This is a genomic window from Adhaeribacter rhizoryzae (assembly GCF_008629685.1).
Taxonomy (GTDB): domain Bacteria; phylum Bacteroidota; class Bacteroidia; order Cytophagales; family Hymenobacteraceae; genus Adhaeribacter; species Adhaeribacter rhizoryzae.
Genome location: NZ_VWSF01000028.1, coordinates 1 through 57,671 on the forward strand (window position 1 = coordinate 1; position 57,671 = coordinate 57,671).

The 57,671-nt window shown below is 42.5% G+C and carries 54 protein-coding genes and 1 pseudogene (1 of these 55 running past the window's edge); 30 read left to right on the top strand and 25 right to left on the bottom strand.

What is annotated here, in order from left to right; all coding sequences use genetic code 11:
- The 3 genes and pseudogenes from F0145_RS23070 to F0145_RS23080 form a co-directional block, all read right to left on the bottom strand.
- Positions 1–426: pseudogene (locus F0145_RS23070) on the bottom strand (hypothetical protein); the annotation flags it as partial.
- 482 nt (positions 427–908) lie between these two features.
- Entirely contained in the window at positions 909–3,536 is a 2,628-nt protein-coding gene (locus tag F0145_RS23075) for a valine--tRNA ligase (protein ID WP_150092467.1), read from the bottom strand.
- 156 nt (positions 3,537–3,692) lie between these two features.
- Complete coding sequence (locus tag F0145_RS23080; RefSeq protein ID WP_150092469.1) at positions 3,693–4,043, bottom strand: 4Fe-4S dicluster domain-containing protein; 351 nt, start codon at positions 4,041–4,043, stop codon at positions 3,693–3,695.
- A gap of 110 nt (positions 4,044–4,153) precedes the next feature.
- Here F0145_RS23080 and F0145_RS23085 point away from each other — a divergent pair, with 110 nt between their 5' ends.
- Both F0145_RS23085 and F0145_RS23090 read left to right on the top strand, forming a co-directional pair.
- On the top strand, positions 4,154–5,164 hold the full coding sequence (locus tag F0145_RS23085; protein WP_150092471.1) for an acyl-CoA reductase: 1,011 nt from the start codon (positions 4,154–4,156) through the stop codon (positions 5,162–5,164).
- A gap of 261 nt (positions 5,165–5,425) precedes the next feature.
- A complete protein-coding gene (locus F0145_RS23090; protein ID WP_150092473.1) occupies positions 5,426–5,710 on the top strand; it encodes a hypothetical protein in 285 nt (94 codons plus the stop codon).
- Between the two features lie 24 nt (positions 5,711–5,734).
- On the opposite strand, the gene F0145_RS23095 is transcribed toward F0145_RS23090, so the two are convergent.
- The 9 genes from F0145_RS23095 to F0145_RS23135 form a co-directional block, all read right to left on the bottom strand.
- Entirely contained in the window at positions 5,735–6,616 is an 882-nt protein-coding gene (locus F0145_RS23095) for a nucleoside phosphorylase (protein ID WP_150092475.1), read from the bottom strand.
- A gap of 88 nt (positions 6,617–6,704) precedes the next feature.
- A complete protein-coding gene (gene trhO / locus F0145_RS23100; RefSeq protein ID WP_150092477.1) occupies positions 6,705–7,655 on the bottom strand; it encodes an oxygen-dependent tRNA uridine(34) hydroxylase TrhO in 951 nt (316 codons plus the stop codon).
- Positions 7,656–7,838: 183 nt separating this feature from the next.
- Positions 7,839–8,471 carry a NeuD/PglB/VioB family sugar acetyltransferase gene (locus F0145_RS23105; RefSeq protein WP_150092479.1) on the bottom strand — a complete coding sequence of 211 codons (633 nt, stop codon included), beginning with the start codon at positions 8,469–8,471 and terminating at the stop codon, positions 7,839–7,841.
- A gap of 49 nt (positions 8,472–8,520) precedes the next feature.
- A complete protein-coding gene (locus tag F0145_RS23110; protein WP_150092481.1) occupies positions 8,521–9,801 on the bottom strand; it encodes a hypothetical protein in 1,281 nt (426 codons plus the stop codon).
- A complete protein-coding gene (locus F0145_RS23115; protein ID WP_150092483.1) occupies positions 9,798–11,090 on the bottom strand; it encodes a DUF2851 family protein in 1,293 nt (430 codons plus the stop codon). Before F0145_RS23115 ends, F0145_RS23110 begins: the two co-directional genes overlap by 4 nt.
- 42 nt (positions 11,091–11,132) lie before the next feature.
- Positions 11,133–11,954 carry an orotidine-5'-phosphate decarboxylase gene (pyrF, locus tag F0145_RS23120; protein WP_150092485.1) on the bottom strand — a complete coding sequence of 274 codons (822 nt, stop codon included), beginning with the start codon at positions 11,952–11,954 and terminating at the stop codon, positions 11,133–11,135.
- A gap of 190 nt (positions 11,955–12,144) precedes the next feature.
- Positions 12,145–12,687, bottom strand: coding sequence for a DUF1573 domain-containing protein (locus F0145_RS23125; protein WP_150092487.1), 543 nt, complete (start codon positions 12,685–12,687; stop codon positions 12,145–12,147).
- Positions 12,688–12,761: 74 nt separating this feature from the next.
- Positions 12,762–14,168, bottom strand: coding sequence for an ATP-dependent DNA helicase (locus F0145_RS23130; protein WP_150092489.1), 1,407 nt, complete (start codon positions 14,166–14,168; stop codon positions 12,762–12,764).
- A 103-nt stretch (positions 14,169–14,271) separates the two neighbouring features.
- Positions 14,272–14,622 carry a PaaI family thioesterase gene (locus tag F0145_RS23135; RefSeq protein WP_317133203.1) on the bottom strand — a complete coding sequence of 117 codons (351 nt, stop codon included), beginning with the start codon at positions 14,620–14,622 and terminating at the stop codon, positions 14,272–14,274.
- Positions 14,623–14,660: 38 nt separating this feature from the next.
- On the opposite strand from F0145_RS23135, the gene F0145_RS23140 reads away from it, so the two are divergent.
- The 3 genes from F0145_RS23140 (at position 14,661) to coaD (ending at position 16,791) form a co-directional block, all read left to right on the top strand.
- Positions 14,661–15,149 carry an NUDIX domain-containing protein gene (locus F0145_RS23140; protein WP_223816213.1) on the top strand — a complete coding sequence of 163 codons (489 nt, stop codon included), beginning with the start codon at positions 14,661–14,663 and terminating at the stop codon, positions 15,147–15,149.
- 101 nt (positions 15,150–15,250) lie between these two features.
- Complete coding sequence (locus F0145_RS23145; RefSeq protein ID WP_150092491.1) at positions 15,251–16,138, top strand: DUF3822 family protein; 888 nt, start codon at positions 15,251–15,253, stop codon at positions 16,136–16,138.
- Positions 16,139–16,302: 164 nt separating this feature from the next.
- Positions 16,303–16,791 carry a pantetheine-phosphate adenylyltransferase gene (coaD, locus tag F0145_RS23150; RefSeq protein WP_150092493.1) on the top strand — a complete coding sequence of 163 codons (489 nt, stop codon included), beginning with the start codon at positions 16,303–16,305 and terminating at the stop codon, positions 16,789–16,791.
- Here the strand turns inward: coaD and F0145_RS23155 are convergent.
- Positions 16,736–17,416, bottom strand: coding sequence for an NUDIX hydrolase (locus F0145_RS23155; protein ID WP_150092495.1), 681 nt, complete (start codon positions 17,414–17,416; stop codon positions 16,736–16,738). The two genes, coaD and F0145_RS23155, sit on opposite strands and share 56 nt — an antisense overlap.
- A 102-nt stretch (positions 17,417–17,518) precedes the next feature.
- Between F0145_RS23155 and pyrE the strand changes: the two genes are divergently transcribed.
- Together pyrE and F0145_RS23165 are read left to right on the top strand one after the other, a co-directional pair.
- Entirely contained in the window at positions 17,519–18,157 is a 639-nt protein-coding gene (gene pyrE, locus F0145_RS23160; protein ID WP_150092497.1) for an orotate phosphoribosyltransferase, read from the top strand.
- 209 nt (positions 18,158–18,366) lie between these two features.
- Positions 18,367–18,867, top strand: coding sequence for a metallophosphoesterase family protein (locus tag F0145_RS23165; protein ID WP_150092499.1), 501 nt, complete (start codon positions 18,367–18,369; stop codon positions 18,865–18,867).
- A 122-nt stretch (positions 18,868–18,989) separates the two neighbouring features.
- On the opposite strand, the gene F0145_RS23170 is transcribed toward F0145_RS23165, so the two are convergent.
- Positions 18,990–19,319 carry a hypothetical protein gene (locus F0145_RS23170; RefSeq protein WP_150092501.1) on the bottom strand — a complete coding sequence of 110 codons (330 nt, stop codon included), beginning with the start codon at positions 19,317–19,319 and terminating at the stop codon, positions 18,990–18,992.
- Positions 19,320–19,553: 234 nt separating this feature from the next.
- Between F0145_RS23170 and F0145_RS23175 the strand changes: the two genes are divergently transcribed.
- Positions 19,554–20,579 carry a threonine aldolase family protein gene (locus F0145_RS23175; protein WP_150092503.1) on the top strand — a complete coding sequence of 342 codons (1,026 nt, stop codon included), beginning with the start codon at positions 19,554–19,556 and terminating at the stop codon, positions 20,577–20,579.
- 68 nt (positions 20,580–20,647) lie between these two features.
- Entirely contained in the window at positions 20,648–21,262 is a 615-nt protein-coding gene (locus F0145_RS23180) for a DNA-3-methyladenine glycosylase family protein (RefSeq protein ID WP_150092505.1), read from the top strand.
- 72 nt (positions 21,263–21,334) lie between these two features.
- Here the strand turns inward: F0145_RS23180 and F0145_RS23185 are convergent, their stop codons facing one another.
- Positions 21,335–22,522, bottom strand: coding sequence for an MFS transporter (locus F0145_RS23185; RefSeq protein ID WP_150092507.1), 1,188 nt, complete (start codon positions 22,520–22,522; stop codon positions 21,335–21,337).
- A gap of 394 nt (positions 22,523–22,916) precedes the next feature.
- Positions 22,917–23,831: a DUF58 domain-containing protein gene (locus tag F0145_RS23190; protein WP_150092509.1), complete on the bottom strand. Its 915-nt coding sequence runs from the start codon at positions 23,829–23,831 to the stop codon at positions 22,917–22,919.
- A gap of 283 nt (positions 23,832–24,114) precedes the next feature.
- Between F0145_RS23190 and F0145_RS23195 the strand changes: the two genes are divergently transcribed.
- Together F0145_RS23195 and ychF are read left to right on the top strand one after the other, a co-directional pair.
- Entirely contained in the window at positions 24,115–24,441 is a 327-nt protein-coding gene (locus tag F0145_RS23195) for a DUF3276 family protein (protein WP_146897852.1), read from the top strand.
- A gap of 277 nt (positions 24,442–24,718) precedes the next feature.
- Positions 24,719–25,816 (top strand): redox-regulated ATPase YchF, encoded by a 1,098-nt coding sequence (gene ychF / locus F0145_RS23200; RefSeq protein ID WP_150092511.1) that lies wholly within the window; start codon positions 24,719–24,721, stop codon positions 25,814–25,816.
- Positions 25,817–25,884: 68 nt separating this feature from the next.
- Here the strand turns inward: ychF and F0145_RS23205 are convergent, their stop codons facing one another.
- The gene (locus tag F0145_RS23205; protein ID WP_150092514.1) at positions 25,885–27,231 is read right to left on the bottom strand and encodes a type IX secretion system plug protein; all 1,347 of its coding nucleotides are present in this window, start codon (positions 27,229–27,231) and stop codon (positions 25,885–25,887) included.
- Positions 27,232–27,243: 12 nt separating this feature from the next.
- Positions 27,244–29,187 (bottom strand): ribosomal protection-like ABC-F family protein, encoded by a 1,944-nt coding sequence (gene abc-f, locus F0145_RS23210; RefSeq protein ID WP_150092516.1) that lies wholly within the window; start codon positions 29,185–29,187, stop codon positions 27,244–27,246.
- A 375-nt stretch (positions 29,188–29,562) separates the two neighbouring features.
- Between abc-f and F0145_RS23215 the strand changes: the two genes are divergently transcribed.
- Positions 29,563–30,138: a 2'-5' RNA ligase family protein gene (locus F0145_RS23215; protein ID WP_150092518.1), complete on the top strand. Its 576-nt coding sequence runs from the start codon at positions 29,563–29,565 to the stop codon at positions 30,136–30,138.
- Positions 30,135–31,136 carry an alpha/beta hydrolase gene (locus tag F0145_RS23220; RefSeq protein WP_150092520.1) on the top strand — a complete coding sequence of 334 codons (1,002 nt, stop codon included), beginning with the start codon at positions 30,135–30,137 and terminating at the stop codon, positions 31,134–31,136. The genes F0145_RS23215 and F0145_RS23220 overlap by 4 nt, the downstream gene beginning before the upstream one ends.
- Before the next feature lie 163 nt (positions 31,137–31,299).
- Here the strand turns inward: F0145_RS23220 and F0145_RS23225 are convergent, their stop codons facing one another.
- Together F0145_RS23225 and hslV are read right to left on the bottom strand one after the other, a co-directional pair.
- Positions 31,300–32,271, bottom strand: coding sequence for a deoxyhypusine synthase family protein (locus tag F0145_RS23225; protein ID WP_150092522.1), 972 nt, complete (start codon positions 32,269–32,271; stop codon positions 31,300–31,302).
- Between the two features lie 187 nt (positions 32,272–32,458).
- Entirely contained in the window at positions 32,459–33,004 is a 546-nt protein-coding gene (gene hslV, locus F0145_RS23230) for an ATP-dependent protease subunit HslV (RefSeq protein WP_150092524.1), read from the bottom strand.
- A gap of 157 nt (positions 33,005–33,161) precedes the next feature.
- On the opposite strand from hslV, the gene F0145_RS23235 reads away from it, so the two are divergent.
- Complete coding sequence (locus F0145_RS23235) at positions 33,162–33,743, top strand: hypothetical protein (protein ID WP_150092526.1); 582 nt, start codon at positions 33,162–33,164, stop codon at positions 33,741–33,743.
- A 224-nt stretch (positions 33,744–33,967) separates the two neighbouring features.
- Here F0145_RS23235 and F0145_RS23240 read toward each other — a convergent pair whose 3' ends face one another.
- The 4 genes from F0145_RS23240 to F0145_RS23255 all read right to left on the bottom strand — a co-directional run bounded on the left by F0145_RS23240 (position 33,968) and on the right by F0145_RS23255 (position 38,643).
- Positions 33,968–34,465, bottom strand: a complete 498-nt coding sequence (locus F0145_RS23240; protein WP_150092528.1) for a hypothetical protein — start codon at positions 34,463–34,465, stop codon at positions 33,968–33,970.
- 450 nt (positions 34,466–34,915) lie between these two features.
- Positions 34,916–35,530, bottom strand: a complete 615-nt coding sequence (locus F0145_RS23245) for a hypothetical protein (protein WP_150092530.1) — start codon at positions 35,528–35,530, stop codon at positions 34,916–34,918.
- 336 nt (positions 35,531–35,866) lie between these two features.
- Positions 35,867–37,594: a pyruvate dehydrogenase complex dihydrolipoamide acetyltransferase gene (locus F0145_RS23250; protein ID WP_150092532.1), complete on the bottom strand. Its 1,728-nt coding sequence runs from the start codon at positions 37,592–37,594 to the stop codon at positions 35,867–35,869.
- Between the two features lie 431 nt (positions 37,595–38,025).
- Positions 38,026–38,643 (bottom strand): histidine phosphatase family protein, encoded by a 618-nt coding sequence (locus F0145_RS23255; RefSeq protein WP_150092534.1) that lies wholly within the window; start codon positions 38,641–38,643, stop codon positions 38,026–38,028.
- 127 nt (positions 38,644–38,770) lie between these two features.
- On the opposite strand from F0145_RS23255, the gene F0145_RS23260 reads away from it, so the two are divergent.
- The 14 genes from F0145_RS23260 (at position 38,771) to F0145_RS23325 (ending at position 55,186) form a co-directional block, all read left to right on the top strand.
- Positions 38,771–39,196: a hotdog fold thioesterase gene (locus F0145_RS23260; RefSeq protein ID WP_223816214.1), complete on the top strand. Its 426-nt coding sequence runs from the start codon at positions 38,771–38,773 to the stop codon at positions 39,194–39,196.
- 65 nt (positions 39,197–39,261) lie between these two features.
- On the top strand, positions 39,262–40,476 hold the full coding sequence (locus tag F0145_RS23265; RefSeq protein ID WP_150092538.1) for a chorismate-binding protein: 1,215 nt from the start codon (positions 39,262–39,264) through the stop codon (positions 40,474–40,476).
- On the top strand, positions 40,473–42,170 hold the full coding sequence (menD, locus tag F0145_RS23270; protein ID WP_150092540.1) for a 2-succinyl-5-enolpyruvyl-6-hydroxy-3-cyclohexene-1-carboxylic-acid synthase: 1,698 nt from the start codon (positions 40,473–40,475) through the stop codon (positions 42,168–42,170). Before F0145_RS23265 ends, menD begins: the two co-directional genes overlap by 4 nt.
- Positions 42,171–42,253: 83 nt before the next feature.
- Positions 42,254–42,691, top strand: a complete 438-nt coding sequence (locus tag F0145_RS23275; protein WP_150092542.1) for a DoxX family protein — start codon at positions 42,254–42,256, stop codon at positions 42,689–42,691.
- Between the two features lie 69 nt (positions 42,692–42,760).
- Entirely contained in the window at positions 42,761–43,255 is a 495-nt protein-coding gene (locus tag F0145_RS23280; RefSeq protein WP_150092544.1) for a DoxX family protein, read from the top strand.
- Positions 43,256–43,447: 192 nt separating this feature from the next.
- Positions 43,448–44,272 (top strand): 1,4-dihydroxy-2-naphthoyl-CoA synthase, encoded by an 825-nt coding sequence (gene menB, locus F0145_RS23285; RefSeq protein WP_150092546.1) that lies wholly within the window; start codon positions 43,448–43,450, stop codon positions 44,270–44,272.
- A gap of 179 nt (positions 44,273–44,451) precedes the next feature.
- Complete coding sequence (locus F0145_RS23290; protein ID WP_150092548.1) at positions 44,452–45,555, top strand: AMP-binding protein; 1,104 nt, start codon at positions 44,452–44,454, stop codon at positions 45,553–45,555.
- Positions 45,556–45,584: 29 nt separating this feature from the next.
- Positions 45,585–47,711, top strand: a complete 2,127-nt coding sequence (locus F0145_RS23295) for a dipeptidyl-peptidase 3 family protein (protein ID WP_150092550.1) — start codon at positions 45,585–45,587, stop codon at positions 47,709–47,711.
- Positions 47,712–48,244: 533 nt separating this feature from the next.
- Positions 48,245–48,712: a hypothetical protein gene (locus tag F0145_RS23300; protein WP_150092552.1), complete on the top strand. Its 468-nt coding sequence runs from the start codon at positions 48,245–48,247 to the stop codon at positions 48,710–48,712.
- Positions 48,713–48,992: 280 nt separating this feature from the next.
- Positions 48,993–49,775, top strand: a complete 783-nt coding sequence (locus tag F0145_RS23305) for an SDR family oxidoreductase (protein ID WP_317133204.1) — start codon at positions 48,993–48,995, stop codon at positions 49,773–49,775.
- Between the two features lie 100 nt (positions 49,776–49,875).
- A complete protein-coding gene (locus tag F0145_RS23310) occupies positions 49,876–50,745 on the top strand; it encodes an ATP-grasp domain-containing protein (protein ID WP_150092554.1) in 870 nt (289 codons plus the stop codon).
- A gap of 225 nt (positions 50,746–50,970) precedes the next feature.
- Positions 50,971–52,599: a CTP synthase gene (locus tag F0145_RS23315; protein WP_150092556.1), complete on the top strand. Its 1,629-nt coding sequence runs from the start codon at positions 50,971–50,973 to the stop codon at positions 52,597–52,599.
- Between the two features lie 18 nt (positions 52,600–52,617).
- Complete coding sequence (gene yidC, locus F0145_RS23320) at positions 52,618–54,462, top strand: membrane protein insertase YidC (RefSeq protein WP_150092558.1); 1,845 nt, start codon at positions 52,618–52,620, stop codon at positions 54,460–54,462.
- A gap of 76 nt (positions 54,463–54,538) precedes the next feature.
- Positions 54,539–55,186 (top strand): hypothetical protein, encoded by a 648-nt coding sequence (locus F0145_RS23325; RefSeq protein WP_150092560.1) that lies wholly within the window; start codon positions 54,539–54,541, stop codon positions 55,184–55,186.
- A gap of 32 nt (positions 55,187–55,218) precedes the next feature.
- Here F0145_RS23325 and F0145_RS23330 read toward each other — a convergent pair whose 3' ends face one another.
- Complete coding sequence (locus tag F0145_RS23330; protein WP_150092562.1) at positions 55,219–56,871, bottom strand: ABC transporter substrate-binding protein; 1,653 nt, start codon at positions 56,869–56,871, stop codon at positions 55,219–55,221.
- Between the two features lie 92 nt (positions 56,872–56,963).
- Between F0145_RS23330 and F0145_RS23335 the strand changes: the two genes are divergently transcribed.
- Both F0145_RS23335 and F0145_RS23340 read left to right on the top strand, forming a co-directional pair.
- Positions 56,964–57,647, top strand: a complete 684-nt coding sequence (locus F0145_RS23335; RefSeq protein WP_150092564.1) for a metal-dependent hydrolase — start codon at positions 56,964–56,966, stop codon at positions 57,645–57,647.
- Positions 57,648–57,669: 22 nt separating this feature from the next.
- Positions 57,670–57,671: a 2-nt sliver of a ParA family protein gene (locus F0145_RS23340; protein ID WP_150092566.1), read on the top strand. It continues 778 nt past the right edge of the window; only 2 of the gene's 780 nt are visible here; its start codon straddles the right edge of the window (only 2 of its three bases are visible, at positions 57,670–57,671); its stop codon lies off the right edge, out of view.

Consider the following 57,671-nt stretch of genomic DNA (forward strand, 5'->3'; position numbering starts at 1 on the left):
ATCTGGCGCCATTGCTTCTCTACTCCAGACCTGCACATGGCTGTAGCCCAGGCAGCGGCCAGTATCCGCTTGCACCACCAGCGAAGGATGCAGGAAAAAGCCTAAGGACTGCTTATCTCCAATCACCCCGAGCTGCTGCTGGTCGGAAATGTTGTGCCGGTTGCGTTCAAAGTTAGGCTGCGTCGTATCCTGAAATACTAAATAATGCGCCCCCACCTCCACTTGCCGCCCACAGTCCGCTTGCAAGTACGAAATGATTTGACTGGTCTGCAAACGGGGGTTATGCAGCAGACGGTAGTAACTCCGCTGCTCGGCTTCGCTCGCACTTAGCTGATGTATCACCACACTTTGCTTTTCTATTATCTTTTCTACTACTTGCTTGACCCGTCGCTCTATCCGAATATTGCTAAATATTGCATCTGCCATTTACCCCCAACAGCTCCCCGCTCCATTTTGTGTCCTAATCGTAGCCCTAAATTAGGGAAGGAGTTCGGCCGAACCGTATTGTTGCGGATTTGCTTTGTTGGGGAGGCTTAATGTTTAAATCTAATAATTAAAGGCTTAGAAAGGCAGTAGCTACTGGCATCTGACATCAGTTTGGGCGATGAGGGCCTTCTAAGGTTGTGGTGCGTAGCATTCCGACGATAGGAGGAAAACAAGCTTAGACAGCCCGAGTGACCAAACGGGGCCCTACGGCCTTGAGCAAACTTAAACAGCAACTAACAGTTAGCACTTAAACATTGAAAGATGAAATCTTTCAAAAGAGAAACAAAAAATTAGACTAGCTATGAAATACCCGTAAGGAGCATTGGCATAATTATCCTAACGGTTTAGTAGCAAATGAAAAGCCTGAATAAAAAAATTTAACTTCTCTATTCAGGCTATATTTATTCAAATAAATGCAGTATTTAGCTAATAGCCGTTAAGCTTTGCTCCAAAGCTTTTATTTTAGCTTCAGCATCTGCTTTCTTCTGCCATTCTTTTTCCAGAACCACCGGTGGAGCGCCGTTTACAAAACGCTCGTTGCTTAACTTTTTATCTACCGCAGCCAGGAAACCTTTGGTATATTCCAGTTCTTTTTGCAGCCGTTCCCGCTCCACGGCCGGGTCAACAGCACCTTCCATCGGTATAAAGAATTCATTGCCGCCAATTACAAAGTTTAAGCTTCCTTCCGGGCCTTCGTTTACATAACTAATATCCGGGAGGTTAGCCAATTTTTGAATTAAAGGCTCGAATGGCGTCAGAATATATTGCTCCTGAGTTTTAATGGCCAGATTTAAAGCTTTGGTCTGCGGAATATTCTTGGAGTTCCGGACGTTGCGAATACCCGCAATAATATCTTGGGCCTTGTCCATCCGCTCCAGCAAAATAGAATCGGCAACCCCAGCTTTTGGCCAAGCGGCTACAATTAAATAATCTTTATCGCTGCGTTCTTTAATATCCTGCCAGATTTCTTCGGTAATAAAAGGCATAAACGGATGCATCAGCTTCAGCAGATCTTCCAAGAAATTAATGGTCGCATCCAGCGTTGCGGCATCAACCGGGTTCTGGTAAGCCGGTTTAATCATTTCGAGGTACGACGAACAGAAATCATCCCAAACCAGTTTGTAAACAGCCATGAGCGCATCCGAAATCCGGAACTTGGTAAAATGATCTTCTATTTGTTCGAAAGCCACGTTAAACTTAGCCCTAAACCAATTTATAGCTAATTCATTCGGGTTTGTAATATTTTCATCTACCTGCCAGCCTTTAATTAAGCGGTAAGCATTCCAGATTTTATTACTGAAATTACGACCTTGTTCGCACAGCTTTTCGTCGAAGAGCAAATCGTTGCCAGCCGGCGAGCTGAACAGCATCCCGGTTCTAACGCCATCGGCACCGTACTGGTCAATCAGGCCTAAAGCATCCGGCGAATTGCCCAGCGATTTAGACATTTTCCGGCCTAATTTATCGCGTACAATACCTGTTAAGTAAACATTCCGGAAAGGAACTTCTTTGCGGTATTCCAGGCCGGCCATAATCATGCGGGCTACCCAGAAAAATAATATTTCGGGGGCCGTAACTAAATCATTAGTCGGGTAATAATATTGAATATCCGGGTTATCAGGGTCTTTAAAGCCATCGAAAACCGAAATGGGCCACAACCACGACGAGAACCAGGTATCCAGTACATCTTCGTCCTGACGCAAATCCGCAATCGTTAAATTTGGATTACCCGTTTTATATTTGGCTTGCGCTAAAGCATCTTCGGGGTTCAGGGCTACTACATAAGAACCATCGGGTAAATAATAAGCCGGTATGCGCTGCCCCCACCATAACTGCCGCGATATACACCAATCCCGAATATTTTCCATCCAGGAGCGGTACATATTTTTAAACTTAGGCGGGTGCAACCGGATGGTATCATCGTTTACCACGCGCAAAGCAGGATCGCGCAACTCTTCCATGCGTAAAAACCACTGCATCGAAAGTTTTGGCTCAATAACCGCATCGGTACGCTCCGAGTAGCCTACATTGTTAGAAATATCTTCTGTTTTGGCAAGTTGCCCATTGGCCTCCAGTTCTTTGGCAATTTTCTTTCTTACTACAAACCTGTCTTCGCCAACGTACAGTTGGGCTTTGCTATTCAGCGTCCCATCGTCGTTCAGAATATCCAGTACGGGCAAATTATGCTTAATACCAAGTTCGTAGTCGTTCAGGTCGTGGGCCGGTGTAACCTTTAAGCAGCCGGTACCAAATTCCATATCAACGTACTCATCAAAAATAATGGGTATGGCCCTGTTTATTAAAGGCACCAGAGCCTCTTTCCCTTGCAGGTGCTGGTAGCGGGTATCGTTGGGGTTAATACAAATGGCCGTATCGCCCAAAATAGTTTCGGGACGAGTGGTAGCAATGGTTAAATAATTATCGGCCTCGCCGGCAATCTGGTAATTAATGTAATAAAGCTTGGAGTTTACCTGCTTGTGAATTACTTCTTCGTCAGAGAGCGCAGTTTTTCCCTGCGGGTCCCAGTTTACCATGCGCACCCCCCGGTAAATTAATCCTTTCCGGAATAAATCTACAAACACCTGAATTACCGCGTCGCTCATGTCGGGCTCCATGGTAAAACGAGTACGTTCCCAATCGCAGGAAGCGCCTAATTTTTTAAGCTGCTCCAGAATTATGCCGCCGTATTTTTCTTTCCAATCCCAGGCATGTTTCAAAAATTCTTCCCGACCAATATCTTCCTTAGAAATGCCTTTTTCTTTCAGCATGGCCACTACGCGGGCTTCGGTAGCAATAGAAGCGTGGTCGGTACCGGGTACCCAGCAAGCTTCTTTGCCCTGCATGCGGGCGCGGCGCACCAATATATCCTGAATGGTATTATTAAGCATGTGGCCCATGTGCAAAACGCCGGTTACATTGGGCGGCGGAATGACCACGGTATAGGGATCTTTTCTGGGGTTAGGTTTAGAGCGGAAAAAGCCCTTCTGCTGCCAGTTTGTGTACCACTTCTCTTCTACTTCTTTCGGATTATAGGTTTTAGAAATTGCCATTGGGATAATTTTGTAAGCGTGCGCAAAAATAGTTAATAAAGCGTTGGGTAAAAAATATCTCTGGTTTACGAAAGCAAAACATACAAGCTAACACACCAAATAACAAAAAAGCCTGTTCCGGAACAGAACAGGCTTCTCATCTTTTGATTAGGCTAATTACACTTCAGCGTGTAACCATTGTTTTTTAGCCAAAAGCTCGTCTTCTGTTTCGCGGTAATCGGGGTCATCTACGCAACAATCTACCGGGCAGACCGCCGCACACTGCGGTTCCTCGTGAAAACCGGTACACTCGGTACATTTATCCGAAACAATGTAATAATATTCTTCAGAAATGGGATCTTGTGGGGCATTACCAGCCACAACCTCACCACCGTCAATTTCCACTTCGGTTAACGCTGTACCACCGCCCCAAGTCCAGGCCACACCACCTTCATAGATAGCAGTGTTCGGGCACTCAGGTTCACATGCGCCGCAGTTAATACATTCGTCCGTGATCATTATAGCCATTATCGTATCTCCTATTAATTTTTATTATTTTTGTATGCCAAAAATTTTCGGCAAAAGTAGAAACAATCCGTAACACATCAAATATTTACTTACAATTAGTTTACCAAGTTATGACTTTACCAGAACGTATTAACGCTTTTGTTTCGCTTGGCGAAGAATTAAAAAACCTAAGCCCAGCGCAAAAACAAGAAATAATTTTCCGGGCTGGTAATGCCAACTCCTGGTTCGATGCAAATAATGTAACTAATGCCTTAAACGGAATTATTTACCTGTTGGATAAAGAAAACCTGCAGGATTGGCTTTTTGTTTACGACCTCGAAAATATTACCCCAAAAAAAGTAGGCGTTATCATGGCCGGCAATATTCCAATGGTTGGTTTTCACGATTTTTTATCGGTGCTGCTTTCGGGGCATTATTTACATGCCAAACTCAGCAGCGAAGATAATTACCTGATGAAAATGCTGGCCGAACGCCTGGTAAATATTGAGCCACGTTTTGCGGAGCGTATTTATTTTGTAGAATTACTGAAAGAAGCCGATGCCATAATTGCCACCGGCTCCGATAATACAGCTCGTTATTTCGAATATTATTTTTCGAAAAAACCGCACATCATCCGGAAAAACCGCACGAGTCTAGGTATTTTAACCGGCGAGGAAACCACAGCAGATTTTAGGGCTTTGGCCGAAGATATTTTCTCTTATTATGGCCTGGGCTGCCGCAATGTTTCTAAAGTATTGGTGCCCGAAAGTTATTCTTTTACCCCTTTTTACGATGCCATCGCGTCTTTTAAATATATTCTCGACCACAACAAATACCAGAATAATTACGATTACAATAAATCTATTTTGCTGGTAAACCGGGCCGAGCATTTTGATAATGGCTTTTTATTATTAACCCCCAGCGAACAACTGGTATCGCCGATAAGTGTATTATTTTACCAGACTTATGCCAGTGCCGATGATTTGAAAAACCAATTAGAAGCTGTAAAAGACAAAACCCAGGTAATCGTTTCGGCAGATGGCTGGTACCCCAACAGTATAGCTTTTGGGCAGGCGCAGTGCCCGGCCGTATGGGATTATGCCGATGGCGTAGATACCCTGACTTTCCTGAGTAAGTTATAAAAGTAGTACGCTTTTCCGTCTGGATTGCGTATAAATAGCAAAATCTCTATAAAGGTTTTTACGTAATAGTTTTAATACTATTTATACTAAAACTTTTTGTTAATTCTTTGGTTAGTTAAAGAAAGAGTTTTGTAATCTGCTTTCAAATAAAAAGCGGATTACAAAGCTACTTAACTAAATACCAGAGCAATTGCTGTGATTTTTACTATTTTTTACTTAAATTAATCATCGGGAAATTTAATAGCGTACTCAATGGAACCTATGACTTATGTTACAGTAGAAAAAGAACAAATACCCACTTTAAAATTTGCCAATACCGATGTACTAACCAATTTGCAGGAGCGCAAAAAAAGAATGCACGATGTATCCAGGGCTACTGTTTTGGGCAACGGTTACCACGGCAAAGTAGAAATATTCTTTGAAACCGCCGACAGCGAACCTAAGCGGGTAGTTACCACCATCTGGGATTGTGATCAGGAACACCTTATTCTGAAATCAGGTGCCTGCATTCCGGTGCGTTCGGTATACGGGGTAGAGTTTTATTAAACCGGGTATAATAAAGCCCGGTTTTTAGCTGGTTAGCGCCAGCCTGTCCAGGGTTTTGCGAATCAAATCATCAATTACCTGATCTGTGGTCGGGTGAAATTGGTAGGTAAACCGGTTGGCGACAATGGCATTCAGCGAAATTACCTCGTGTTCCAGCATCCGGCCCAGCGCATACAAGGCGGCTGTTTCCATTTCAAAATTAGTCAGCATAAAGCCGGGAATATTTTCTTCTTCTACCCTGAATTTTTGTAGCTGCTGCATTAAGTTTTCTATTTTTAAGCCCAGGCGAAGTTCCCGGCCCTGAGGCGCGTAAAAACCCGGACAAGTTACGGTATGGCCCGGTACCATATCATAACCCAACTGTTCGCGCAAAATATCGGAACCTCTTACACAATACGGCTGGTAACCCAATTTTAAATTTTCTTGCAGCGCCTCGCTAATAGTAGTTTCGTAACCGGTTTGCACCAGCGGGTAAAATTGCATTAAAGAATCTAAACCAATGGCGTACTCCGTAACCAAATGGCTGCCCAACGGAATGTTTTCCTGAATAGTGCCCGAAGTACCAATGCGAATAATGTGCAGGTGAATTTTTTCTTCGTTTACGGTGCGGTTTACCAGGTCAATATTTACCAGCGCATCCAGTTCGTTTAGCACAATATCTATATTGCCGGTGCCAATACCCGTAGATACCACCGTAATGCGCTTGCCTTTGTAATACCCCGTGTGGGTAATAAACTCGCGACGCTGCACCTGCACCTCAATCAAATCGAAATATTGGCTAACCAGCGCTACCCGGTTCGGGTCGCCGACCGTAATGATGGTATCGGATATATGTTCCGGAAGTAAATTAAGGTGGTACACACTGCCATCTTGGTTTAATATTAATTCAGATTCCGGAATTCTCATAGTTATGGGTTTTAGGTTAGGTTGTAAAAACAAAAAGGTACCGAAAGCAAGAGAGCATTTAAGTTTTGCTTAAATGCTCTCGTACTCCTTACTTTTTCTCTTTACGATACAACCCTTTAAAAGGGTTATAGCCGTTGGTTTCTTTTTGGTAATAACCGGTGCCGTTGTAAGGCCGTTTCTCCGGATCGTGCTGGCAGGTATCGGAACAGGCACCTTGCATGGTTTCGCCGCAGGCTTCGCACATGGGCACGTGAATATTGCAGGTGGGGTTGGCGCAATTTACCATGCGGTCGCTGGGTTCCTGGCAAATATAGCAGCGGGAAATTACCTTGGGGTTTACGCGGTTTACGTCTACGGTCAGGCGGTTATCAAACACGTAGCATTTGCCTTCAAAATCTTCGCCGCCTTCTTCCAGGCCGTATTTAATAATGCCGCCGTGTAACTGGTAAACATTCTCGAAACCTTGTTCCAGCAAAAAGGCGCTGGCTTTTTCGCACTTAACGCCGCCGGTGCAATAAGTAATTATTTTTTTATCTTTTAACGGTTCTAGCTCGGCCACTTTTTCCGGGAAATCCCGAAAATTCTCGATATCTAACGTAAGCGCATTTTTAAATTTACCCACCAGGTGCTCGTAGTCTGATCTTACATCCAGCAACACCACGTCTTCCTGGTCTTTCATTTTTTTGAAATCTGAAGGCGATAAATGAATGCCGGTTTTTTCCTGGGGTGCCAGGTGCTTTAAACTGGAATGCACAATTTCGGGTTTGTAGCGCACGTGCAGTTTGGTAAATACGTGCGTATCCGAAGGCTCCACTTTAAAATCAATGTCTTTAAACCGCGGATCGGCTTTAACGGCGGCCATGTATTTTTCGCAGTCTTCGCGCAAACCCGAAACGGTTCCGTTCAGGCCTTCGGCGGCTACAATTATCCGGCCTAATAAATTCAGTTCCAGGCAAAGTAAATGGTGCTCTTCCCGGAAAGCTTCCGGATCAGCAATAGGAGAATAGCAATAATAAAGCAGGATGCTGTAATCTTTCATAACGGGCTTAGTTTCAGGCTAAGTGTTTTTTAATTTTTCCGCAAAAATAATGTAAAATAAACAACCGGGCAAAGATTTAAGTTTACCAACTAAGTTTACTTTCTATTTCTTTGAAATAGATTTGGTGGGTAATAAAGGCGCAACAATATTTGCCGGATGATTAATTTAATTATATTAATTAACCTAAACCTTTTTAGCCGGATTACCAAAAACCGTTTGGTTGGCGGGCACATCGGCAATAACTACGGCACCAGCGCCCACGCGGGCCTTTTTACCAATTTTAACGCCCGAAATAATAATGGCTCCCGAGCCAATAAAAGCTTCGTCGTCTACTTTGGCAGTTGCATTAATAATGGCCCCTGCTCCTACCTGAACATTATTACCCAATTCGGCTTCGGCGTCTATTACGGCATTTGCATGAATAATACAGTTATCGCCAATTTTAGCGTTGGCGCTAATTACCGCTCCGGCATTAATTAAAATACCGTGCCCCAGCCAGGCATTTTCCGAAACCGACGAAAAGGTATGAATGGCATTTACCGGCACTACCTGGTATTCTTCTTTTAAGAGGGTAACCATGCTTTTGCGGGTGGCGGTTTCTTCGGAGGCAACAAATACTTCGCACTTTTTCCCTAATAATTTTAGAAATTCCGGGTCTTCGGTCCTGCTCATAACGGTAATATTATTTACCTCCTGCTGCTGTAATTCCGGATTATCTTCCAGAAAACAATATACCACCACATTGTTGCTCATAAATACATCCAGCGCAATTTTACCTAACTGCTGGGCACCTACTATTATTACCGGGTTCTGCATAATCTAAATTTTTAACAAAGGTATTTATTAAAAACAGGCTTAACAATGTTTAAGATTTTAACCATTTTAAATATTTACTTTGTACGTTAAAACACAAGAGCAAAAAAACAAGAAAAGGCAAAACAGCGGTGCGGTACCGGTTTAAAGAACCTATATTGGGCGTAGATAAGCCGAGTAGCGCTGCCAATATTAAAATGTAAATTAATATTACCACGGCTCCCAGGCTTATACCCGTAAAAGAGGAACGCACCAGTTTAAACAAAGTTAACAGCAGCAACAGCATTATACATAAATTTTCGAGGGCAGCTACAATGTAAAACAAGGAACTGCTTTCCCAGATAAAAGGGCGCAAGATGGTATGAAACACCGCGGCCGGACTATGCTGTAAAAAGCTGGCTAAAGTGGGCTCCAGGTTCGGGAAAAAGATAAACGGCTTACCTACGGAACGGCTGGTTAAATACTCGTTGCTTTTTATGAGTTGGGCCGTAAAATAATCCAGCTTAAATACTTCACCCCTATTAGCAACCAGGAGTGCTCCTGTTAAAGCTAAAAAACAAAGTAGCACTACCGCAATCCACGTCTTTTTTAATTTGTTAAACTTATTATTTAAATAAATAACCAATCCGTAGCCAAACAGCAAAGCAAAAACCAGTGCCGCAAAGTAAAATTTTATTTTCCAGAGCAGATAACCCGCTAATATTGCAGCTAAAATATCTAGCCACGCCCGTTTAGATAAGCCGTATGCCAGGCGCAAAACTACCGCCATGAGCCAACCTAAACTACCCAAATAAATGGCTTCCTTTGCAATACCCGATGACCAGAAAACCACCGAAGGAAAGAATAAAAATGCAATAATTGCGGGTAACAAAACCTGTGGGTAAAGCCTGACCAGCACCTGAACCAACTGCCAAATCCCCCAAAAACTGAAAACTGAAAAATAAAGTCCGTTGAGGTAATAATTATTGTTTGTTAAAAAATTTAAAAAACTGAGCAGCATTACCATAAAGTAAGAATTGGAATACCACACGTAAATCATAGAAGTACGCAAGGTTTCGCTTTCAAACTTTCGGGTAAGGAGCAGGCGGATATAACTGGCCGGGCTTACTTTGGCGTACTCGGTTACAATATCGGATTGGGTTTGGAATAATTGCGCATCGCCGCCGTTAAAGTAAACCTGGTAAAAAATACCTAGTAAAATGCCGGCCGTTATTTTTAACAAAAAAGCCGGTAAAAAGTATTTTTTAAGCGGATGGGCTGCACTATGTCGCCAGATAAGGTAACCCAAACCTCCTACTACTAAAATATTAAAAAGGTAATAGAAATAAATCATGCGGCTACTTTCTGCTTTTTTAAAATATAATGCCCAATGCTGCACGCTAAACACTGGCGCGGCGTGCAATATTGCTGGTTTAATTGCAGGAAAGCCTGGGAATCTTGCGCCGATTTATTCCGGAAACTTAATTCTTCGTAAATTCTGGTTATGCTATTGTGTTCAGCCGGAATATTTTCGAGTAAGTTAAGTGCTTTATCTATTAATGGCTGGCTATCTATGGCGCGGGCGTAAGCAAAAAGTAAAGGCACAACGGTATTAAGAATAAGCCCCAGAATGCTGTCCTTTCCCATACCGGTTTGGTTTGATTTTGACGCGCGCCCAGGCATATAATGTTTTTGCCAGTACGGGCTAACGGTTGCCGTAAAAAACTTTTGATAATCGGGCAATGCCTTCAACTCCAATAAGGTCGAAAACAAATAATCTTTGTTGTGTAAGAAGGCGGCTAGTTGGGCCAAACGCACCGTGGGGAAATTAGCCGGACGCAGCCGCAAGAAATTCCAATCAGATTTTTGCAGCCCTGTGGGCAAAGAATATTTGTGGCTTAAATAATTAAATTCTTTTCTTAATTCATCCAGGTATTCGTCCTGGCAATATTCTTCTGTTAAAAAACCAGCCTGGCCAAAAAGCAGCGCCTCCAGTTGAAAAAACTGGTGCCGATGCCGCCGGAGAATAGCATAAGGCAAACTTTTACTTAAACGGCTAAATGGCTCTTTGTTTATTTTAAAGCCAAAATTAGCCGCTATAGCCCGGTAAGTTACTTCTTCCCAATGTTGCTGGCTTTGGTCTAATTGTTCCGTTAAAATATTGCCTTTCTGCTCCAGGCGCTCCAGTAAAACCCGGTCCAGCATTTGCAGTTTAGTTATTTCGGGCACTTCGGGCAGAAACGGCGTACACGGAATAGTATACGGATTGGCCTTGAGGTTCAAATAAGTTTGCAGCAAACCCGCTTGAACCCGGTTTTTTAATTCCAATACCGGAATTAAAGAGCCATCGGTGCGCTGCTGATCCTGGTCGTTTTCCCAGACTACATGCAAAATTACCTGGTCGTAGCGGGCATCTTGTTCGTGGTGGTGTTTTAGCCAATCGGCGGCTTTCAGGTGTATTTCTACACTGCCATTCCAGATTTCCTGCCCTATTTTTACTTGCGCATCTAAAAAATCCGGACCAGCATTGCTATTCAGAAAACCGGTTCTATAAACCTGCACCGGCTCCTGCCGCACGGTAAGCAAATTACTTTTATCGAAATATTGGTGTTGCCAGATGTAATGCAGGAAATCTTCTTTCATAAAAGCTTTTTCTGAACTGCTTAATTTAAGCAATTAGAAATATTATACCGGCAGATATTTCTCTAAATATTCCGCCATTTCCTGTTGCATGCGCCGAGCTTCCTGGCGGGCCTGCTGGGCAAAATCCGGACCATTGCCGGCATAAATAATATTCCGGGCCGAGTTTACCAATAACCCGCATTGTTTATTCATACCCAAACGACTAATTTCTTCCAGGCTGCCGCCCTGCGCCCCCACGCCGGGTACCAGGAAAAAATGCTCAGGGGCTAAAGCCCGAACCCGTTGTAAATAATCGGTGCGCGTGGCCCCAATTACGTACATGAGTTGTTCTTTAGTGGCCCATTGCTGGCTTTTCTGAATTACTTCTTCAAATAAGTATTTACTGTTTTCTGAAGAAATTAATTGAAAATCCTGACTGCCGGGATTAGACGTTAAAGCCAACAGAATTACCCATTTATCCGGCTTTATTAAAAATGGCTTTACCGAATCTGCGCCCATGTAAGGCGCCACCGTTACCGAATCAAAATTAAAATAATCGAAAAAGGTGCGGGCATACAGCTCCGAGGTGTTGCCAATATCGCCGCGTTTGGCATCGGCAATGGTAAAAATATCTTTCGGAATATAGGCCAAGGTTTTTTCTAAACTCTCCCACCCTTTCGGCCCCTGGGCTTCATAAAAAGCAATGTTGGGTTTATAGGCCACACATAAATCGGCGGTAGCATCAATAATTATTTTATTAAATTCAAATATAGGATCGGGTGCGGCAAGTAAATGGCTGGGAATTTTTTTAATGTCGGTATCTAACCCTACGCATAAATAAGATTCTTTCTGTTGAATATTTTGGAAGAGTTCTGCTCTAGTCATAGTTTGTATTTGGGTTTACAAAACTAGCTTATTTCTGATTTTTTTCTAGTTTAAATATTGCACTTGCTGAATGAGATGGTTTAACTTAGAGCTATAGCAGGTTAGGTTACAAGCTTAAAACGGCAGCAAAACACAAAAATAAAGCTCCGTGGTTGGCGGAGCTTTATTTTTAAAATATGCTATTTAAATATTATTTCTTAACGGGTTTAGCAGCTTCTGTTGCCGGGTAGTGATGCGCATGTGTGGCGGCCGGTTCGGTTGTTGGGCCAACTTGTGTAGCGGAGGTGCCGGAAGTTTTGGGCGCAACATCGGCAATAAAAGAAATATGGGTATTACCGGTGACTGAGTTAGAAACTACTGTAACTACTTTCTGGTTCTGGCCGGGTTTGCCGGTGCTGTTAAACTGCGCCGTTACAAAACCGTTTTGGCCGGGTGCTACGGGCGTTTTGGTCCAGTCGGGTGTGGTACAGCCGCAAGTAACCCGCACTTCCGAAATTAACAACGGCTGGTTGCCGGTATTCCGAAATTTAAAAGTATGCTTTACAATTTCGCCTTCCTGAATAGTTCCAAAATCATGTTTGCTTTCGGCAAAGGTAAGCACCGGGCCTTCCGTAACAATTTTCTGGTTAGCCGCAGGAGCCGGTACTGGTACAGGAGCGGGTGTAGCGGTCTGGGCTACGGCGGCTGAAAATCCGAGAGAAAGGCTAAACGCTAATAGATATATTTTCTTCATAAAAGGGTTATTTTCTTAAGGATTTAACAAATATATACATTTATAGTTTCCGGCTTTAAAATTAAACAATGCGGTTAATCTACGATCAACTGCGGGTTAAAATTTAATAAATATAGTTCTTCGGCCGAGCGGGTAACAGCCGTATACAACCAACGGGCAAAGTCGGTGTTTACCATATCTTCTTTTAAAAAGCCGTGGTCTACAAAAACGGCTTTCCACTGGCCGCCCTGGGCTTTGTGGCAGGTGAGCGCATAAGCAAACTTTACCTGCAGCGCGTTTAAATACGGGTTTTTGCGCAATTGTGTCGTACGTTCGCGCTTAGTGCCTAAATCGGAATAATCTTTTAACACTTCTTCGTACAACTTTTTGCTTTTGTCGGCGGGTAAGGCTGGGGCTTCGGTGTACAAGGTATCGAGCAATATTTTTACTTCCATTTCGGGCTCGTCCGGGTAATCTACAAACCTAATCATGATATCGGCAAACCGGAAATCGTACATGTCTTCGTAGCGTACAATTTTGGTTATTTCCACAAAATCGCCGTTAGCCATAAAACCAATCGAAGAATCGTTGGGCACCCAGTAATAATTATTCTTTACAATCATTAAATAATCGCCCACGCCAATTTCGTCTTCGGCAAAAAATATTTGCCGGCGAATGTGCTGGTTGTACAGGTTGGCATTTTTATTGGAACGACAGATTACCGTGGTATTTTCGATGCCAAATTTGTCGTAAGCGTAACGCAAGCCATCTTCCAGCTTTTCACCGGTCATGCGGTAAATATCTTTGTAGGCGCGGGTACGCAACTGCAGTGCCGGCTCATTTTGGCTAAGTTGCTCGCGCAAATTAGTGGCGTTCATTAATATACCCGATTCCTGGGCCTGCCGCATTACCTGCCGCAATTCCAGTTCCTGCACGTTGCACCGGAAATTATTGCTCAAATAAGCGGCCTCTAACGACGGACTAATGGACTGGTTTACCGGCGGCAACTGGGCCGTATCGCCAATTAAAATAAGTTTGTTATTTTTTCTTTCGAAAACGTAGCTAATTAAATCTTGCAGTAAGCCGCTATCGCCAAAAGATTTTTCATCCGAAATCATCGACGACTCATCTACAATAAAAACGGTATCGGCTAGTTTGTTGGGCTGCCGGTTAAACACCAAACCATCGGAGAATGCATTGGCGGCTTGCCGGTATATTTTTTTATGAATGGTAGAGGCCGGTAAACGCGTGTACGACGACATAACTTTAGCGGCCCGGCCCGTTGGGGCCAATAACACGTACTTGTAACCAAAACTATTCAGAATCTTAACCAAGGCGCGTACCACGGTAGTTTTACCCGTACCGGCAAAACCTTTCAGCAAGAATACTTCGCGGTTGTTAGTTTTATTCGAAATAAATAAATCTAATTTCTTAAAAAGAGCGGCCTGGTCGGGCGTAGGCTCAAACGGAAAGTTTTTTAACAGGGCTTCTTCGGGTCGCATGTAATTATTTCGGTACGTCGGCGGGGTTGATGGTGGCCATGGTGGTAGTGGCTTTGGCAATTAATATTGGCGCATCTTGTCCCTTTTTACAATAGATTTCGGCTTAACAAAAGTTCAATTGCCGGCCTTGTTTCAGCACCCAGCCTTTGGCCAATAACATATCGCCTATGCCCGGGTTTAAATAACTCACTTTTAACTCTACGGTAACTACGTGGTAGCCTTTCGGAACCAAACTTACCGCAGCAAAGCCCGATACAATATCGGCCAGGGTAGCCGTTAGGCCGCCGTGCACAAACTCTTTATGCTGCTTATGCGCTTCCTGCAAAGTTAGTTCGCCTTCTATTTTTCCTTCTGCTATATTTGTAACCCGAAAGCCAATGAATTGCATTAAAGTTTGGCGTTCGAGTTTTTCCAGAATCGTATTTTTAAAATCCGGATTAAGCGTTTTTATCATGAGGTAAAATCATTAGGTAAAGCTAAGCAGATAACATTTTGGATACAAACGAACAGATTAATCTTAATGCCCATTACTCCGGCAAGCTCCGGGTAAGGGTTTGCGGTGTTTTAATAGAAGACAAAAAAATATTACTGGTACGCCACCAAGGCATTACGGGCAAATACGCCCTGTGGTCGCCGCCGGGTGGTGGTTTAGCTTACGGTGAAAAAGTTTTAGATTGTTTGGAACGGGAATTTCGGGAAGAAACTGGTTTGGCAATTACTCCTAAGCGGTTTTTATTTTTACGGGAGTTTTTAAACGAACCATTACATGCCCTGGAATTATTTTTTGAAGTGGCAATTTTGGGCGGTACATTAAAAACCGGCTCGGACCCCGAATTAAGTCCGGATGACCAACTTATTCAGGAAGTGGCTTTTAAATCCTTAGCCGAAATACGTCAGGAAAAAGACGCGATTCCGCACCAGATTTTCGAAGATTTAATTGATTTAGACGACCTTTTTATGCCGCAACACCGGTTTTTGTAATAATATTTGACACTCCAATTTGTTTGGCTATCTAATATTTTTATCGAAAATTTTTACAGTAATTTTTAAAACAACCGACATTACAGCCCCACAACAACACCTTGGTAAAAGAAAATAATCATTATCGGCAGGTATTAAAAATAACCGACGAGTCTTTCGACCCGCAGCAGCTTTTTGCTTATAATTTATATATTTCCTACAGCCGCGATCGGGTAAGGTTTACAGTGCTGGATACCGAACGCAATAAATTTATCGCGCTTGAAGATTACATAGTGAGCCATATTTTTACGCCGTTGCAAGGTGCGCAGGTTTTTAAAGAAGCTTTTTCAGATCATCCCTACGTATTTAGCCCCGATTGGCGAAAAATATGTGTGGCAGTTAATAACCACAACTTTACCTTAATTCCCGAAACCTTATTTGAAAAAGATGCAGCGGCCGATTACCTGCGCCTGAATTGCGATTACGACCCGGATCACGAAAAAATATTTACTTACAAGCACACCGGCATCGAGGCAATTAATATTTTTTCGGTAGATAAATACCTGACGCAAATTTGGGAAAGGCAATTGCCCCAGAAAGAAATTTATTATTTGCACCTGACCAGCCCTTTAATTGCCAGCTTGTTGCATTACGGCGAAAGAACCGCTGATAAAAGATTGTACGCGTATGTGCAAAATAAAAGCCTTTGTTTGCTGGTCATGCACGAAGGCCGAATGGAATTCTGCAATTTGTTTCAGTGTACCACGCCAGAAGATTTTCTGTACTTTTTTGTGTTGGTGATGCAGGAACAAAAATTAAATCCCGACCAGGACCGGGTAACGATTTGGGGCGACCTCACGCACGATGCTGCTTTATTTACCTTGCTGCGCAACTATATCCGGAACGTACAGTTTGGCACCCGGCCAGCGGGCGTGGGTTACAGCTACAAGCTCGAAGATATTTTCCAGCACCATTATTTAGATCTTTACGGCATCCACTTTTGTGCGTAAAGTTGTTAGTAATTAGATATTAGTAATTAGTGTTAAGGTAAACACACAAAAATTTGTTGTTCTTATTAATTCATTATTTTATCTCTATCCATATACTGCTACTAATTATTAATACCGTAAAGCCCAAAACTAACACCTAACCACTAATAACTAACCACTACAACATGAAACGCATTGCTATTTTCCCGGGCTCTTTTGATCCGTTTACCAACGGCCATTACGACATTGTGAAACGCAGTATCGGGTTGTTCGACGAAATAATTATTGCCATTGGGAACAACAGCAGCAAGCAGCGTTATTTGCCGGTAGAGCAAATGGTGCAGATTATAACAGATATTTTTAAAGCCGAAGAAAAGGTATCGGCACGCTCGTATAAAGGATTAACCGCCGAATTTGCCAAATCGGTAGGGGCTAATTATTTATTGCGCGGCTTACGCAATACCACCGATTTTGAGTACGAAAATACCATTGCCCAAGCCAACCGGCACCTGAACAAAGATTTGGAAACGGTATTTTTAATTACCTCCCCGCACCTGGCAGCTATTAGCTCGTCTATTATCCGGGAAATTCAGACGTATGGCGGCAACGTAGACGATTTTATACCTTTCCGGATTTCGCCGCCCGCAAATAAGAACGAATCACAAACGCAATAGAAGAATAAGCTTCGGGTAACACGGCTTCCACTTCCTCGGGCGTCATAAACTTTACTTCTTCAATAAATTCCTCAGCCTGGGGTTTCATGAGTGTGTCGTCGGTGCACTGCATAACGTACCAATTGGTGCGCTTTAATATTTTATTGCCTTTATAAGCGTACGAGTGCCAGGTTTTGGGGAGCTTATCAAGTACTTCTACTTTAATATTACACTCCTCTTCTACTTCGCGCACGGCACCTTCCCGCGGCAGTTCCTTTTTATTCAGCTTGCCTTTTGGTAAATCCCACATACCCAACCGGTATATCATCAGGATTTTATCGTCCTTTATCACCAGGCCGCCGGCTGCTTTCACAATCTTAAACTGGTCTTTCAGGTGCTGAATTAATCGTTTCTTTTTATCCGTGATGAGTGTTAAAGATTTTAATTTTTTCATCTTTTTCACTTCCATCAGGCGCACAATCCGATCAACGATGGCATCATTAACATTGCGAATCAAAACATCGCCTACCAGCGACTTTGAGGTAAATGACTGTCCCTCATCCAGAATCAAGTCGTAATGGTGCTTATAAACTTTTTCACCGGCCTTCTTCAGAATTAAAGGAATGTCATTAATGAAGACGTTCATCAGAATTTTTACTTAAAGAGATTACAAATCAAAAAAAATAAATCGGAAACAAAAATGCCTGAGGATAAAAAAGGCAAAATTATTATTACGTACCTTCGCCTTATGCAAAAGTCTAATACAGCCCTGCAAATAGCCAGTTATTTATTAGAAACTGGCGCGGTTAAGCTACGCCCCGAAACCCCGTTTACCTGGAGTTCCGGTTGGCTCTCACCAATTTACTGCGATAACCGGGTAACGTTGTCTTACCCCGCTATACGTAGTTTTATCAAAAATGCTTTGTCCGAAGAAATACGGATGCACTTTCCGGAAGTTGAAGTTATTGGCGGTGTAGCTACTGCCGGCATTGCCCAGGGGGCACTGGTAGCCGATTTACTTGACCTACCCTATATTTACGTACGTCCCGAACCCAAAAGCCACGGCATGGGCAACCAGATTGAAGGCCGCTTGCTACCCGACCAGAAAGTAGTTTTAATAGAAGATTTAGTTTCGACGGGCGGTAGTTCTTTAAAAGCAGCAAGTGCGGTAAATGTGGCTGGTGGTAACGTTATTGGCATGGCCGCCATTTTTACTTACGGTTTCGAAAAAGCTACCCAGAATTTTAAAGATGCCAATATTCCGTTGGTGTGCCTGAGCAACTACCAAAACTTACTGGGGATTGCTTTAGAACAAGGTTATATTCAAACCGAAATGCTCGAAACCCTGAGCAGCTGGCGCAAAGCCCCCGAGAGGTGGAAAAAGTAAACAGTTTATAGTGAACAGTTAGCAGTAAACAGTTAGCAGTTATTAGTAATCAGTTGTTAGTTATTATTGGAATTAATAATAGCTGTAAACAAATTGAAATCCTGGAGATGAAATTAATAATGAAATATCTATTAGCAAAACTGTTTACTGCTAACTAATTGTTGATTACTGATTACTAATAACTGTTTACTGCTAACTGTTCACTGTAAATGAAGATTGGCTTAATATCGGATACGCATAGTTACCTGGATGAGCAAATATTGCGGCACTTACAGGATTGTGATGAAATCTGGCACGCCGGTGATTTTGGTACGATAGCTGTTTCGGAAGTATTGGCAGCAGTGGCTCCTTTGCGGGGCGTTTACGGGAATATCGACGATCAGCAAATCAGGCAATTACACCCCAAAGTTCAACGATTTTCGGCCGCGGGCTTAGATGTGCTCATGACCCATATTGGCGGCTACCCGGGTAAATATCATCCAGATATCAGAACCGTAATTACCACTAACCCGCCGCAGCTATTTATTTCGGGGCATTCCCATATACTCAAAATAATGCCGGATAAATCGCGGAGTAATTTGTTGCATATAAATCCGGGGGCGGCCGGAAAGCACGGCTTTCACCAGATACGAACACTCGTAAAATTTAATATTACGGCCGGTAAAATAGCGCAGTTACAAGTAGTAGAATTAGGAAAACGCGTAGCCTGAAAATAAAAAAGTGTGCCTTTAAAGGCACACTTACCATATCTATAAACAAGCTGGATATTACGCTTAAAAATTCCTAGAGCCCGCCGAAAAGATATAATATCCGGCGACTTAGACCACAGAAATTACTTAGCAGATTCTTTGTCGTCTTTGTTTAAAACGTCTTCTACTTTATCCTTAACTGCTTCTACCACATCGCTAACTTTATCAGCTACAGTATGGGCAGCATCGGAAATAGCTTCTTTTACGCTGTTAACAATACCGGTTTCCGGTTCAGCGGCTGGTTTAGCAGGAGCAGCTGATGCAGGAGTAGTTTTACCAAATTGTGCTTTCAGTTCTTCTACGTCTACGTTCTTAATAACTGGCGTAGCAAGCAATTGCTTAATTACGCGCTGCTTGTTATTGGCTCTTGCTATATTTTTTCTGTGTTTTCTTTTTAATCTTGTAACGGCCATTGCTCAAATTTTAAATTGAAACGCAAAAGTAAGGTTTTATTTTCAGATTCTCAAAAATAAATATTAATTGTTCTGGTAAAGCGTTTTAAATTAATATGCGCCGGCCGTGCCGTTCTGTAACTACAAAAATCTTTTACTAGCAGCAATTCTGAACAGGTAAATAAGCTAGCTAATAGTTATTATTTTTGCCAACTAATTTATAAAACAAGTATAGTTTATTCTTAACTTTTTTGCATGAATATTATTGATTTAAGGAGTGATACCGTAACCCGGCCTACCCCCGACATGCTGCAATATATGTTTCAGGTGCCAGTTGGCGACGATGTGTTTGAAGAAGACCCAACTATAAATGCTTTAGAAATTAAAACAGCTACTTTGTTTGGCATGGAAGCCGGCCTGTTTTGCCCTTCCGGCACCATGACAAACCAAATTGCCATAAAAGCCCAAACCGAACCACTAACCGAAGTTATCTGCGACTACACAGCCCATATTTACCAGTACGAAGGCGGCGGTATTGCTTTTAATTCGGCGGCTTCGGTGTATTTATTGCACGGGGAGCGGGGTAAAATTACGCCCGAAATGGTAAAAGGTGCCATCCGGCCCGATAATATACATTACCCAATTTCGAAGTTAGTTTCTATTGAAAATACTTCTAACAAAGGTGGCGGCACTTTTTACACGCTCCCGGAAATTGCCGGTATTGCAGCAGTTTGCCAAGAAAATAAATTGAGCTTACACCTGGATGGGGCCCGGGTTTTTAATGCCTTAACGGCTGCCAATGAATTGCCGAAGGCTTATGGGCAATATTTTAATAGTATTTCGGTTTGTTTATCTAAAGGTTTGGGAGCTCCGGTCGGGTCGGTGTTGGTGGGCAGCAAAGACCTTATTCGGAAGGCCCGGCGCATTCGTAAAGCTTTGGGCGGCGGTATGCGGCAAGCTGGTTTTTTGGCTGCTGCCGGCATTTATGCCCTCGATCACCACGTAGCGCGGCTAGCCCAGGATCATGCCTGCGCCCGCTTACTCCGCGACACTTTAGAAAAATGCGCTTACGTAGAAAGTGTACTGCCGGTGGAAACCAATATTGTCATCTTTACCCTGGCGCCGAAAGTAGAAACCCGAGTATTCCTGCAAAAACTAAAAGAACAAGGCATTCTGGCCTTGGATTTTGGTCCGCGGCAAATCCGGTTTGTTACGCACCTCGATTTTACCGAAACTATGGCCGAAAAAACCTGCCAAGTACTAAAAAATATTAGCCTATAATAGTTCCTGGTAAATATTCACAACGCATTTAAAAAATATTCCAGCTTAAAACAACTTACTATAAATTTATGGAAGACTTCTCCGGCTCAGATTGGCAAAAAATATTGTTACAAGACGAGGTTTTGGCCAACCATATTCGCAACAGCCCAGCAATTGAACAAGAGCCCCATAAAGATATTTATTTAAGTTTGCTGAGTTCCATTATTAGCCAGCAGTTGTCTACGAAAGTAGCGCGGGTAATTAAAAGCCGTTTTCTGGCCCTTTTCCCGGATAATTACCCCGAACCAAGCCTGGTTCAGGCGCAACCCGATGAAGTTTTACGGAGCGTTGGCTTATCTTTTCAGAAGTTAGGTTACATCCGGAATGTAGCGGCTTTTGCCGAAGGGGGTAACCTGAATTATGCAGTTATTGTGGCTATGGAGGATGAAGACCTGATTAAACACCTGACCCAAATAAAAGGTGTTGGCCGCTGGACGGCCGAAATGATTCTGATGTTTACCCTGGCGCGTCCGGACGTTTTTCCGGTAGATGATTTGGGTATTCAGAACGCCATGAAAAGAAGTTACGGCCTAACGCTAACTGGCAAACCTTTGCAAGCCGAAATGATTAGAATTGCCGAAGCCTGGCGGCCTTACCGCACCTTAGCCAGCCGCTACCTGTGGCAATCGCTGGATAATAATTAAATATTTAAGCCGCAGCCCGTTGATAATATAAAAGTATCAACGGGCTGCGGCTTAAATTTATTCTAATAAACTTTAAACTTTGGCTTTAGTAGCAACCAGCGCAATAGAAAGCCCCATAATTGCAATTAGCGAGAAAGACACCTTTAAGCTGGTAGCTCCGGCAACTAACCCAATAAGCGGCGGGCCGAATAAAAAGCCTAAGAACCCAATGGTAGAAACCGCCGCCAATGCTACCCCCGGCGACATCACCTTAGATTTGCCGGCCGCACTATAAACCAATGGCACCACCGACGAAACGCCGGCCCCGACCAAAAAGAAGCCAATAATAGCCATTACCATATTCGGGAATAGAACCGCAATTGCCAAACCTGCAGCAGTTAATAAGCCACTCATTTGCAATACCTTTTTAAGACCGAAACGGTGCGTAAGCCCATCGGCTAAAAACCGGCTTAAAGCCATGGTACACATAAAAGCGGTATAACCCGCACCAACCCAGGCTTTCTCGGCTAACACTACTTTCTTAAAGTAAACCCCGCTCCAGTCGAACATAGCACCTTCGCAAATCATGGAACAGAAAGCAATAATACCGAGGTGAACTAAAGATTTATCTGGTTTTACGAAAATGGGCTGGTTGGCTTGCTTATTCGCGTCTTCACGCAGGAAATATTTAGAACTGAATCCAATTACAGCCCAGGCTATAACTAAAATCACTATAAAATGCTGATAAGGTACTATGCCCGTGCCAATCATTAACGTACCCAAAGCAGCTCCTAAAAACCCGGCCAAACTCCATACCCCGTGAAAAGAAGCCATTATTGATTTTTTGTAGAGTGCCTCTACCCCTACGGCTTGGGTATTTACGGCTATATTTACCATGTTACCCGCAAATCCAAACAAAAACAAGCCACCCATTAAAACAGGTGTGGTTTCGGCTAAACCCAATGTAACCAATACCAGACTATACAACATGGCGGCAATCATTACCACAATGCGGCTGCCGGTTTTAGCTATTAACCAACCCGAAAGCGGTAAAGAAGCCATTAACCCCACTGGTAAAGCTAATAAAACGCCCCCTAATGCAGAATCAGATAAACCCAAGGTTTGCTGAATAGTTGGAATACGGGAAGCCCAACTGGCAAAAGCTAAACCCTGAATAAAAAATATGGCAGCAACCGCATACCGGTAATAATGCTGAGGAAAAACTGCTTCCTCCGAGGCAAAAGCTAAATTTTTTATATCTAGTGTTTTGTTAGTATCCATAATATAAAATTATTTGCATCTATTCGGCAAAATTAATTTATTGTTGCAAATAATTTATACTTTTAATTATTTATTTAAATATTATTTATCAAAAAGCAATATTCATTAATAAATTATAATTATATATAAAGAATTAACCAAGCCCGTAATTAATTTAGAATTTATTACCTGCGCGAAGAAATGAAGGCTTCCTAAAAAGCAGTTAAAGCGCAGCTCTAACAAAGTGTTGTTAAGTTTGCTGCCAACAAAAACGAAGACCGATTATGCTTTTAAATTTTTTTGTTTGCGGTTCCTGGGGGTGGGAATTTTTCAAAATATACCCATTACATACCCAGCGCATTACTTTGCTTAATGAATTAACTTGGGTATAAAGAAGGCCAATATTTAGGTAAGCTTACCTTATTTTTGTGCGCTTAATTAAGTAGCTCATTAATACTTTTTCAAAGGGTTCCTGAATATCAACCGGAATAAAATCAATTTTGTACTGCCCGCATTTTAAGGCCAGCTCTTGTTTAAACTGGTTCATGGCTTGCAAATATTGGGTGCGTACCTGCGAGGGCTGCAGTTTTATTTCTTCGCCGGTTTCTATATCTACAAACACGTACGGCCTATCCGGAAAATTGAATTCTTCTTCGGTGCTTTTATCAGTAACATGAAAAAGCAATACCTCGTGGTTGCGGTGTTTCAGGTGTTGGAGCGCGGCCAGTAAAGCCGAAGCATCTTCGTTGCGGCTCAGCATATCGCTTAAAATAATTACCAACGACCGTTTCTGAATTTGCTGGGCTATCTGGTGAATCACGCCGGCCACATCGGTATTTTTGCCCGGAGCAGGATTAGAAATTAATTTTTGCAACTGCAGCATTAACGTATGCACATGCGACGTGGTAGACCGCACCGGCGTTTGCACCTCTACTTTATCTGAAAAAGTAACCAAGCCCACCGCATCGCGTTGCCGTTGCAACATATTAGCTATAGCTGCGGCACACAAAGCGCTAAAGGTAACCTTGCCGTACGTTTCTACCGGGTAAAACATAGAAGGCGAAACATCCAGAAGCAAATGACAGCGCAAATTGGTTTCTTCTTCGTAACGTTTTACAAATAATTTATCGGTGCGGGCAAATACTTTCCAGTCGATGTGGCGGGTACTTTCGCCGCTGTTGTATAACCGGTGTTCCGAAAATTCCACGGAAAAGCCATGATAAGGCGATTGGTGTAACCCCGTAATGAAACCCTCCACCAGTTGTTTTGCCAGAAATTCCATGTTCTCGAATTTGCGTACGGCGGCCAGATCAATTATGGTGTTTTTCATACTAAGGCTTGTTTGGGTATTTATTTTAGGAATTTTAAATTTATAAAACTTACCGGAATTTAAACGCTAACGAACAAAATACCGCGGATTGGTTTCAGAATAAAAGTTAAATATTATATTTGTTGAATATTTATAAACCCGTTCAAAATGCTTTAAAAGCAATTGATTTTGTTTAACAGAGTAGGCATACGAGCTTAACGAAAAATTAAATACAAAAATTTTTATAAATCATCCAAAACAATTACTTTAGCCTTACAATCCGTATAAGTAACCTATATAAAAAGTGGAAGAGAACAACGAAAAAGCTGAGATTTATTCACAACGAATAAGAGCTGGGAAAAGGACGTATTTTTTTGATGTGAAGTCAACTCGCTCAAACGATTACTACCTGACGATCACAGAAAGTAAAAGAAAATTTAAGGATGAAACCTACTCATACGAGAAACATAAAATTTTCCTTTACAAAGAAGATTTCGCTAAGTTTGTTGAGGCGCTCCAAAGTACCATCGACCACGTAAAATCCGAGCTTCTAACCGAAGATGTGCTGGCAGAACTGGAAAAACAATCGCAGGAACCTGCCACCCTCGACGACGAACTGAAGTGGGAATAGGTTAACCAACTATTTTGTAAAAGTGTTTCAGCTCATGTAATACATGGGCTTTTTTTGTTTTTAGTCAGAACTACGTTAGTTCGTTACTTATTGCTCTTATGAGCAAATTGCCTTGTTTTTTAGCTTAAAATTCAACAAATTTATTCCTCATTCCTGTTCAGGAATTACTTATTACCCATTACTTTCTTTACAGATTTTCAGGTTAGCAAGCATCCCAGCAAAATTGTAAGTATATTTGCCCCCGATTTCATAAAACAAATAAACTTAAGCTATTTTCATGGGACTACGCTGCGGAATTGTTGGCCTGCCAAATGTAGGCAAATCAACATTATTTAACGCCATTTCCAGTGCCAAAGCCGAATCGGCTAACTACCCTTTTTGTACCATTGAACCAAACGTGGGTGTGGTAACCGTGCCCGATGAACGCCTGCAAATATTAGAAGAACTGGTGCATCCGGAACGGGTGCTGCCCACCATTATAGAATTTGTAGATATTGCCGGCCTGGTAAAAGGCGCCAGCAAAGGCGAAGGTTTAGGCAATAAATTTTTGGCTAATATCCGGGAAGTAGACGCGGTTATACACGTAGTGCGCTGCTTCGAAGACCCCAATATTGTGCACGTGGCGGGTGGCGTAGATCCGGTTTTCGATAAGGAAGTTATTGATACCGAACTACAGCTAAAAGACCTGGAATCTATTGATAAAAAAATTGCCAAAGTAGAGCGAACCGCTAAGTCGGGCGATGCCAAAGCAAAAAAAGAATTTGCCGCTTTACAAGCTTTTAAAGATCACTTGGAAAGTGGTAAAAACGCGCGCTCGTTGCAAGCCTCCGAAGAAGATTTGGAAGCCGTAGCCGATTTACAGTTGCTAACTTTAAAGCCGGTAATTTACGTGGCAAACGTAGACGAAGGCGCTATTAATACCGGCAATAAATTTGTTGATGCTTTAAAGGCACACGTAAAAGACGAAAGCGCCCAGGTTGTAATTATATCAGCGGCCATTGAGTCTCAGATTGCCGAAATGGAAGACCCGGAAGAAAAAGAAATGTTTTTAGCCGAATACGGCTTAAAAGAATCTGGGCTGAACCAATTAATAAAGGCCTCTTATGCGTTACTTAACCTGATAACTTACTTTACCGCCGGCGTGAAAGAAGTACGCGCCTGGACGATACAAAAAGGCTGGAAAGCGCCGCAAGCCGCCGGCGTTATTCACTCCGATTTTGAGAAAGGCTTTATCCGGGCCGAGGTTATTAAGTTACCCGACTACCAGGAATTTAAAACCGAAGCCAAAATAAAAGAAGCCGGTAAACTAGGCGTAGAAGGTAAAGAATACGTGGTACAAGACGGTGATATTATGCACTTCCGGTTTAACGTTTAATTAAAACCAACAACCATAAAAAAAGAGCGCTGAATATTCAGCGCTCTTTTTGTTTAAGCTTTACCAACTTACCGGCGCGGGTTATAGTTTAGCGGCTGGTAGCCAATAATTAAATCGGTGCGGGCACCCGGCGGCCGGTAATAAACAATAATATCGTATTCGTTTTCGGTTGTGTTAAAACTGCCTTCGTAGTAAGTTTCGTCGGGAATATTCGCTGTTTGCACGGCGTAGCTGTAGTTGTAATAGCCTTGCTTTAACAATGCCCGACCAGTATAGCGCTGGTTAGCGGCATCGTATTGCAACTGAAAATCTTTCTTAAGCTGCCAGTCAGTTATCGCGCCAAAAACATAAACATTGCCGGGTGCCGGCTTGGGTGCAGCCAGGTTAAAGGTTACTACATTATAATCGCCATTAACAGCGCCGCTGCCGTATTCCCGGTTTCCAATAATATATTTACCGTTTATATCTACTTGCGAACTGAAAGCTTCGCTACCTCGGCTCTTATCTGGTTGCAGCAATATTTCTTCGGGTGTGGCTTCGCGGTTGGCCGTGGCGATGTTTGCGCCCAAAGAGCGCATGCTGCGGGTATCGAAAAAGCGATATTCGTTTAAACCCGGAAAGCTGTTTTCCAGGTTAAAATAAGTAAACTCCAGCTTGCGTTCGGTATCGCGGACGAACAAGGGCTTCAGGTTGAGTTTTGCATTTTGCCAGCGGCTATTCTGCCGCAACGTAACTTTAACTTCCTGGCTCGGATTTACCAACGGATATTGGTGGTAGCGAATCTCAAAATCTATCTGCTGATACGTTTGGCGTTCCTGGGCACCCGCCGGCAAAACCTGCCTTGCTCCTACTCCTACCCGCTGCTCGTAAACCAACAAGCGCCGCGATAAAATATTGCGTCCGCTTTGGTCAGTAACAACCATTAAATAATTGCCGCTGAGCTTTACCCGTGGCACCACAAACCGGTAGTGAAAAAACTTAACTTTGGTGTTAAAAGACGGTGAAATATCGGTTATGTAGAATTCATTAAAATCCTGCATAAACTGCGCCTGGGTAATTCGGGCTTCGGTCCAGTCGGCGTTGCAATAAATAAATTTTACCAAAAAGCGCTGTTGTGGGCTATTCAGTTGGTCGAATTCCAGCACAATGGGTTGCTCTTGCGTTAGCGGCGTTACCGGCGGGGTCAGCACTTCTTCGGGGTGGCCGCTGCGCACATAGCACTGCACGGTTTTTATATTGGGGTCGTACACGAAATCCTCAAAACGCAGCTGCGATTCGGCGTAATATTCGGAGCTGTTACTTTCTGTTGTTCCTGTGCCCGTGGTTTGTTGCGAAATGGGAACACAGCTATACCAGATAAAGGCTAATAGTAAAACCGAAATAATACAAAGTGCTTTTAAGGTGCCGGCTCCCAAATTTTAATTATTTTAAAAGGATTTAATTTTTGTTTCCAGGTTATCAATCGATTCCATTACCGATTCCCATTGGCTGTTTTTTTCATCCAAAGCTTTTTTCACCGATTCGAACTTTAAAGTAGTGTCTTTTAAGGACGAAACATTGCTGTAAACTTTCGGGTCGGCGAGTTGCTTTTCGTAACCGGCCAGTTCCTGCTCCAGGCTTTGTACTTCCTGCTCTACTTGTTTTAACTGGGTATTCAGTCGTTTTAAATCGTTTTGCAGATTGCCATTGGCGTTCTGATTTACTTTTGGCTTTTCTTCCACCACTGCTTTAGGTGCTGGCTTTTCTGCTTTTAAGCCGTTTTTACGGGCATCTTTTTCCCGCTGCTCCATAAAATATTCGTACTCATGGTAAGTGCCCGGATATTCCTTTAGCTGGTAATCATCAATATACCAAATTTTATTGGCCACGTTCTCTACAAAATAACGGTCGTGGGAAATAACCACAAACGTGCCTTCGTATTGGTCCAGCGCCTGAATCAGAATATTCACCGATTGCATGTCCAGGTGGTTAGTGGGCTCATCGAGCAGCAAGAAATTAGCTTCGGATATAAGTGTTTTGGCCAAAGCTACCCGCGATTTCTCACCTCCAGATAACACTTTAATTTTTTTGAATACGGCATCGCCGGTAAACAGGAAAGAACCCAGAATGGTCCGTAATTCCATTTCGTTGCGCTTGCTGCCGGCTTCGGTTAGTTCCTGCAATATTTCGTTTTCTACGTTCAACGATTCCAGCTGGTGCTGCGCGTAAAACGCCATAATTACGTTATGGCCCAGTTGGCGTTTGCCTTCTACGGCTTCGGTGCCGGCAATTAAGCGCATCAGCGTAGATTTACCTTTACCGTTAGCGCCAATTAAAGCAATCTTATCGCCGCGCTCAATATTTACGTTCGTGTCCCGGAAAATAAGTTTGTCGCCGTAGCGCTTGCTCATATGTTCCAGGCGTAAAATATGACGGCCCGGCTGGGTATTAAACTGAAACTTAAAATTTACTTTCGGGGCATCCGAGGCTACATCTTCGATGCGCTCTAAGCGGTCCAGGGCTTTTACCCGCGATTGCGCTTGTTTGGCTTTGCTGGCTTTGGCTTTAAATCGCTCAATAAAGCGTTCGGCTTGCCTGATTTGCGCTTGCTGGTTTTCGTAAGCGCCTTTTTGTATTTCGTTGCGCAGCTCTTTTTCTTCTAAATAAAAGCTGTAATTACCGGCATATACATTTAATTTCTGCTGGGCTACTTCCACGGTCATGTTCGTGGTCTTGTCCAGAAACTCCCGGTCGTGCGACACAATTACCACCGCGCCTTCATAGTTTTCCAGGTAAGTTTCCAGCCATTTAATCGAAGGTAAGTCCAGGTGGTTGGTAGGCTCATCGAGTAACAGCAGCGAAGGTTTTTGCAATAATATTTTGGCCAGCATTACCCGCATGCGCCACCCACCCGAAAAAGTTTTCAGCGGGCGTTGCAATTCTTCTGTCGAAAAACCTAACCCTTCTAATATTTCTTCGGCTTTACTCTGAATATTATAACCATCCAAGGCTTCAAACTGCTCCTGCAACTTGGCCAATTTATCTACCAGTTCGTCGCGGTAATTTGTTTCGAACTCCTCCAGTACCTCTTCTATTTTCTTCTGCAATTCCAGGGCCTCGGCAAAAGCCTGCATTGCTACCGCTAAAATGCTTTCGTGGGTATCGTACGATAATAAATCCTGGTTCAGGAAGCCTAGGGAGGTTTCCCGGCTCATTTGGATGGAGCCGCTGTCGGGTTTGTACTCGCCTACCAACACGCGCAGCAAAGTAGATTTTCCGGTACCGTTCAGCCCAATCAGGCCAATTTTATCTTTTGGTTTTATATGCAAATTAGCATCCTCGTACAGGGTGCGGCTGCCAAAATGAAAGCTCAGGTTATTAATCGAGATCATGTAATATTGGGGTATTAAACTGCAAAGGTAATATTTTAAAAACTAACAAAATAATTAGCTTTTATATTTCAAAACAGGTGAATGGCTGTGAATATTAAATATTAAGTAAATAATATATCTTTTGTTTTCCGAAAATTGTTTAACTTATCAGGGTAATCAGGTTAAAATTTAAGTATATTTCAAGTCGCTAATTTTTGTTTAATCTGCCTGTTAAATCTTTGTTTCTTTATTAACCGATGCAGCAGCTTTGCCGATAGTTCTTACAAGCCCGTAGAACCGTTTAGTCAGTTAATTTAGAAAAAAGTTATTATCAGGTAATAGCTTAAAAAATTAGTAGATGAAGTTTGGCTATAATCTTTAATATATATAACCCAGGTGTTAGCAGTTGTTTCCTTATTAGATGAAGAGCATAGCCAGAAGGTTAAATCTCTGATTGACCAGATTGATGAGCATTTTGGATTAACGGGCGTTCAGATGACGCCTTTTCCGCATATTACCTGGCTTTTAACCGAAATTCAGGATAACGATGAAGCCTTGTTGCAGCAATGTTTACAGCAAACTGCTGCCCTGGCTGCGCCATTTACAATTCAGACTACCGGTTTGGGTATATTTACCGGCGAACACCCGGTGCTGCACATTCCCGTTGTCCGGAACCAGGTAACCAATTCTTTTCATTACCGCTTGTTCCAGGATATTTCTACATTTAGCCTGCAGATTCCAAAATATTACCACCCCGATTGCTGGGTTCCGCATTTTTCACTGGCCCTCGCCGACACAAACCCCGAAATTGTAGCCGAAATATTGCAATGGCTAAACGAGCAGAACTTTAACTGGAACATCCGCATTGATAACCTGGCTATTATGACCAAATGCGACAATAAATTTTTAAAAGAAGATGTGTATTATTTTAAAACGCAGCTTGTTGAGCAAGAACTGAAATATTTAAAATGAGGAAAACCTTTCAGTTTTTACTCCTGTTATTGCTTATCTCTTATAAAATTGCCGCTCAGACAGAAAGGCCGGAAGACTTCGGCTATCGACGCCTGCAAACAATTTACAAACAAGATACTGTAAATATTCTGGTGCTTTCAAAAAAAGGGGATGAAAAGCATAAAAAACCTTTATTCCTCTTCATACAAGGGTGGCTTCCAAAACCCCTTATTATACTTCAGGAGAGTGGTAAACCTTATATGGTATTTCCATTTCAGTCTGAAATCTTTCTACACGACTACCATCTTGCCATCATCAGCAAGCCCTGTGTGCCGCTTATACGTAAGGCGAGCGAACTGCGAGCAGATATGGCTTACCTCGATTCTGCCGGTAAATTTCCTGAGCAGTACATGAAGCGTGATAATTTGAACTACTACGCCAACAGAAACAAGGCAGTAATTAAGTATTTAAAGAAGCAAAGCTGGGTAAACAATGATGAAGTAGTTGTTGCTGGCCATTCGGACGGAGCAGTTGTGGCAGCTAAACTGGCGGCAGTTTCCAAGGATGTAACCCATCTTATTTTTGCCAGTAGTAATCCCTTAGGTAGAATGACAACCATTATCACTCAAATAAGGCAGCAAGATGACTCAGTAGGTACAATAACAGAAAATCAAATTAAGTTTTGGGAAGAAGTAGTAAATGAGCCTAAAAATAATGACATAAAGAACGAAATCACTTACAAATCTATTTATAGCTACTCTCTTCCTCCACTAGATACATTGCGGAAATTACGAATACCAGTTATGGTTGCTTATGGCACAAAAGATATAGCTGCACCCTTTTTCGACTACATGCGCGTAGAAATAATTCGTAATAAAATAAAGAACTTCACCTTCATGCCTTATGTAGGGCGAGAACATAACTTCTTTGGCTTCCATAAAAATGGCCAGGTAAACTATGATGATTTTGGCTGGGATAAGGTAGCGATGGATTGGAATGCGTGGCTTAAAAAGGATTAGCTCTTTGCGCAACCACACCTACAAAGCAAAAAATACTTCTTTTGGCTGCCTGAAGATGTTAATTCCTGATTCTTATATTGGCTTAAAATACAAAAACCTCCTGAACTTTAATCCAGGAGGTTTTTTATAAATTTTACTTCTGTAAAATCAGAAAGAAATATTCTTACATATCCAGCACAATCGCAAAAATGAGCGGAGCTACAATGGTGGCATCCGACTCAATGATATATTTAGGGGTATCTTTACCTAATTTACCCCAGGTAATTTTCTCGTTAGGAACCGCGCCGGAATAAGAACCGTAACTGGTAGTAGAATCCGAAATCTGGGCAAAATATCCCCACAACGGCACACCGGTACGCTGTAAATCCTGGTGCAGCATCGGAACCACGCAAATTGGGAAGTCACCGGCAATACCGCCACCAATCTGGAAGAAGCCCATCGTAGATTCTTCTTTAGCAGTTTGGGTATACCAATCGGCCAGTTCCATCATGTACTGGATACCGGTTTTCATGGTGTGCACGTTTTTAATATCACCGCTAATAACGTGACCGGCGTAAATATTACCCAAGGTTGAATCTTCCCAGCCCGGAACAAATATTGGCAAATTCTTTTTAGCCGCTTCCAGCATCCAGCTATTTTTCGGGTCTATCTGGTAATATTGCTCCAGATCGCCGGAAAGCAGTATTTGGTAAAAGAACTCGTGCGGAAAATAAGCTTTACCTTCCTGGTCGGCTTTTTCCCAGAATTTAAGCACGGTATTTTCCAGGCGGCGCATGGCTTCCATTTCGGGAATACACGTATCGGTTACCCGGTTCATGTGCCGGTTCAGCAGGTCTTCTTCGTCCTGGGCAGTTAAATCCCTATAATGCGGAATGCGTTCGTAAAAATCGTGCGCTACCAGGTTAAAAATATCTTCTTCCAGGTTAGCCCCGGTACAGCTAATAGCATGAATTTTATCTTGCCGAATCATTTCAGCCAAAATAATACCCATCTCGGCCGTAGACATAGCGCCAGCCAAGGTAACCAGCATTTTGTTACCGTTTGCCAAATGGGTTTTATAACCTTCGGCGGCATCTATTAAAGCCGCCGCGTTAAAATGACGGAAGTGATGTTTTAAAAATTGAGTTACCTGCATTTTTTATTTTTAGCGATTTATCAATTTGCACCAGGAAATACTTATTCCTGATTAGTTAAACAATTGGGATTATTTACCTTTACTATACCTTTTAGGCTTAAATTAAGCTTTCCGGATTATATTATTCCCAGCTTTTTCTAAACCTAAAAGCAAGAGATTTAATTCAAATAATTACAAAAATTTAAGGCTAAGCCGGCTTTTCTATAATCAGGTTATGGTTTGTGAAAACGCAAATATCGGCGGCAATGTTTAAACCCTCGCGCACAATTTCTTCTGCGGATAAATGCGGGGCGTGCTTTTTAAGCGCTGTTGCCGCAGCCTGCGCGTACATGCTGCCCGAACCAATAGCGGCTATGCCCATATCGGGCTCCAGCACATCGCCGGTTCCCGAAATAATTAAAAGTTCGTTTTTGTTGGCTACTACCATCATGGCTTCCAGTTTGTGCAGGTAACGGTCTTTGCGCCAATCTTTGGCCAGTTCAATGGCAGCCCGCTTCATGTTATGGCCGTATGCATTTAATTTTTCTTCAAACTTTTCAAGTAAAGTAAAAGCATCGGCGGTAGAGCCGGCAAAGCCCGTTACAATTTTGCCATCCTGTAACTTCCGGATTTTTTTTACATTACTTTTGGCAATGGTATTGCCCATGCTGGCTTGCCCATCGGCGCCCAGGGCTACTTCGCCGTTATGAAAAACGCCTAATACCGTAGTTGATCTTACTTTGGGTAGTGACATATCTGAATCAGTTTTTTACTTATAATACCGTATTAAATATTCTTGATAACTTTAAGCTGCTTTAGCTTTGTTTAATTTTTCGCTGGTGGCCGCTTATTCGTCAAAAAAGAAACGCAAAGCTATCTTAAAAAATACAGTATTTTAAATTTTATTTCTTTTGAATATTTTCTTTACTCTTGTCCGGGCTGCTATTTGGGGTTGCTGCTTTCTGTTATTTTCTTGCTGCGACGATGCCGATTTAAAATTAAAACAACCCATAAAGGCCTGGCTCCCTTATAACGCTAAGCAAGAAATTAAATTTAAAAGCCAAACCGGCGATACCTTAATTTTTTTAGCCACTACCCAGGAATTCAACAATAAGGGCAATGATAAAGCTTGCGGCACCTACAATATTCAAACCATCCAAACAACATTAACTTCCTCCTCAGACTCCACCGTACAAACTATAATATCGGTCAGCCACGAAGTAGTAGTGGGTATTAAAGTTTACAACCCGGTAAACCAAGGCACAAACTTAAATATTAAATTCAATACCGTTTCTGAACTGTTTATTTCAGATGATTTCCGGGATAAATATTTACTGGAAGTACAAATGGATGGGAAAACTTACCAGCAGGTGCTGCATGTTTACGGCGAACGGAGAACTGGTAATTTATTTTTTGCTGATGTTTTGTACGCCAAAAATATTGGCCTGATTGGCTTTAAAACTTTCGATGATAAATGGTATTATTTGCTTTAGGAAATTAATATTTGGCGTTAGTAAGTTCGGGTTTAAAAGATCTAATAAGGCTTATCTTCAGAAATTAAAGAACCATATTTATTTAGAAAACTTTGTATAATAGCAAGTTATTGCTGAAGAACAGGAAATAGCAGAACTAAAGTTAACTCATGGATTACAGCTAATTCAATGTAAAATGCACTCAGATGTTAGCCTGATTTAAGTAATACCCTGCCGTACTTTAATTATTTTGGAATTTTTAATAAAATATGGTATAAATTCACTTCAATGGATTCACGTAAATGCACTGTTTTTATAATTCTTTGATTTGTATAATCAGAATTTATTTTTTCAATGCTTAGCTTGGAATAATCGAATTGCACTTCACTGTTAACATAATTGTAAAATTTCTCAAAAAATGCTTCAAAGGAGCTGTCTGCAATATTACAGTATACAATTAAAAATTTGTTCTTCAGCCCTTTACTATCATATTTACTTTCAAGTTTATTTATATGCATTTGAATATATTCTTTATTTAAGTTTTGTAAATTCAAAGCTTCAATAAAATATTCAACCCTATTCTTGTCAACAACTACACCATCAACTGAACCTGGTTTTTTACCCATATTTGAAATACCATATTGTGATTGGTCTTTTGTGTTATAGTTGAGTTCTAAAAGGTCCAAGATTTGTTTCGTTCTACTATTTTCATCTGTGGTCCAAAAAATTTTGTTTTCTTGCATTTTGTAGCAAGCAAAAAGTATATCTAAGAACAAGTTATCTTTCTTATTATCAATAACTTTTATGGTTGAAGATATTTCTTTTATAAATTCTAATTCGTCAGATAACCAGGCTTTTAAAATCCTTCTGTATCTAACATCAGGGTCTTGCGTATTATAGCTCTTGTAACCTTCCTTTAATTGTAACTTCCGCTTTTGTATCAGTAGTTCTAATTTATAGTTTTCAAAGTCATTTAATTTCCCTTGTTCATAAAGCTTTAAAGAATTAATTTCTGTTACAATTTTATCAGTAATATCTTCAAGTAACTTTATTAGACTATGCTTTGTTTTAGGAGTTGAAGTTTCTACTCCAAGATATTTATTGTAATGAGTTTTTTCAAAAATTGGTATACTTTGTGAAAACCTACTTTTTAAATTGGAAAATATGCTTAAGTCGAAGGGAAACGTTTTATACTATCGGTTATAAATCTCTAATAGTATATTCAAATCTGTGTTTGATTTGCTCTTTTTATCCAAATAGAAGCTGTCAAAATATTCTAGAATGATACGTTTCTTTTTATCGTATTTCTTTTCTCTAAGTCCCCTCTCAATCAAATTTCTTAAATTTTTAAAATATGAACCTAGAAATAACGCTTCACCTGAATCATTAGGAAAGCTTCCAAATGTATAAACAATGTAGTATATATAGTCAATAATTTCTTCTTCCCAGTTTGGTTCATCTATATATTTTAGTATAAAGTTCCAAGTATGGAAAATCTTTTCAGTTGCTAATTTAGGAGCACTTAAGTAATCATTTTTGTTAAACCAGCTATATTTTAGCAGCTTTTTATAAGGATTGCAACAATAAGGAAATCTTTCAAATCTTTTTTCGAAAGACCTTAATACTATTTGGTAATATTTTTTGCAGTGTTCACAACTGTCTAAATTATGCTTTTCATTTTCTATTCTTGTAAAGTCAGTTGGGCGAGTTAATGAACTTCCAGAGAGTCGATAGAATTTTCCTTCGCAAATTTCAATCTCGTCTATTTTGTTTACAAAGAAGGTATTTTCAATGTTGGTTTTGTCCATAAAAATGGAGATACATTATTGTACACAATTATTACATATGAAGCTTATTCCTTTTGTCCGGCCAAATTCAACTAACAATCGGAACTGGATTAACTAATATAGTATATATTAAGGATAAGTATAAAGATTAAGAAAGAGTATTTCACTCTTAGTTGCAGTTTCTTTTAGGCACAAATAAAAGCTACTAGTAAAATATTAACAGGTTACTCACCTAAACGCGATCTTTGCGTAACTTCTTTTGATTCTAAACGGGAGAAAATACTAAGTGCCGCCACCACCAATAAAAAAGGCCCTCTTTTACAGAAGGCCTTTTTATTATGTTAATTTTGAAAAAAATTAAACTAAAATCCGAATTGGATCTTCGAGTAACTTCTTAAAGGTTTGCAGGAAGGCAGAACCAACGGCACCGTCTACCACGCGGTGGTCACAGCTTAAAGTTACTTTCATCAGGTTGCCAATCTGAATTTGACCGTTCTTTACCACCGGCGTTTGTTTAATACCACCCACGGCCATAATACAAGCATCCGGCGGGTTAATAATGGCGGTAAATTCATCGATGCCAAACATACCCAGGTTCGAGATAGTAAAGGTATTACCTTCCCAATCGGATGGCTGTAATTTTTTGGTTTTGGCTTTGCCACCCAAATCTTTTACCTCGGCAGCAATCTGCGATAAAGTTTTCTGGTCGGCGTTGCGTACTACCGGTACTAATAAGCCTTCTTCTACGGCTACGGCTATACCAATATTTATGACATTGTTATAGCGTATTTTATCGCCTAACCAAGAAGAGTTTACGGCCGGATGTTGTTTCAGAGCGGCAGCAGCAGCTTTTACAACTAAGTCGTTAAACGATATTTTAACCGGGCTTACTTCGTTCAGGCTGTTGCGGGCTTCAATGGCCTTATCCATGTCAATTTCCATGGTCAGGTAGAAGTGCGGCGCGGTAAATAAGCTTTCGGATAAACGCTTGGCAATAACTTTGCGCATTTGCGATACCGGCACTTCGGAGTATGGCGCACCGGTTGGCGCCGGAGCAGCGGCCGGCGTAGGTGCAGCTTGAGCAGGAGCAGCAGCAGGTTTAGCGGCCGGCACGAAGCTCTCTACATCTTTTACCACAATGCGGCCATTATCGCCGGAACCTTTTACCTGGCTTAAATCAATGCCTTTTTCTTCGGCCATTTTTTTGGCCAGCGGCGAAGCCAGAATGCGGCCACCGGTATTGGCCGATGCAGGGGCAGCTTGTTGTTGTCCTTGTCCGTTGGGGCCGGGTACTTGTACATCTTTTGTTTCGGCGGGTGCGGCTTGTTCCTGTAACTGCGTATCGGTTTTTGAATTTTCGACGCGTGAATCAGCAATTTCGGATTCCTGGCGGTCGGCAGGTTGGGCACCACCTGTATTACCGTTCAGCAACTGCTGATAATCAGCACCAGCTTCGCCAATAATAGCCAATATGCCATCTACTTCCACTGCATTACCGGCTTCTACCCCAATATATAACAAGGTGCCATCTTCGTACGACTCCAGCTCCATGGTAGCTTTATCAGTTTCCACTTCTGCTAAAATGTCACCGGATTTCACTTTATCGCCTACTTTTTTCTGCCACGACGCAATGGTTCCTTCGGTCATGGTGTCGCTCATTTTAGGCATCCGGATTACCGTAGCGTTTACATTGGCCGCCGGGGCCTGGGTTGCTTGCGGTGCCGGAGCAGCCGCTGGTGCCTCCTGGCTCATGGCTTTCGCCGGTTCAGCCGCAGGAGCAGGTTGTTCGGCAGGCGCAGCAGCGCCGCCCCCTTGTGCCTGGTCCAGCAAGCCAGAAATATCTTCCCCTTCTTTACCAATAATGGCTAGTACGCCATCTACCGGAACCGATTCTTTTTCTTTGGGACCAATATATAACAGGGTGCCATCTTCGTACGATTCCAGCTCCATGGTAGCTTTATCGGTTTCTACTTCTGCTAAGACGTCACCGGATTTTACGGTATCTCCTACCTTCTTAAGCCAAGACGCAATTACACCCTCAGTCATGGTGTCACTCATCTTGGGCATTTTTATGATTTCAGCCATAAATAGTTCGTTTGAGGCTCAAAATTGATTTAAAATATTGAAATATCAAATACCAAAAAGATTTAAGATGCAATATATGAATTTAAAAACAGGATGAACCACCTATATCTGTTCTTACGGCACATCCGGTTTCGGGTATTAAGTAGTTTGTAAAGCTACTATTCAGGCACCAATAAATTTTGTTATTGCAGAGGTTCGCAGCTAAAATTAAAGTTATTCTTTATTCTAGCAACTTAGCCGAATTAACTAACTGCTCTAATACAAGATTTTCTTTTAAATAATTTAAATTAGTCTAAGGAGCCCACCCCTGTCATTCAGGAGGAAATTATTTGGTTGCCTACTAAATAGTTTCCTCCTGAATGACAGGAATGGGTTGCTTGAACCTGTTGTTTAAATATTTGCATTATTTCTTTTAACAAAAATCTTCTGAATCATTCTCCCAGGTGGGCAATATCCATGTGGCGGTGCACCGAAAACATGCTGCCGGTATGGTGCAATATGTACAGGCAGAGGTTATGGTGCTCAAAAATATCCATACAATGCAGCGGGTAATTCAGCATTACGCACAAAAATATGCGCATGGCGCGGCCGTGCATACAAATTAATACGGTTTCTTCTTCGGGCCTGGATAATAAAAGATCCAGAAAGATGCGTTGCCGGGCAGCTACGTCTTCGGGGCTTTCGCCGCCTTCAATGCTTAAATGGCATTCGCCTTCCTGCCACTTCTGCAAAACAGCAAAGTAAGAATGGTCGGTTTCGGGCGATACGTATGTGCCTTCGCGGTTGCCCCAGCAAATTTCGTTTAGCTCCGGGTGTTTTTCGTGCGGTATGCCTTTGTCTATAAACTTTTGTACCGATTGAATGCTCCGCTGTAAGGCCGAGGTGTATATTTTATCGAACGGAACATCGTGGTAAGCTTCGTAAAAACGCTGCGCCTGCCACTGCCCGGTATTATTTAGCGACGAATCTACGCCACTGCCCTGAATAATACCCTGTAAGTTATAATCGGTTTGGCCGTGCCGGAGCAGGTATATTTTTTTAGTACTCAAAATTGCTCTACTTTTGTTTTCGGCTACGAATTTAAGCAATAGAAGTTATTTTCTGGTTTTAAGTTTGCTTTTACCCCGAAAAGCAGGTTGTATTGAACCTTAAATATTCAGCCTAAACATTTCTGTTATGTCTCCCGAGTCAGATAAGCTGCAACAGTTAAATGCGCTGTGTAAAAACACATTGGCCGAAGCATTAGGTATAGAAATTACCGAAGTTGGTCCTGATTTTTTGTGCGGTAAAATGCCCGTTGATCGCCGCACCCACCAGCCTTTTGGTATTTTACACGGCGGCGCCTCGGTAGCGCTCGCCGAAACGCTGGGCAGCATTGGCGCTTCTTTGTTAATAGATACCCAAAAGCAAAATTGTGTGGGTCTGGAAATTAATGCCAACCACGTTAAAGCCGTGCGCAACGGTTTTGTGCATGGTCGCGCAACTGCCCTGCACCTAGGCCGTAAAACCCAGGTTTGGGAAATAAAAATAACCAACGATGCCGGCGACCTGGTTTGTATTAGCCGGTTAACGGTTGCGGTACTGGACCGGGCAAATAAATAAGTACCATTACTAAAATATTGCCGGTAACCAGGTTAGCCACAAAATAATATTGCAGCAGATTTTAAGTGACCTTAGAAGGAGATTATAAGTATACATTAGAAGCTTTATTTGCCACGGCAGTGCGGTTTAACTTGCCCGTAGCGGTTTGGCGCTTGCCCGATACTGCCGAAATAAAATTATGTGTTTCGTTGCGCGGGGTGCAAACGCTGGCCACGGTGCCTCAATTGGAGGGCGGCCTTTCGGGTTTTGCCTTTTACCCTTTCCAGGTTACCCATACCAATCCGGCCGCTTTTATTAATGCCGATATTACTTTCAGCAGCTTATCTTCTAAACTTAAATTTAATTTTAAGCTAAACGAAAATCCCGAATATGTGGCGCTGGTAAAACGCTTGCAGGATTATTTTCTGAAAATAAAAAATACCCGGCCGGCCACTACCTGGCACGTAAACCGCCATGCCTTACCCGCCGAAACCAACAAAACGGATTTTATGGCGGTGGTAACAAAAGCTATTCAGGCCATAGAAGCAGGAATATTCGAGAAAGTAGTGCTGTCGCGGGCCAAAGCATACCCCTTAGAAACCGACTTTAACGTGTTACAGGGTTTTTGCCAGCTACAGGATAAATATAAAAACGCTTTCGTGTCGCTGGTGTCTATTCCGGAAGTGGGTACCTGGATGGGCGCCTCGCCCGAAATATTGGTGCAAATAAATAATAAAAAAGTTTTTAAAACCGTAGCGCTGGCGGGTACCCAACCGTTACCACCCGAAACCAATCCGGCTAAAGCCCGCTGGGGCCAGAAAGAAATAGAAGAGCAATCGATGGTGGAACGTTATATTTTAAATTGTTTTAAAAGCATCCGTTTGCGCGAATACGTCGAGGCCGGTCCCCGTACCGTGGTAGCCGGCAATTTAATGCACCTGCGCACCGATTTTACGGTAGATATGAACCAGGTACCATTTCCGAAGTTAGGCTCCGATATGCTCATGTTGCTGCACCCCACTTCGGCGGTATGCGGCATGCCCAAAGAACCGGCTACTAATTTTATTTACCAGCACGAAGGCTACGACCGCTCCTACTACAGCGGCTTTCTGGGACCAGTGCAGGTAGATGGCGAGTCGCATATTTTTGTAAACCTGCGCTGTTTGCAGCTCTTCGAAGATTTGGCTTTATTATATGCGGGTGCTGGCATTACCGCCGAATCGGAACCCGAAAAAGAGTGGCAGGAAACCAAACTTAAAATGGAAACCATACGGGGCATAATGGTAAAGAAAACAAAATGAATTTACAGGCGGTTTTTAATATTGCGGAAATTTGCGCCCAATGGGGTGTACAGCAGGTAGTACTTTCGCCGGGGTCGCGGTGCGCGCCTTTAACGCTGGCTTTTGCTCGGCACCCTAAAATTCAGGTAAGAACAATATCGGACGAGCGCGCCGCCGCTTTTATTGGCTTAGGCATAGCGCTTACAACTCGCCGCCCGGTAGTTTTGGTTTGCACCTCCGGTACCGCTGCTTTAAACTACGCCCCTGCTGTAGCCGAAGCTTTTTACCAGCAAGTACCTTTACTCGTGATTACCGCCGACCGCCCAGCTGAGTGGATTGACCAACTGGATGGGCAAACTATCCGGCAGGAAAATATTTACGGCCGCCATATTAAAAAGAGTTTTTCTTTTCCTTCGGAAGGCGAATATGCGGATGCTATCTGGTACGGCCAGAGAATGCTTTCTGAAGCTTTATTGGAAACCGAGGCTTACCCGCCGGGCCCTGTGCATATAAACGTGCCGCTACGCGAGCCTTTTTACCCGAAACCAGATGAGCCGATACATTTTGAAAAAAATGTAAAAGTTATCCGGGAGTTGCCAAACGCCTACGAGTTATCTTCTTCTCAAATTAACTTATTAAAATTTGCCAGCGCTGGTTATCAGAAAATATTAGTATTAGCGGGTCAGGGCCCGTATGAGGAAGAATTGGTGCAGGCACTACAAGCTTTTGCCCGCAACACCGGCGCGGTAATTGTAGCCGATGTTATCGCTAACCTGCACGAAATACCGGGCGTTTGCCGCTACCAGGATATTTACTTAGCGGGTAAAAATACGCCGGCTGCGCAAGATCTCCAGCCCGATTTACTCATTACCTTCGGCTTATCTAATATTTCTAAAAACTTAAAATTATTTTTAAGAGCTTATCCGCCCCAGGCGCATTGGCACCTGCAACCCGCCGGTACCGTAGCCGATCCTTTTCAATCGCTTACCCAAATAATAAGAACTACTCCCTTAAGTTTCTTTAGCGCCTTACGTGGTACGCATTACCGGGCAATCAGAAATTATCGGCACATTTGGCAACAACAGGAAAAGCAGGCAAATGTATATTTAAAGGAATTCCTGCACCAACCAGTTTTTAATGAATTTACGGGTTACTTCCAGGTAATCAATAATTTGCCGCAAAATGTTAATTTGCACTTAGCCAATAGCATGGCCGTGCGGTATGCCAATATTATTGGCCTGAAACCCCAGCAGCAGGTAGTGGTTTTTGCCAACCGGGGTACCAGCGGCATCGATGGTTGCACCAGTACGGCGGTTGGTTCGGCCCTTAGCTCGGCTAATTTAACAATACTTATTACCGGCGACTTAGCTTTCTTTTACGACCGCAATGGTTTGTGGCATAATTATTTACCCCCAAACTTAAGAATTGTACTTTTAAATAACCAGGGTGGCGGCATTTTCCGGCTGATAGATGGCCCGCGGCAACAACCCGAATTAGCCGAGTTCTTCGAAACCCACCAAGCCCTTAATGCGGAGCAAACGGCTAAAGACTTTAAAATGGCTTATTTTCCCTGCCGCAACTTACCCGAATTAACCAATCAACTGCCTCATTTTTGGCAAGCCGGCCCCGGCATTCTCGAAATATTCACGAGCAGTCCGGAGAATGCCGACTTTTTTAATGCTTTTAAGCAAGGTCCCCCGTTTAAAATAACTTAACACCTAAAATAAACTCATTTTTTAAGTCCTAAGTTTTATGCGAATCGTATAAAATTAAAAAGGTTACATAAAATATTGAGGCTATGGAGTTAACGCATCGTATTGGCCACTGGGCCGACACCCATCACCCAGCCTGGCTCGACCTGATTCGCATGGGATTAGGCACTTTTATTTTATTTAAAGGCTTGGTATTTATCAGCGATATTAGTGTTTTAGAAAGATTGCTGATAAATATTAACCTCGACTGGTCTTCTTTTATTTTCGCACATTACATTGCTTTTGCGCATTTGGTGGGCGGCATTCTAATAGCTTTGGGCTTAGTAACCCGTGCGGCTATTTTATTTCAGCTTCCTATTTTACTGGGCGCTGTGCTCTTCGTGCATTCCGATGAAAGCTTGCGTTCCATTAACACCGAGTGGTGGGTTTCGGCCCTTACCCTTTTCTTGTTAATTGTATTTTTTATTTACGGTTCGGGGCCCTGGTCTTTGGACCAATACATGCGCACGCATCGGGAGCGGTAAAGTCAGTCTTAGTTTTTAAAGGCTGCAATGACTTAGCGTTTTGGTTTTCAGTTTCAAAAGAGCAGATCAATGGAATTATCACAAAGAATTGGTAATTGGTCGGAAAGCCATCCGGCCTGGATGGATGTTTTCCGGATGGCATTAGGTATTTTTCTGGTAGGCAAAGGCATCACCTTTATTAACGACATTTGGGCACTGCAACGGCTGCTGCAAAATGTAAACATCGACTGGAACTCCCTGCAACTGGCATATATTATTGCCTTTATACACATTATTGGTGGCTTATTAATAGCTATTGGTTTCCAAACCCGCATGGCCGCGCTTTTTCAAATTCCCATTCTCATTGGTGCAGTATTTTTTATCTGGCCTGGCTTTACATCCGATAATATTAACCAAATGGTACCGGGTGGTGTGTTGTTTGTATGGTCCGCCGTAGATACATCGGTTGTAACTGTTGAATGGTGGATTTCAGTAGCAACTTTAGTATTGCTCGTAATTTTCCTGATTATTGGTTCCGGCCCTTGGTCTGTGGATCATTACATTAAATCTTATGAGGAGGAATAAAATTTAATTATTTAAACCCCTAATTAAAAACAGATCAAACCCATTATTTTTTTTTTGTTTTAAAAAAATGCCTAAAAAACACGAAGCTATCTTCGTGTTTTTTGTTTTAAGGGCAAATTCAGCCCCTATTTTTATTTTTACGTAAGATGCTCTACCTTCGAATCCCAAAAAATTAACCTTACAAGCTAAATTATGGAGTTAAAATACCCCTGGCAAACCTTAAAAGACTATAAAGAAATATTATTTCAGCAATACAACGGCATTGCCCGCATTAGCATTAACCGGCCCGAAAAACATAACGCCTTTACGCCTTTAACGGTGCAGGAAATGAGCGAAGCGATGGAGCTGGCGCGTCAGAATCCGGAAATTGGCGTAATAATTTTATCTGGCGAAGGGGGTCGTGCCTTTTGCAGCGGCGGCGACCAGAGTGTGCGGGGCCACGGTGGTTATATTGGCGAAGATACCGTACCGCGCCTGAACGTGCTGGATTTACAAATGCAAATCCGGCGAATTCCGAAGCCAGTGGTAGCCATGGTTGCGGGTTGGGCCATTGGGGGCGGCCACGTGCTGCACGTGGTCTGCGATTTAACCGTTGCCGCCGATAATGCCCGTTTCGGACAAACCGGCCCAAATGTTGGCTCTTTCGATGGTGGCTTTGGCGCTTCTTACCTGGCCCGGATTGTGGGGCAGAAAAAAGCCCGCGAAATTTGGTATTTATGCGACCAGTACGATGCGCAGGATGCCTTGCAAATGGGTTTGGTAAATAAAGTGGTGCCTTTAGAATTGCTGGAAGAAACTACCGTGGCCTGGTGCCAGAAAATATTGGAGAAAAGCCCCATGGCATTGCGTATGCTCAAATCGGCTTTTAACGCTGAACTTGATGGGCAGGCGGGTATTCAGGAACTTGCCGGCAACGCGACCCTCCTCTATTATTTAACCGAAGAAGCCAAAGAAGGTAAAAATGCTTTCCTCGAAAAACGCAAACCCGACTTCTCAAAATATCCGAAATTCCCGTAGGTTCGTTATTCGTTAATCGTTGTTCGTTATTCGATTCTTATATCCTGGCTGGTGTTTTCAACGGCCAGCCAGGCAACTTAAAAAATTGCGTCCTGTATTATTTATAAATCTACTTTTTGCTCCTTCCATAAATATATATAAGAGAACGAACAACGATTAACGAACAACGACTAACGAAAATGGATCACCTGGAACTGAACGGGAAGAAATTTTACTACGAGGAGATTGCCGCTTATTCTTTCCGGAACAGTATTCCAATAAATGGCTATGAAGCCAAAGTGCTGGAGTTTTGCCGTAACTGGCTGAATGGCCAACAAGAATTTGTGGTGCATACTTCCGGGTCTACGGGTACTCCTAAAAATATTACCTTAACCCGGGCCCAAATGGAGGCAAGCGCCCGCCGTACCGTAGCATTCCTGCACTTGCAAAAAAACGACCGGGCATTAATAAGCCTGAACGTAGAAGCTATTTCGGGTATGATGATGGTGGTACGTGGCCTAATGGCAGATTTGCACCTGACTATTATTGAACCGATTGGGAATCCGCTGGCTTTTTCTAAAACCGAGCAACCTTACGATTTTATTTCGCTGGTGCCCCTACAGTTACAAACCATTATTACCGAAACACCAGCCAAAAAATTAATTCTGGATATGGCAAAAGGCATTCTGGTAGGTGGTGCGCCAATTTCAGACGAATTAGCTGAAGCCATAAAAACGATTAAAGCGCCCATTTACCACACCTACGGCATGACCGAAACGGTTTCGCATATTGCTTTGCGCCGCCTGAACGGTCCGGAACCAGAACTGTTTTACAAAGCTTTTCCCAATATTATTTTGGCCCAGGACGAGCGGGGTTGCCTAACCATTAAAGGCGATGTTACCGATAATCAAACTATTATTACTAACGACCTGGTTAAACTGCACGACGACCATACTTTTGAATGGCTGGGCCGGGCCGATAACACCATTAATACCGGGGGCTACAAAGTGCAGTTAGAAAAAGTGGAAGTAGCTTTAGCCCAGGTTTTAATTAAATTAGCTATTAATTGCCGGTCGTTTGTGGCAACGGTGCCGGATGCTAAACTAGGAAGTAAACTAATAGCTGTTCTGGAAACTACTACCCTGCCGGAATCAGCCCAGAAAAATATTAAAACCGAATTGGCTCATTTTTTGCCTAAATTTGAGCAACCCAGGCAATATTTTTATGCTGCTGGCTTTAACAGTACTGCTTCCGGCAAAATAGATAAAGCCGCTACGCTGCAGAAAATACTGGATAAACAGTAAATTTATTTATTTTAATTTTTTACCCTTTCATGCAAAATAAACCGCATTATTTATCGGCCTTTACGCTGGCCGCCTTGTTGTTGGGCGGTTGCGCCAAAAATGTGGCCACCAACAATACCGCTACTACCGTAAGCCAAACCCCAACCAAAACAGCTGTAGCATCGCCGCCGCAGACGCTAGAAGCCCCCGCTGATACCTTTAAATACGTAATCGACCAATTTGCCGACTTGCGCATCTTGCGCTACCAGGTACCGGGTTTTGAGGAGTTGACTGCCAAGCAAAAAGAACTGCTTTATTACCTGTACGAAGCAGCGCTTTCGGGCCGCGATATTATTTACGACCAGAATTTTAAGCACAACCTGCGCATCCGCCGCACTTTAGATGCCATTGTGGCCAATTATAACGGCGACCGCCAAAGCCCGGAGTTTCAAAAATTTATGACTTATGCCAAACGGGTTTGGTTTTCCAGCGGCATCCACCATCATTACTCCAATAATAAATTTACGCCCGAGTTCAGCCAGGCCTATTTTGCCACATTAATAAAAAATTCGCCTAATGGGGCTTTTCCGCTGCAACAAGGCGAAACCCTGGATAAATTAGTTTCTACGCTTACGCCCATTATGTTCGACCCGGCCATTGCGGCCAAACGGGTAAATTTAGCAGAAGGCGCAGATTTAATTAAAACCTCTGCCAATAACTTTTACGAAGGGCTAACCCAAAAAGAAGTAGAAGCTTACCTGGCCAAACAAATAGATAAAAACGATCCGCGGCCTGTTTCTCATGGTTTAAACTCGAAGCTGGTTAAAGAAAATGGCAAAATAGCGGAAAAGGTTTGGAAAGTGGGCGGCATGTATTCGCCGGCAATTTCCAAAATGGTTTCGTGGCTGGAAAAAGCTTCGGGCGTAGCCGAAAACCCCAAACAAAAACTGGCGTTGGATAAATTAATCCAATATTATAAAACCGGCGACCTGAAAATATTTGACGAATACAGCATTGCCTGGGTAAACGATACCGATTCGCGGATTGATGTGGTAAATGGATTTATTGAAGTTTACGGCGACCCTTTGGGTTATCGCGCTTCTTACGAATCGGTGGTTTCGATTAAAGATTTAGAAGCCACGCAACGCATTAAAGCCATCGGCGACCAGGCCCAATGGTTCGAAAATAATTCGCCGATACAAAACGAGCACAAGAAAAAAAATGTAACCGGTATTTCAGCAAAAGTAATTACGGTTGTAGTAGAAGGCGGTGATGCAGCGCCCGCTACCCCTATTGGCATTAATTTGCCTAATGCGAACTGGATTCGGAAAGAACACGGCTCTAAATCGGTAAACCTGGGCAATATTGTGTACGCTTATAACCAGGCTGCGGCAAAAGGCTCAGCTTTAGATGAATTTGCTTTTTCGCCGGAAGAAGCTGCCCGTTCGCGGCAATACGGTGCTTTATCGGGCAATTTGCACACCGACATGCACGAAGTAATTGGTCATGCTTCCGGACAAATTAACGCCGGTGTAGGCACGCCTAAGCAAACCCTTAAAAGTTATGCCTCGGCCATAGAAGAAGGCCGCGCCGACTTAGTAGCACTTTATTTCATGCTGGACCCCAAACTGGTAGAACTGGGTGTAATGCCTTCGCTGGAAGTAGGTAAAGCAGAATACGACGGTTACATCCGGAATGGCCTGATGACGCAATTAAGCCGGCTTGCTCTTGGCGAACATATAGAAGAAGCCCACATGCGCAACCGCCAGATGGTAGCCAAATGGGTGTATGAAAAAGGCAAAGCCGATAATGTAATTGAGCAGGTAAAACGCAATGGCAAAACCTACTTCCGGATAAATGATTACACCAAACTGCGCAACTTGTTTGGGCAATTATTACGCGAAACCCAGCGCATAACCTCGGAAGGCGATTACGAAGGCGCCAAAAACCTGATTGAAAATTACGGCGTGAAAGTAGATCCGGCTTTGCACAAAGAAGTACTAGACCGTTATGCCAAGCTCAATAATGCCCCTTACTCGGGTTTTATTCAGCCTAAACTAACCCCGGTAATGCAAGACGGTAAAATACAGGATGTAAAAATTTCTTACCCAGCCGATTTTGTACAGCAAATGCTGGAATACGGAAAAAAATACAGCTTACTACCTCACTACAATTAATATTTAGTTGTAACAATAAGAAAGCCGCCCCTCTATAAAAAAGGTGCGGCTTTCTTTTTTAACCTGAAATTTCTTTCTTCAAATTAAGCATGTTCTTTAATATTAAGATGTTGCCAGCCAAAAAATCGAAATATATTATTCTCGATAATTAAATTACCAGCCGAATATTTAAACAACTCTAGCTATTAAATAAAAGGCAGAATTAATAATATTAGCGTGGCCATTTCAATCGGTACCCACATAAACGAAGCTGTTGCCCTGCTTTCGGCTAATAACAGCCAATGTTCAAATGTATAAAATGCCTGGGCAACGCTATTGCTTGCGGCTCCTCCTCCCGTCTTCCCGCCACGGCAACTTCCCAGCTGTGCTTCTAATTAAAGGCCAATTCCACAAAAAGCATTAATTAAAGTGTAAAAAAGCTCAAACAAAATGGCTTCATGACTATTTTAATTATATTTATCGTAGAGCGGGTGAATTTTTACAACTTTTAGTTAACCAACATTCGTAGACTCAGAAATTTCTTACAGTAATATATGAACCTAAGTCCTTATGCTTTAGAAGATCTCTTTATCCGGTTACAGGGCACCCAAATTGTTGATTATTCTTACAGTCAGCAAATTTTACGGCTTCAGATTAAAACCCCGGTAGCTTCCCAATTGCTGGTTAACGCGGACACCCTGCATTTAGTCATGCGCGACTGCACCAAATTAGTATATTATAGTTACACCCAAACCTTAGAAGAACGCATTCCGCAGCGCGACCCCAATTATTTTTTCAGCTTTGGTCTGCAAATTCAGGGCTTGCAGTTACGCAACCGCGATACTGCCGATAAAATGGCTAACCAGGATTTTATTATTTTTTGTAATTCGTATCTGCACACCATCGAGGCCGGCGAACTCCACTTTAGAACCAGCGCCTTTGAATTATACGACCAGGAATTTGGCCAAATAAATTACGACGATTTTAAAAAAGCGGCCGATAAGCTCCAGGCTAGTTCTTAACCTGTTAAAATTGCTTTACTAACTTTATTTATTATTTGGTCTTTCCGCAACCTGGCTTGCATCTCTGTTTTTGATAACTGCTGTCATGTAAATATTTTCTTGTAAAATATTTAGTAGGTTAATTAGTCCATCCTGTCATGCAAGAGCAAACTATTTAGCAGGCAGCCAAATAGTTTCCTCCTGAATGACAGTAGTAGGGTTCTTAAAACTTCTTCTGCAAAATCTTTTTAACTGTTCTGGCAGTAAAGAGAATTTAAATTTCTGAACTTAGTTAAATTAAATGTTGATGAATATAGCCGAAAGATGGTCGCTGAAAAATAAAAAAGCCTTGGTAACCGGCGGCACCAAAGGTATTGGCAAAGCCATTGCCGAAGAGTTTTTAGCTTTAGGTGCCGAAGTGCTGGTAGTAGCCCGCAAAACCGAAGATTTACAACAAATATTGGCGCAATGGCAAAGCCAAAACTTACCGGTAAGTGGTTTTTCCGGCGATATGAGCAAATCCGAAGATCGCCAGGCTTTAATCTTAAGTATTACCGAAAACTGGGGTAAGCTAGATATATTGGTAAACAATGTAGGTACTAATATTCGCAAGAGTACCGATAATTATCTGGATACCGATTATAACCTGCTGCTCGAAACAAACCTGAAATCGGCTTTTCATTTGTGCCAACTGGCTTACCCTTTGCTTAAACAACAACCCTTAAGCCGCATTATTAATATTTCTTCGGTAGCTGGTTTGCGCCATGTACGTACCGGCGCCATTTACGGCATGACCAAAGCCGCCTTAAACCATTTAAGCCGCTACCTGGCTGTAGAATGGGCACCCGACAACATATTGGTAAACGCCATAGCGCCGTGGTATATTCAAACCCCATTAGCCGAAAGCGTACTTAAAAACCCGGAATATTTGCAGGCTGTTTTGAATCGTACCCCTTTAAAGCGCATAGGCACGCCCGAAGAAGTTGCGGCCGCCGCCGCTTTTTTGTGTATGCCGGCTGCCAGTTACATTACCGGACAATGTTTGGCCGTAGATGGTGGTTTTTCGGTGCAGGGTTTTAGCTAGCATCATTTCTTTGCTTTAAATAAATATTTATAACCCTTTAATATTCATAATCAATATTTCCGCCTCTGAATTTATAACGGCTGACGGATAAACCAATTACATGAAACTGGCACTGGTTACATACGGCGACGAAGGAAAATACCCGGGTGAAGGCACCCGGGAAGATGTGCAACTACACGAATATTTAATTCAGAAAAACCTGGCTGTTAAATATGAAATCTGGACAGACCCCAATGTAAACTGGCAGCAGTACGAAGCTATTATTTTAAAATCGCCGTGGGATTATTTCGACAAAGTTGATCTTTTCCAGACTTGGTTAAATAACCTGGACCAACAAGAAGTGCGGGTATTAAACCCTACAATGGTGGTTCGCTGGAATTTAAATAAAGAATATTTGCTCCAGGTAGAAAAAGCCGGCTTTGCCACCGTTCCCACCAGCATTCTTAAACAGAAAAGTAATTTCAAGGCAGCCCCTTTTTTCGAGATTTGGCATACTAAAAACCTGATAGTAAAACCGGTAATTAGCGGCGGGGCCAAAAACACTTTTGTTATTTCGCAATCCGAAACGGCTATTTTTGAAAACCAGCTAAACCAACTATTGCAAGAAGAAGCTTATCTGGTACAACCTTTTATGCCGGAAATTCAAAACAAAGGCGAATATTCTTTAATATTCTTCAACGGCTATTTTAGCCATTGCGTGTTAAAAGTACCCCAAAGCGGCGATTTTCGGGTGCAGCATTATTTTGGCGGGGCCATTATTCCTACCACTCCGCCGGCCCATATTTTGGAGTATGCGCAACAATTATTAAAGCAATTTGCGCCCGGCTGTTTGTACGCCCGGGTAGATGGCCTAGAAAGCAACGGAAAGTTCCGGCTGATGGAGCTGGAATTAATTGAGCCTTTGCTCTATTTGCTTTACCACGGAAAAGCCTTCGAAAATTATTACCGGGCGTTGCGGCAAATACTTTAAACTTACAGCGCTAAATATTTACCCGTTAAGTTATTAGCACCGCCAGAAAGTCTAAACCTATAAAGCAAACAACAGCAATCAAAGCCCTGCCCTTTAGTGCTGTTTTTAATAAATATTAAGCCTGTTGCTTAAGGTTAGTGTGGCGTAAACCCGAATAACTTATTTTAAATTCTTAAATCTGATTTAATATCCGTACCTTTGTATTCCATAAGACTTACTCAACTTATGGCTTCCAAATATATTTTCGTTACCGGAGGTGTTACCTCCTCCCTTGGCAAAGGAATTATTTCGGCTTCTTTGGCTAAATTACTACAGGCGAGAGGCTTCTCCGTTACCATCCAAAAATTTGACCCTTACATTAATATTGACCCGGGAACGCTGAACCCGTACGAACACGGCGAGTGTTTTGTAACCGACGACGGCGCCGAAACCGACCTGGATCTAGGGCATTACGAGCGTTTCCTGAATACGCCTACCTCGCAGGCCAACAACGTAACCACCGGTAAAATTTACCACCACGTTATTACGCAAGAGCGCAAAGGCGCTTACCTTGGTAAAACCGTGCAAGTGGTACCGCATATTACCGATGAAATTAAGCGCCGCCTATTGCTATTAGGCCAAACCGGCGAATACGATATTGTAATTACCGAAATTGGCGGGGTGGTAAGCGATATTGAATCATTGCCTTTTATTGAATCGGTGCGGCAGTTGCGCTGGGAATTGCCCTCTAACGATTCGGTGGTTATTCACTTAACTTTATTGCCCTACCTGAAAGCCGCCGGCGAATTAAAAACCAAGCCCACCCAACACTCGGTGCGGTCTTTATCTGAAGCCGGGGTGCAGCCCGATATTTTGGTTTGCCGCTCGGAGTACCCGATACCACCAGAAATGCGCCAGAAAATAGCCTTGTTCTGCAACGTTAAAGTAAACTCCGTAATAGAATCGCTGGATGCCGATACCATTTATGATGTGCCTTTATTAATGCGTAAGGAAAAACTGGACGAGCGCGTAATAAAAAAATTAAAGCTTACTTCTAAGCAAGATCTAAACCTGGATAGCTGGAAAGAATTTTTAGGCCGGCTAAAGAATCCTACTGCCGAAGTACACATTGCCCTGGTAGGTAAATACGTAGAATTACCGGACGCTTACAAATCTATTACCGAAGCTTTTATTCATGCCGGCGCTCAAAACGAGTGCAAAGTAAATATTCATACCATTCAATCGGAGCACCTGAACGAAGACAATGTGCACCACCACCTGCACCATTTAGATGGCGTACTGGTTGCCCCGGGTTTTGGTTCGCGGGGTTTTGAAGGTAAACTGGAAGCCATTAGGTACGTGCGCGAAAACAATATTCCGTTTTTAGGTATTTGCCTGGGTATGCAATGCGCTGTAGTAGAGTTTGCCCGCAATGTACTAAGCTTAAACGAAGCAACTTCTACCGAAATGAACCCAGAAACGCCGCATCCGGTTATAGGTTTAATGGACAGCCAGAAAGAAGTTACTGAAAAAGGCGGAACCATGCGGTTGGGCGCGTATATTTGCGAGCTTAAAAAAGGAACAAAGGCGCATAACGTATACGGCAAAAACCGCATTAGCGAACGGCACCGCCACCGGTACGAATTTAACAATGATTACTTAGAAAGATTTGAACAAAACGGCATGATTGCCTCCGGCATAAACCCCGACACCAACTTAGTGGAAATGATTGAGTTGCAGCATCATCCCTGGTTTGTGGCTGCGCAGTTTCACCCGGAATTAAAAAGCACGGTGCAAACCCCCCACCCTTTATTTGTAAAGTTTATTAAAGCGGCCATTCACCACCAGAAAAACAAAACCCAGGTACTTATTTAATTTATCAGAATATTTAAAATGGATAAAAATCAAGCCATTGGCTTAGTACTCATATCAGTTATGCTGATTGTGTACATGACTTTCTTTTCGCCGGAACCACCCAAGGAACAACCCAAACCCAAGGCAACGCCAACCGCAACTGTTACGCCTGCCCAATCGGCTAGTGCTGGTCCGGTAGATTCAGTAGCACAAGCGCAGCAACGGGCGGCTTTAGGGGCTTTCGGTAATATTGCTTCCGGTACAGCGCAAAAAACCGTACTGGAAAACAAAAACCTAAAAATTACTTTAGATAGCAAAGGCGGCTTAATAGATGAGGTAATACTGAAAAAATATAAAACCTGGGATCAGAAACCATTAATCTTGTTCGATCAGGAAGGCAGTTCTACTGATATTAGCTTCCGGACGCAGGATAACCGGGTAATTAAACTTTCGGATTTATATTTCCAGGCCCAGCTCCTGAAAACCGTTAACAGCAAGCAAGGGCAAGCACAGGTTTTAGTGTACCACGCCGAGCTGGCTCCCAACCAATACATCGAGCAAGTTTATACTTTACCCGCCGATTCTTACCTGGTAGATTATAAATTAAACTTCTCGGGCCTGAACGGATTAGTAGCCAATGCACCACTGCAGTTTACCTGGAACGACCGGTTAAAGCGGGTAGAATTTGACTTGAACCAAAATCGGGAAAGGTCGCGGCTAAACTACATGACCGCTGAAGAAAGCTTTGATAATATTGCCGGCAGCGCCGATGAGCCCGAAGTAGCTACCGTGGAGGAACCACTTAAATGGGTATCAAACAAGCAAAACTTTTTCTCTGCAGCTATTATTGCCGATAATGCTTTTTCTAAAGGTTCTTTTAAAGCTTCTTTTAGTTCCGTTGATACTACCGAGGTTAAAACCCTTTCTACGCAATTACAAATTCCGGCGCAGGATGTATTAACTGGTAAAGGCAATTTCAACTTTTATTTTGGTCCGAATGATTACCAAATTCTAAAAACGTTACCCGCCGATTTTCAGAAAAATATTGACCTGGGTTGGGGAATATTTGCCTGGGTTAATAAGTTAATTGTTATTCCGGTATTTAATTTCCTCGAAAAATATTTCACCAACTATGGTATCATCATCATTTTATTGGTGGTATTTATTAAACTGCTCCTAACGCCTTTAACTTACAAATCTTACCTTTCTATGGCGAAGATGAAGGTGCTGAAGCCCGAAATTGATGCCATTAAGGAAAAGCACCCGGATGACATGCAGAAAACGCAGCAGGAAACCATGAAGCTGTACTCCACCATGGGCGTTAACCCTATGAGCGGCTGTATTCCTATGGTATTGCAAATTCCAATATTATTTGCCTTGCTTAATTTCTTCCCCAACTCCATTGAACTGCGCCAGGAGCCTTTCTTGTGGGCTCACGATTTATCTACTTACGATGTGTTTGCCCGTTTGCCGTTTACCATTCCGTTTTATGGTAGCCACATTAGTATGTTTACCCTGCTCATGACTTTGTCTACTATTCTGTATACCTGGTCTAACAACCAAATGACTACCATTCAGGGGCCCATGAAGTTTTATTCTTACCTGATGCCGGTAATGATTATGTTTGTGGTAAACTCGTTTGCGGCCGGTTTAAGTTTCTATTATTTTGTTTCGAATATTGTTACTTTTATTCAGCAGGCCATTATCCGCCGCTTCGTAGACGACAATAAAATCCGGGCTAAACTGGAAGAAAACAAAATCAAGAACAAGGATAAAAAGCCGGGTGGTTTTCAGAAACGTTTACAGGACGCCATGAAAGCTGCCGCTGAGCGCGAAGCTCAACAAAAAAGCCCCGGCGAAGCTCCCAAAAAACGGAAAAGATAAATTTGGAATAATTTAAAGTTTTAATTTTAAAGCCTGGTATTTACAACTACCAGGCTTTTTTTATGTTCATTACCCTATGATATTTAGAACAAAATATTGCCGGCTTCTGCTCTGCTTCTTACTCTTGTTAATATTGGCCCAATGTTCTCCGCAAAAGAAAACGGAAGAAAAAGAACCAGCCGCTAGTAAAACCATAACGCCTATACCCAAGGAATCTGATGAAGTACCGAAATCACCAACTTTAGCTGCTGAACCTAATATTAAAGACCAGAAGAACACCAAAGCCAGTAAAAAGAAGAAGGATAATATTTACGCTTTATATCAGCAAAAAATAGCCAAATTTAAATTCGATGCCTTTCGGGTGAAAGAAAAATATAGTGGACGGGCGGCAACCATTGATTTAGTAAGTCATGAAGATGCCCGGCTATACCAAAAAACCTTTACGCGTGGCTTAGCGGCCGGTAGCAACTTTGCCGGAAAATATACCTTAGTAAGCGTACCTTGCGGCGATAAGTGCCAGGATAATTACATCATCGAAACCCAAACCGGTAAAGTAATAGATAAAGTACAAAGTAGTACAGGAGTTTCTTTCCGGCCAGATAGCCGTTTGCTAATTGTTAATCCGCCCGAACTAACTACCAACAATCAGGTATGCCAAAATTGCGAGCCCATCATTTATGTACTGGAAAACGGTTTGATCTATAAGGCTAAACTTCTTAGGTAATTTAGATCTAGCATTTCAATTTAATTCTTCAATCATAGCTTCTTAACTTTTTCTAGCCGCAAAGTATTCATGGGATCGGCTTTCATGCCCAAAATATTCTTTTGCGTCAGCATGATAACTTCATCGTAAAAAAGCACAATTACCGGGCACTCTTCCACTACAATTTTATCCATTTCGCGGTAAAGCTGGTAGCGTTTTTCTAAGTCTTGCTCTAGTTTGGCCTTTTCGTAAAGCGCATCGAAGCGGGCGTTTTTAAGGTGGGTTTTATTAGGACCGGCCGGCGAAAAGTTTTTGCTGTAAAACAAAGCCAGAAAATTTTCTGCATCCGGGTAGTCACCGAACCACGATTTCATAAAAAATCCGGAACGGCCATTATCCACGGCTTCCTGGTGCGCCGCCGCCTGGTTAATATTTATCTCTGCTATAACGCCTACTTCCGACCACTTCTTCTGCATAAATTCGGCCAGTTCTTTGTGCTCGGCTACGGTATTTAAAGTTATGCGCAGCGGCTTTTGCCGGTTAAATCCGGCAGCGTTAAGTAACGCTCGCGCTTTAACCGGGTTGTAAGAGTAGCCCCGCACTTCTGCTGCATTAAAGGAAGGCAAAGAAGGCGGCACCATGCCGGAATGGCCCGGAATACCTAAATTATTGCGGTAATAAACCACCAGTTCTTTTTTGTTTAAAGCATAATTTAAGGCTTGTCTTACACGCTTGTCTTGTAAAGCCGGGTTAGCATCGCGCAGGTTACTGGGGTCGAGTTGAAAGCCAATATATTCGGTGTTGAGATAGGGCACTTTTTGCAAGTTAAATTTATTTGCAAATTCCGCTTGTAAAGTGCCGTCTTTGTTCAGGATTAAATCTTTGGAGCTGCCCCGGATACCCGATAAAAAATCGAGCTTTTGTTGCTGAAACGTTAAGAATTCCATTTTGCGATCGTTGATAAACGTAATTTGTACCGCATCGAGGTAAGGCAGTTGCTTACCGGCTTGGTCTTTTTTCCAGTAATTAGGGTTTTTATGCAATATTATGGCATTACCTTCGTCCCAGAGCTTAAATACAAAAGGCCCAGTACCTACGGGTTGCGCCCGGAAATCTTTACCGTACTTTTCAGCTGCTTCTTTGGGTACTACAAAGCAATAAGGCATGCTTAATATTTCGGTAAAAGAAATAAAAGGTTCTTTCAAATAAACATTTAAAGTACTGTCGTTTACTACTTTAAAGCAAGTATCCGAAACCATTCCTTTATAATTTTCCAGTACCTTGCCTTTAAATACCCAGCTCCCCGTACTGGCCGTTTGGGGGTTTAACAAGCGATAAAAACTGTAACGAAAATCTTCGGCTACAACCCGCCGGCCCTTACCATTAACAAAAACCGGATTGTCGTGGAAGTAAACATCAGCGCGCAAATGAAAAGTATATTTTAAGCCATCGGGGCTAATTTCCCAGGCGCGGGCAATGGCCGGACTTGGTTTTAACTGTTCATCTAATTCTACCAAGCCATTGTAAAGCTGCGTGGTAGCCCAAATATTGGCCTGGTTGCGGGCAAAGGCCGGGTCCAAAGAACTCAGGGCTTCGGGTTGGTTATACTTAAATATTTTTTTGCCCGTTAGCTTACTAGTTTCTGGTCGGCAACTCCAAAAAAGGGCCAAAAATAGCGGTAAAAAAAGGGTGCGTGTGGGTAACATGTGGAAAATTAATACTTATTATACTTTATCTTTGCCTAAAGTTAACCTATAAAAAAGGTTAAAATTGCCATTAAACAAAAGCTAATAAAACTATGGAAATAACGTACTTAGGGCACTCTTGTTTTCTGTTAGATTTAGGTGGCACCAGGGTATTATTTGATCCGTTTATTACCTATAACGAATTAGCTGGTTCCATAGATAAAGAAGCGATTCAGGCCGATTTTATATTGCTTTCGCACGCGCACCAAGACCACATGGCCGATGCTGAATATTTTGCTACAAAAGACAATGCCGCCATTGTAGCCAGCTACGAAGTGTGCGAATGGTATAAAGGTAAAGGTATTCAAAACGTGGTGCACATGAATATTGGTGGCAAGGTTAATTTGCCATTTGGCACCGTACGTATGGTGTTTGCAGCGCACTCCAGTGTATTGCCCGATGGTTCTTACGCCGGTAACCCGGCGGGTTACGTTATCGAAAGCGCCGATAAGATCATTTATTTTGCTGGTGATACCGCCCTGACTTACGATATGAAAATAATTGCGGAACTGTACCAGCGCGTAGATGTGGCGTTCCTGCCTGTAGGCGGCACCCTGACCATGGATGTGTACGATGCTTTACTTGCCGCTAATTGGGTAAATGCCCGTAGAATAATAGGCATGCACTACGACACCTGGCCCAATATTGAAATTGACCACGTAGAAGCGCTGGGAGCGGCGCGGCAAACCGGAAAAGAATTAACACTGATGCAGATCGGTGAAAAAATTAACCTTTAAGATTTTAGTTTATAAAAATAAAAT

Coding starts and splice junctions, on each gene's coding strand:
- F0145_RS23075 (WP_150092467.1), bottom strand. CDS start 3,536: ATGGCAATTTCTAAAACCTATAATCCGAAAGAAGTAGAAGAGAAGTGG.
- F0145_RS23080 (WP_150092469.1), bottom strand. CDS start 4,043: ATGGCTATAATGATCACGGACGAATGTATTAACTGCGGCGCATGTGAA.
- F0145_RS23085 (WP_150092471.1), top strand. CDS start 4,154: ATGACTTTACCAGAACGTATTAACGCTTTTGTTTCGCTTGGCGAAGAA.
- F0145_RS23090 (WP_150092473.1), top strand. CDS start 5,426: ATGACTTATGTTACAGTAGAAAAAGAACAAATACCCACTTTAAAATTT.
- F0145_RS23095 (WP_150092475.1), bottom strand. CDS start 6,616: ATGAGAATTCCGGAATCTGAATTAATATTAAACCAAGATGGCAGTGTG.
- trhO (WP_150092477.1), bottom strand. CDS start 7,655: ATGAAAGATTACAGCATCCTGCTTTATTATTGCTATTCTCCTATTGCT.
- F0145_RS23105 (WP_150092479.1), bottom strand. CDS start 8,471: ATGCAGAACCCGGTAATAATAGTAGGTGCCCAGCAGTTAGGTAAAATT.
- F0145_RS23110 (WP_150092481.1), bottom strand. CDS start 9,801: ATGATTTATTTCTATTACCTTTTTAATATTTTAGTAGTAGGAGGTTTG.
- F0145_RS23115 (WP_150092483.1), bottom strand. CDS start 11,090: ATGAAAGAAGATTTCCTGCATTACATCTGGCAACACCAATATTTCGAT.
- pyrF (WP_150092485.1), bottom strand. CDS start 11,954: ATGACTAGAGCAGAACTCTTCCAAAATATTCAACAGAAAGAATCTTAT.
- F0145_RS23125 (WP_150092487.1), bottom strand. CDS start 12,687: ATGAAGAAAATATATCTATTAGCGTTTAGCCTTTCTCTCGGATTTTCA.
- F0145_RS23130 (WP_150092489.1), bottom strand. CDS start 14,168: ATGCGACCCGAAGAAGCCCTGTTAAAAAACTTTCCGTTTGAGCCTACG.
- F0145_RS23135 (WP_317133203.1), bottom strand. CDS start 14,622: ATGATAAAAACGCTTAATCCGGATTTTAAAAATACGATTCTGGAAAAA.
- coaD (WP_150092493.1), top strand. CDS start 16,303: ATGAAACGCATTGCTATTTTCCCGGGCTCTTTTGATCCGTTTACCAAC.
- F0145_RS23155 (WP_150092495.1), bottom strand. CDS start 17,416: ATGAACGTCTTCATTAATGACATTCCTTTAATTCTGAAGAAGGCCGGT.
- pyrE (WP_150092497.1), top strand. CDS start 17,519: ATGCAAAAGTCTAATACAGCCCTGCAAATAGCCAGTTATTTATTAGAA.
- F0145_RS23165 (WP_150092499.1), top strand. CDS start 18,367: ATGAAGATTGGCTTAATATCGGATACGCATAGTTACCTGGATGAGCAA.
- F0145_RS23170 (WP_150092501.1), bottom strand. CDS start 19,319: ATGGCCGTTACAAGATTAAAAAGAAAACACAGAAAAAATATAGCAAGA.
- F0145_RS23175 (WP_150092503.1), top strand. CDS start 19,554: ATGAATATTATTGATTTAAGGAGTGATACCGTAACCCGGCCTACCCCC.
- F0145_RS23180 (WP_150092505.1), top strand. CDS start 20,648: ATGGAAGACTTCTCCGGCTCAGATTGGCAAAAAATATTGTTACAAGAC.
- F0145_RS23185 (WP_150092507.1), bottom strand. CDS start 22,522: ATGGATACTAACAAAACACTAGATATAAAAAATTTAGCTTTTGCCTCG.
- F0145_RS23190 (WP_150092509.1), bottom strand. CDS start 23,831: ATGAAAAACACCATAATTGATCTGGCCGCCGTACGCAAATTCGAGAAC.
- ychF (WP_150092511.1), top strand. CDS start 24,719: ATGGGACTACGCTGCGGAATTGTTGGCCTGCCAAATGTAGGCAAATCA.
- abc-f (WP_150092516.1), bottom strand. CDS start 29,187: ATGATCTCGATTAATAACCTGAGCTTTCATTTTGGCAGCCGCACCCTG.
- F0145_RS23220 (WP_150092520.1), top strand. CDS start 30,135: ATGAGGAAAACCTTTCAGTTTTTACTCCTGTTATTGCTTATCTCTTAT.
- F0145_RS23225 (WP_150092522.1), bottom strand. CDS start 32,271: ATGCAGGTAACTCAATTTTTAAAACATCACTTCCGTCATTTTAACGCG.
- hslV (WP_150092524.1), bottom strand. CDS start 33,004: ATGTCACTACCCAAAGTAAGATCAACTACGGTATTAGGCGTTTTTCAT.
- F0145_RS23240 (WP_150092528.1), bottom strand. CDS start 34,465: ATGCAAGAAAACAAAATTTTTTGGACCACAGATGAAAATAGTAGAACG.
- F0145_RS23245 (WP_150092530.1), bottom strand. CDS start 35,530: ATGGACAAAACCAACATTGAAAATACCTTCTTTGTAAACAAAATAGAC.
- F0145_RS23250 (WP_150092532.1), bottom strand. CDS start 37,594: ATGGCTGAAATCATAAAAATGCCCAAGATGAGTGACACCATGACTGAG.
- F0145_RS23260 (WP_223816214.1), top strand. CDS start 38,771: ATGTCTCCCGAGTCAGATAAGCTGCAACAGTTAAATGCGCTGTGTAAA.
- menD (WP_150092540.1), top strand. CDS start 40,473: ATGAATTTACAGGCGGTTTTTAATATTGCGGAAATTTGCGCCCAATGG.
- F0145_RS23275 (WP_150092542.1), top strand. CDS start 42,254: ATGGAGTTAACGCATCGTATTGGCCACTGGGCCGACACCCATCACCCA.
- F0145_RS23280 (WP_150092544.1), top strand. CDS start 42,761: ATGGAATTATCACAAAGAATTGGTAATTGGTCGGAAAGCCATCCGGCC.
- menB (WP_150092546.1), top strand. CDS start 43,448: ATGGAGTTAAAATACCCCTGGCAAACCTTAAAAGACTATAAAGAAATA.
- F0145_RS23290 (WP_150092548.1), top strand. CDS start 44,452: ATGGATCACCTGGAACTGAACGGGAAGAAATTTTACTACGAGGAGATT.
- F0145_RS23295 (WP_150092550.1), top strand. CDS start 45,585: ATGCAAAATAAACCGCATTATTTATCGGCCTTTACGCTGGCCGCCTTG.
- F0145_RS23300 (WP_150092552.1), top strand. CDS start 48,245: ATGAACCTAAGTCCTTATGCTTTAGAAGATCTCTTTATCCGGTTACAG.
- F0145_RS23305 (WP_317133204.1), top strand. CDS start 48,993: ATGTTGATGAATATAGCCGAAAGATGGTCGCTGAAAAATAAAAAAGCC.
- F0145_RS23310 (WP_150092554.1), top strand. CDS start 49,876: ATGAAACTGGCACTGGTTACATACGGCGACGAAGGAAAATACCCGGGT.
- F0145_RS23315 (WP_150092556.1), top strand. CDS start 50,971: ATGGCTTCCAAATATATTTTCGTTACCGGAGGTGTTACCTCCTCCCTT.
- yidC (WP_150092558.1), top strand. CDS start 52,618: ATGGATAAAAATCAAGCCATTGGCTTAGTACTCATATCAGTTATGCTG.
- F0145_RS23325 (WP_150092560.1), top strand. CDS start 54,539: ATGATATTTAGAACAAAATATTGCCGGCTTCTGCTCTGCTTCTTACTC.
- F0145_RS23330 (WP_150092562.1), bottom strand. CDS start 56,871: ATGTTACCCACACGCACCCTTTTTTTACCGCTATTTTTGGCCCTTTTT.
- F0145_RS23335 (WP_150092564.1), top strand. CDS start 56,964: ATGGAAATAACGTACTTAGGGCACTCTTGTTTTCTGTTAGATTTAGGT.